This is a genomic window from Emticicia sp. 17c (assembly GCF_037153985.1).
Classification (GTDB): domain Bacteria; phylum Bacteroidota; class Bacteroidia; order Cytophagales; family Spirosomataceae; genus Emticicia.
The window spans coordinates 230,686-288,356 of sequence record NZ_JBBAYI010000006.1 but is presented as its reverse complement, the minus strand read 5'-3'; the positions used below and the strand labels follow the sequence as shown (position 1 = coordinate 288,356).

The window sequence follows — 57,671 nt, the reverse complement described above, 5'->3', positions numbered from 1 at the left end:
TTTTCGATGCCTAAACCGAGCTATACGATTGATACACTGGCGAAGTTATCAGAGCGGTATCCGGCGCATGAGTTCAAGCTTATTATGGGTGAAGATAATCTGGTACAGTTTGAAAACTGGAAGAATTATGATAAAATTCTGGAATATTACGAACTATATGTGTACCCACGGCCCAATACGCCGTCGCATCAATTCAGTAATCACCCCAAAGTGAAGTTTATTGAGGCTCCCCTGCTCGATATATCTGCTACTTTTATCAGAAACGCTATCAAAGCAGGGAAACCTATTCGTTATATGGTGAGCGATGTAGTTGAAGAATACATTCGCTGGAAGAAATTTTACCTTTAGGAAAGGGCTATTTTATTTGCTCTGCCAGTATGGCAATGCCTTCTGTAAAACTTACAGGCTCATAACCGAGTATCTCTTTTGCTTTCGACAAATCGAAGCCCGTTCTGGGTGGTCGCTTGGCTGGCTGTGTAAAGGTTGTTGAGTCTGCCTGAGCAATTAACGATTTATCAAGGTTAAAGAAATCGGCGGTCATGATAGCCATTTCGTAAGGTGTCAGAAAATCTTTTCCTGAAATATTAAAGATTCCTTCTGCTTCTTTCTCGGCAATGAGGTAACAGCCTTTGGCTAAATCTTCGGCTAGTGTAGGGGTTCGCCACTGGTCGGTTACTACTTTTATATTTTTGCCTTCTTCCAACGATTTCTTAACCCACAAAATAATATTTGTTCGGCTCATGTCGTGCGCTATGCCATATACGAGAACCGTACGGGCAATAGCCCAACGAATATTACTATGTATTACCAGTTTTTCGGCGGCGTATTTGCTCCAGCCATAAAAACTGATAGGGTTAGCCTCGGCATCTTCTTTATAAGGCCCGTTTTTGCCATCAAAAATAAAGTCGGTTGATACATGTAACAGGAAACAATTATTAGCTGCCGAAGCCTCTATCAGATACTCTACGGCACTTACATTTTGTTTCCAGCAATCGTCTTTGGCACTTTCACACATATCTACGTTGGTCATGGCAGCAGTATTAATAATTACCTCAGGTTTTACCTGTGCTATTACTGCCAGTACTTCTTCCTTGTTGGTTATGTCCATCCGTACATACTCATAGCCATCTTTAAAAGGCAAACGGTTATCGCCTCTTGCCGTTGCTATTACTTGGTTTTCAGTAGTATTTATTAGTAATTCTACCAATTTTTGCCCAAGTAATCCGTTTGAACCTGTAATAAGAATCTTTTTCATGTGTCTGCGCCTATAATATTACAATTGTTTATTGATACTTATACCCGAACTGCTTCGTGATTTTCTTCTTCTTTACTTTCTTTATGGTCATGGTCATTTTTACGTCCTGCAAGGGGCGATCGGCTTCATCACGAGCTTGTTTGGCTATGGTGTCAATTACATTCAGGTTATCAATTACCTGACCAAAAACAGTATAGCTATTATCCAGTCGAGGCGTGCCACCAATACCAATGTAGTCGGCGCGTTGGTCGTTGGTATATTCCATTTTGTTACGGCTGGCAATGGTTTTCAGTTCATCGTCGGTAACTTTTTTACCTTGCACAATATAAAACTGGCATGCGCTTGATTTTTTCTCAGGGTTATTGTCCCGAGCAGCGGCTAATGCCCCTTTTTTGTGAACGTGCGCAGGGGTAAATTCATACGGAATGCGCTCCATATCGGTACCGCCGCTCCCAAGTTTATCGCCGGTTTTGGCATTTTTGGAAGTTGGGTCTCCACCCTGAATCATGAATCCATCAATAATACGGTGAAACAACAACCCATTATAAAACTTTTTACTAACCAGCTTTATAAAATTGGCTTTGTGCAGGGGGGTGTCATCAAACAAAACCATGTGCATGGTTCCGTAGTTGGTTTTTAAGGTAATAAGGTAGTCTTTTTTTGATTTCTTTTGAGCGACAGCTAAAGAAGTAATAAGCAAAAAACTAAATACGAGTAGGTTTTTTTTCATGCTTTTTATTATATTTTAGCACAAAAATACAATAATTATCGAAAGCATTAAATATTTTTTGGCGGTTCCCAGAGTTCTATTTTATTTCCTTCGGGGTCGAGTATCCACCCGAACTTACCGTATTCAGTATCTTCTGCCCTATCAACAATCTGTACGCCCTCTTCTTGCAAAAGCCTGAGTAGTTCATCGAGGTTTTCAACCTGATAATTCAGCATGAAATCTTTTTTGCTTGGTTCAAAATAAGTAGAATCTTTCTTGAATGGACTCCATGAGGTATACGTTATGTCGTCAGGATTTTCTTTCCTTCTCCATTCAAATATACCACCCCACGGCTCCGACTCAATTCCTAAATGTGTTTTATACCAGTTTCGTAGCGCCTCGTTATCTTCCGATTTAAAGAACACGCCACCAAGACCAATTACTCGCTTTTCCATTGGGTTATTATTCAGTAAATGTTAGCATTATGATAATACTGCCACGAAATCCTGTAAGACATCACTTTCAAGGATTTTTCTGAACCAGAAGGTATAATTTTCCGGCTTTTGCTTTACTTCTTCCATAATTTCAGGGATACTTACCCATTTATACGCAAGAACTTCCGCCGGATTCACCTCAAAAGGTTCGTTGTATAAGCCTGTAAAAACGTGGTCTATTTCGTTTTCGGTCAGTTGATTATCAAAGGTAACTTTATAATGGAACTTATACAAGAAATCTAAATCACAAGTAAAGCCCATTTCTTCTCCCAAGCGGCGTTTGGCCGCTGTTTTTATTTCTTCACCCGCATTAGGATGCCCGCAACAGGTGTTTGTCCAGAGACCTCCTGAATGATACTTGTCAAAAACCCGCTGATGAATCAGCAATTCGTTGTTATCATTAAAAATCAGAACCGAAAAAGCCCTGTGCAATAATGCCTGCTGATGCACCCATAATTTACCCCCGCTTCCTGTTTCTTCGTCGGCTTCATTTACTAGTATAATTTCTGTTGTATCAATACTCATGGTTCAAGTAGTTGCTTATATTTCAAGAACACCATAGCACTCAAAATTGTTTATAATAATTTTGAGTGCTATGGTTCCTCCAAAACCTGTTATGGCTTTTCTGCCAGTAGTTTATCAATCAGACGATTAAAATCGCTCACGAACTCATCGTAATAATGACCTGTGCCGGGGCCTGAAAAGCCCGTATGGATTTCGCGCACTTGCCCCTTTTTATCAATAAAAATAGTAGTCGGGAAACCAATTACACGGTTAAGCATCGGTAGGGTCTTAGAGGCCTCGTCTTTATTGTTGGTTCCGGCCAGTAACACTTCGTAGTCCATACCGAAACGCTCTTTCATACGCTTGATTTTCGGAAATGCAAAGGTGGTATCAGCACTTTTCTCGTACGATAACCCAATGATTTCAACGCCACGGTCTTTATTTTTCTTGTACCACGGAGCCAGAAAACGGCTTTCGTCCATACAATTTGGGCACCATGAACCCAAAATCTGAATTACTACAACCTTGCCTTTATAGGTGGTATCGTTTAACGATATTTTCTTGTTTTCGGTATTCGGGAACGAGAAATCAACGGTTGTATAGCCTTTTTTGAGGTAAGTCAGTTTGGTTACATCGGGCAACTGGGCGTTGTCATCTTTGATGGCTGCCCAAGACTCAAAGCCTGTTGGAGCCGACCAGAAACCGCCACTCATTTTATCGCCCTCAATTCTGGCTTTAAACAGGTATGCGTGCGTGCCATCAAAGCAAGAAAGTTTGAGGCTATCGCCAATGATGTCTCCTGCCAGATAGCGGTAGTCTCCGGTGGTAGTCAGAAAACTACCCCGAACCTGCGAGCCAATGGTTTCAAAAACCCCTACCGACTGGGTTGAATCCTGTTTGTCGGCCGATAGAAACAATACACTATATTTTTTACTTACTGATACCTTCGGAGCATCCTTAACCGACGTAAAGCGGTGGTCTTTTCCAAATTCGGCATTAAAATCTGTTTGAATAAAAGTGAAGTCTGAGCGCATTTTTTTCCAATAGCCTTTCAAAGTACCGTTTCCTACTTTGGCTACAATTTCGGCATCAAAGATTTCCATCGGAATATGTAGCGAATCGTTTTTTACAAAGGCGTGGTCCATTTTTAGTTTTTCTTCTCCATTCAGAACCTGCACCGCATAGCCATTTTCTTCTTTCTGAATGTCCAGATTAAACGGTAATTCTCCGCCAGGGGTAGGAATAGTAGCCCGCCAGATACCAGTTTGCAGTTCGGGGGTTTGCTGGCAAGAAGCCAAAGCCACCAGCAATAACAAGAGTAGTTTTTTCATACGTTTTTCTTCGGATATTACCAGCAAATATAAAGATTAGGTTTCATTAGCCAATCAATTGCCCCCTACGAAATAGCCCGAAGATGCTGTTTTTTAAACTTTAATGTGTTCTTAATGAAGATTATCCGGTGTTTTTGAATTGTTTAAGCTGGTTTTACGTTATAATAGACCGACGGTTATTTACTAAATCTCCATTTGTATTTTTCCTAGTTGAAAAACACAGAAACACATCTTTAAGTTTAGAAACATTCTAAATTAGAAAAACTGACGAAAATCATAACATTTCATTACAATCATATTGTTTTCTGACTGTAAATTTGCAGGGAATTACTGAAAGACATGTACGGATATTTTAAAGCAATTTCAATTTCTCATAAGAAAGCATCTCTGCATATCAGAGAGCAAATTGCACTTAATGAAGAGGAATGCAAAAATTTGATGCTCAAAATACGCGAAACATTTGATGTTTCCGAAACCCTCGTTCTTTCTACCTGTAACCGTACCGAGATTTATTACTACTCGGAAAAAAACATTAGTGAAGATATTGTTCGTTTGCTAGCTAGCCTGAAAGTGCTTAACTCAAACGAAATTCTACCATATTTTGATTTTATCGACGACCACAGCGAAGCCGTTAATTATTTGTTTGAGGTAGCTGTGGGGCTTCAGTCACAGGTAGTAGGTGACCTGCAAATTCCGAATCAGGTAAAACACGCTTATCAATGGGCAGCCGATGTGCAAATGGCGGGGCCATTCCTGCACCGTTTGTTACATACTATTTTCTTTACTAATAAGCGTATTGTTCAGGAAACAGGTTTCAGAGATGGCGCGGCATCAACTTCTTATGCCACCGTTGAAGTGTTAGAGAGTTTCTTACCGATGCTTTCAAACCCTAAAATTCTGGTAGTAGGGCTGGGAGAAATAGGCGAAGATGTGTGCAGAACGCTGGCCGACAAAAATTATCAGAACATTACTATTACTAATCGCACACGCAGCAAAGCAGAAACACTGGCACAGGAGCTTGGCTTTATGGTTTCGGATTTCCAGACCGTAAATGAACAAATTCTTGAGGCCGACATTGTTATTTCTTCTGTGCGTGTAGAAGAACCTTTCATTACTAAAAACAGTCTTAAACATAAATCTCTTTCGGTTAAGTACCTGATTGACCTCTCGGTGCCTCGTAGCATTGCGCCTGATGTTGAAGAACTGGCAGGCGTTGTATCGTACGACCTTGACGAAATTCAGCTTCGTGCCAATGCGGCCCTCCAACGCCGTCTGGATGCTATCCCTGACGTAAAAAGAATAATTGGAGCAGCTATCGGAGAACTTAACAACTGGTCGCAGGAAATGATTGTTTCGCCAACTATTCAGAAACTGAAAAACGCGTTGGAGCAAATCAGAAAAGAAGAGATGGCCCGCTTTGTGAAAGACCTTTCGGCCGAAGAAGCAGAAAAAGTAGAGAAAATAACGGCTAGCATGATGCAGAAAGTTATTAAACTTCCTGTACTACAATTAAAAGCAGCCTGCAAACGTGGCGAAGCCGAAACGCTGATTGATGTATTGAACGATTTATTCAATCTTGAAAAACAAACAGTTTAATCAGACAACTGTTTCATAAAAAACAAAGCGTGTTGCCAAAAACAACACGCTTTGTTTTTTGTATAGGCTAGGTTATTATTGTTTTTTCCACCTGAAAACTTCTTTTCCGGCTTTTCCTATCAAGCCATCCTCAGCCCAGATGAATTCGTAAAAAACAATGTCATTGCCTTCAAATTTATAGCCATAGGTTTTTGAGTTGTCGGTCCCTTGTTTACCTAAATCTATTAAATCGATGTCTGTTTGTGTAGTTACGTAGTCTACCCACACATGGTATGAGTCCGCCGACTCCATACCTGTTAGTTCGTTGTTCGCTTTTAACTCAATGGGTTTCCCGTTGGTTGTATATTTACCTATCCAGAATTTTTGCTCTATAAAATCAATGCCTTCTACTCTTTTGAAAGCCGTATTACCAAGTGTCAGGGTATTATTCATGAGGCTTCCGGCAAATTCGGGCGTTGGTTTTTCTTCATAGGTATTAAATAGCTGAATGGAATCGCCCTGCTTGACAGCATAAGAAGAGCCCTCATGGAAATTCCAGACCATGTTTGCGGTATCGGCCGCTGCATTGAACGAAACCATGACGGTATCGGCATAGATTTTTGCTTTTAATGGCGATTTTGTTTCTTCTATTGTTTGCAGATAACGGGCATTTACCCAAACGCTATTACCTAAGCCTGTTGGGGCTGTTGCTTCGGGTACGCTGGTAGTTTCTGTCTGGGAAGAGGGTTTACTACAAGCAAAAATGACACTGCTTAAAGCTAAAACGACAACGAGTTTTTTCATTGATTTTTATAAATGAGTAATTAATCGGGTATTTATCAGATAATTTCGAGGCTTTCTCCCAACCTCATAACTTTATAAGGCGTTTTGTATTCTTCTGCTTTACGAACGAAGTTTTCGGGGTCTTCGGTATTAAAACCAAATAAATGATAATGGTGCGGAACGGTAAGTTTTGCCTCTATTGCTTTGCCGAGCTTTGCTGCTTCTTCAAAGTTCAGGTTTCCGGCTACTTTTCTTTCGGGCTTATTGCCATTAATTGGCAAAAATGCAACATCGACCTTAAATGGTTGCAGGGTTTCTACAATACCCTCATACCAAAGAGTATCTCCTGAGTGATATACTTTATAAGGCCCAAATTCGGCTATGAAACCCATATATTTTAATTTTCCGGCTTCGTCTCGTTCGAGCGTATTATGGGCTGCTGGCACTCCATACAAGCGAAAAGGCCCTATGGTTACATTTTCGTTATCGTTCAGGCCAATCGGGAAATCAGGCCTGCATTTTAGTCTTTCGGCTACAAAAAGCCTGTTCGCTTCTGGAATGACCAATTTAATAGCTGGGTTATTGGCTAATATAGGCAATAGGGTTTCGGCATCCAGATGGTCGGTATGGTTATGTGACGATGTTACCACCTCAATTACAGGCAGTGCCTGTGGCTGTATAACCAATTCGCTTATTCGGGTATGTGGTTTGTCTGTATGGGCATATTTTTTTGTGAGAGAATCTGACAGGTAAGGGTCAAACAATAAGTGTTTACCCTGATACTGAATCAGAAAGCCACTCTGCCCAAGCCACCAAACCCTGAACCCTTCGGTTACAGCCATAGTACTTTCAATATCGGTCAGCAGTTGCTGGTCTTTCTGATAGGCTTGAATCAACATAGTATCTACAATTTTTCGTATCCTTCTACTGGGTTCCATTTTGATTTAGGCTCATAATAATGCCAGAGTAAAGCCCCTACCTTACGCAACAGCTCGTAGCCTTCGTTGTTTCTGTTCCACGATTCGTCTTTCTGGTTTTTTGTAATTACGCTATATACATACTCACCGTTTGGTGCATGAACCAGCGCGGTTTCTGAGCGTGAGCGATTCACTGCTCCATTTTTGGTAGCTACTTTTATGTTTTCAGGCAACTGCGAAAGCCCTTCTTTGTCCCAATACTGGCGGCACAAATTACGGTACATTCTGTCTGAATAAGCTGCCGAAATAATTTTACCCTGCCTTAGCATGGTTAATAAGGTAGCCATCTCGCGGGGGGAGGTTTGCCCCCAGCCATATTTACTCCGGTTGGCTTCACGGCCCGGCGTTCTTGAATTTACACGTGTTACCTCAAAACCCAGCGAATCAAGTATGGCGTTGATTCTTTTGCCACCCCCTGCCAGTGCCTGTAACCATAAACTTCCGGTATTATCACTTACAGTACACATAAGCATCATGACCTCGCTCAAAGGTATTTTGGTACTATCTTTTAAAGACCCCACAATGCCGTCGTCATAATGCAGCGAATCTCGATAAACCAGTTCCTGCTCATATTGCAACGCACCCGTTCTGATTTTATCGAAAGTACCAACCATGATAGGTATTTTAATCATACTAGCCGTAGGAAAAACCGTGTCAGCATTAATGGCAGCAAACTTATTGGTTTTAAGGTTATGCACAAAAATGCCTACATCTCCATTAAAATCTTTAATGAGGGCTTGTAGTTGCGCTTTTAATTTCAGGTCTTCTTTTAGTGCCTGCGAAAAAGTAAGAAACGGATTAGCTATAATACACAGAAGGCCGATGAAGCAGATTGTTTTTTTCATAGTGGCATAGTAAAGCCACGAATATAGGAAATTTTCCGTGGCTTTAGCTATAAAGTGTGCGGATAATCGTTTTAGTCACAAACAAACCTGTTTAAGGCATTGGGGCTTGCTTAGCTTCATAAACCTGTTTTTCTTTAGGTGTTAAATCGGCTACTACATACCGTTGTTGGTTAGTAATCATCATTTCGTCAAGGGCATCAACAGCATTTTTGTAGTTAGCGTCATCAGTAGGGCGGATAATCACTGTAAAGTTTTCTTCTTCACGGGCTTTTTTTCTTTTTTGAAGAATGAGTTGCCGCAGGCTTGTACCATAGCCAACCTCAAACAGGTAATTGGTACTTAATTTTTCAAAATTAGTCTGATGCCAGAATAACTTGTTGTCTTTGCCCAGAATCAAGGTCAGAGAATTACTCTCAGCAATTTCGGGGGGGATGTCAATAACCGAGTTATCGGGCATGGTCAGCTTCATAACGTTTGGAGTCGAGAAGGTAGTCGTAAACATAAAGAAAGTAATAAGCAAGAAGCCTAAATCGACCATAGGGGTCATGTCTACCCGTGCAGTACGGGCAGAGGTAGTTATTTCTGCCATTTTTTTTAAAAGTTTAAGTTGAACAAATATTAATATTTAGAAATATGTCTAAATATCTAAACAATATTTTAATTCACAAACAAAACGCTAAAAAAAATTTATCTATCACCGAAAAACAGGCACAAGAAGATACTAACAGGTAAGCAAATTAGAAATGGGAGTAATCAGGATACAAAAGCCTGCATTTTTTCCGAGACAAGAATATCTTTGCCTTTTATACCCTGCTGCGCTGTGGCAAGCATGGCATTAGCTACGGTTTCACCTCTGATAGCCTTGTATTTGGCCGGTATCAGAAAATCCAGTTTGGTCATTAGAATAGTAGCCAAGCCTTCGCCAGCGCGTGATTCCGTACGTTCGCCTAATAACAAAGAAGGGCGAAAAATAACGAGCGTAGGGAAACGTAAATCGCTCAGGGCTTTTTCAACTTCGCCTTTTACGCGATTGTAATAAAACATCGATTTTTCGTCGGCCCCCATAGCCGTTACAATAAAATATTGCTGCGCTCCATTTTTAAGTGCGGCTTTTGCTACTTCGAGCGGGTATGTGAAATCAACTTTATAGAATGCAGCTTTCGAGCCGGCCTGTTTCATGGTAGTACCGAGGCAACAGAAAACATCGTCAGCTACTACAACTGAGGGGTCAAGATTATCAAAATCCACAATAATCTGTTGCAGCTTGGGGTGCTGAAAACCAAGCGGTTTTCTGACCATAACCTTTACGGTTGAATATGCCGGATGATTTACCAGTTTCTGGGTCAGGTGGTTGCCGATTAATCCGGTTGCACCTACTACTAAAGCTGTTTTCATACTTGTGTTGTTTTATCGCCTTTTATTAAAATCAACCAGCCGATACCCTATTAATCGTTCTGACCGCGCCGTTACGGGTTTATGGTACACAAAAATCTCATACGTATTTTCTGTTTCACCGAAATTACCTTCAAAAAAGGTCTCGTCAGGTTTTCCGTCTTTTGTTAATACAAAATCATAGTTATAAACCCCTTGTTTAAGCGGAATACGGGCAACATAACCACCAAAGGTATTATCATAAACCATCTCGTTCAGTTTATTAAGGTGCCAGTCATTAAAACTGCCATTCACATAGACTTTTTCGTTGGGTTCCAGTTCCTGACTTTTCAGCCCAAAATTCATTTGTATATAATCGGCATCTGTTTCAGGTTTATTGCCGTCGCGACTTTCAATTACGTACATTCCGTTAAAATCATTCGACTCCAGATATACTGTTTCGCTGCGGTCGCGCTGCGGCGAAACCCACATCGCATCTTCTGTGCCTCGTTGTACTCTATCAATAAACAATCCTCGGCTATACGTACTTCTTGAATCAAAAAAACGATATTCGTTTCCTGCCGGAAAAGTGCTTTCATCATCAAAAAACCTGAAATCTAATTGATTAGTAGCCGTATTTACACTAAAGGGTTTCAGGTTTTTAAGGGTTCTGTCCCAACGATAATTCTGACGGATAACGATTTTAAATTCATCCCGCGGCGACATTACCGAATAATTACCGTAGTTAATCTGTAAATCAATTTGCTGATGGGTTTTATTTTTAGCCGGATTTTGCGCCTGCCTAACGCTAGCCATTGAACCAATGGCATTTTCATAAACCATAAATCTACGCGACAGGATAACATCATTGCGCTGACGGCCACGCCATACAATTACCAGATAATTGCCCGAAAGCAACATTTTAGGTAATTCTATTTTATAGTGGTAATAAGGTACTTTAGTATTTTGCGATACCTGATAATCGTTAATGATGAGGTCGTTGTACTCAGGCATGTATTCAATATCTGAAAGTACCGATGGCTTCCAGTCCATTCCGCAATGTTGGATTCTCACATGATATTGCTGATACTCGGCCCGTAAATCATCAAATTCAAGCCATAGACCGTTGTTATCTCTTAGTTGCACAACCGGAGGGTTAAGGCTTTTGGCAGGGTCGGTGGCACTTCCTATAAGGGGGTATAATTGCACCGACTTAATGTTAGGCTCATAAACGTAGTCTTCGTAAACTAGTTGCAGTTTTTCTTGTGCTACCAACTGGTACGCTACGAAGGTAAAAAGTATAATAATCCGTTTTTTCATAAGGCTTGCAGAAAATACAATAACGCCCAAGAGCGTCAGTTGTTTTAATAAGCGTAGCAATGTTGTTTTAAATTAGCCCACAAAAGCTGTTGCACTCAGTTATGGACTAATTTTCTCATACCAGAATTTGCCCATCCTGCATTACCAGTTTTCTGTCTGACATATCGGCCAGATGCTCGTTATGGGTAATAATAACAAAGGTCTGATTAAATTTTTTACGTAATTCAAAGAAAAGGTGGTGCAGTTCTTCTGCATTTTTCGAGTCGAGGTTGCCACTTGGCTCATCGGCAAAAACAACCGAGGGCGCGTTAATCAAGGCACGAGCCACGGCTACCCGTTGCTGTTCACCGCCTGACAGTTCGGACGGAAAATGTTTTACTCTTTCGCCCAAGCCAAGCATTGTTAATAATTCAATGGCTCTTTTTTCGATTTCGTCAGACGACTTTGATACACCACGGCTACTCTGAATCCATGCCGGAATACACACATTTTCGAGGGCTGTGAACTCGGGCATCAGGTTATGAAACTGAAAAATAAAACTAATCTTTTCGTTACGAAAACGAGCCAATTCCTTATCTTTCAACGATTTATAACTAATACCATCTAGCGTTACCTCGCCTGAGTCGGCTTTGTCGAGCGTGCCTAAAATATGTAAAAGTGTGGTTTTTCCGGCACCTGATGCACCTACGATAGAGACAATTTCGCCCTGATTAATTGTCAGGTCAATTCCTCTGAGTACTTCCAGCTTGCCGTAACTTTTTTTTATGTTTTTTGCTTGCAGCATATACCTTTCTCCTAAAACGATTCAAGGGATTGTACTATCCCTGTTTTTATTAATACCAGATTCTGATTAAAATTTAAAAAAAACGTCAGACATGATTTAGCAAAGTAAATGATATTTGATTGATAATTAATAATTGTTGAGTAATTTAGCGAAAATTTTATAACCTCTAAAATCTACTTTACATGAACGTTCACGAGTATCAAGGTAAAGAAATACTAAGCCGTTATGGTGTACGAATCCAACGTGGGATAGTTGCCGAAACTCCAGAGCAGGCAGTAGCTGCATACAAGCAAATTTCTGAAATGACAAATTCAAGGTTTGCAGTAGTTAAATCACAAATACATGCGGGTGGACGTGGAAAAGGTAAAATTGTAGGTACCGAGCAACGTGGTGTACAATTAGCAAAGTCGGCCGAAGATGTAGAACGTATTTCTTCCAACCTATTAGGTAATGTTTTAGTTACGCTTCAGACAGGTGCTGAAGGTAAAACAGTTAATAAAGTACTTATTGCTGAAGATGCTTATTATCCGGGTGATAGCGAACCGAAAGAATATTATATGGGAATTTTGCTTGACCGCGCCAAGGCTTGCAATGTAATTATGGCTTCGACAGAAGGCGGAATGGACATTGAAGAAGTAGCGGAGCATCATCCTGAGAAAATCATTAAAGAGTGGATTGACCCACGCGTGGGTTTACAGGCGTTTCAGGCTCGTAAAATTGCCGATAAACTTGGTTTAACTGGCGAAGCTAACAAAGAAATGGTAAAATTTGTTGGTGCTTTATACAAAGCCTATGTGGAGTCTGACTCTTCGATGTTTGAGATTAATCCGGTTTTAAAAACATCTGACAATAAAATTCTGGCCGTTGATGCAAAGGTTAATCTTGACGATAACGCCTTGTATCGCCACCCTGAGTTGGCTTCTATGCGTGATAAAGCCGAAGAAGACCCATTAGAGGTAGAAGCGTCAGAAAATGACCTTAACTACGTAAAACTAGATGGTAACGTAGGTTGTATGGTAAACGGTGCTGGTTTGGCAATGGCTACCATGGACATCATCAAGTTATCGGGTGGTGAGCCTGCCAACTTCCTTGATGTAGGTGGTGGAGCTAATGCTAAAACGGTTGAGGCAGGTTTCAGAATTATTCTGAAAGACCCGAACGTAAAAGCCATTCTGATTAATATTTTTGGTGGTATTGTACGTTGTGACCGCGTAGCAAACGGCGTGGTAGAAGCCTACAAAGCTATCGGAGAAATTCCTGTGCCTATCATTGTTCGTTTACAAGGTACAAACGCTGCCGAAGGCGCAAAAATCATTAACGACTCTGGCTTGAAAGTATTTTCTGCCATTGCGTTAAAAGAAGCGGCTGAGTTAGTAGAAAAAGTATTGAAAGAAAACGCCTGATTTGTGTTCGCTTATTAATCAGCTATCAGGCTGTTTTAGTATAACGAGCGGGTATCATCATGATGATACCCGCTTATTTTTGTATCTACTAGCCCAATTACATTAAAACCCCTGTAAAGCAGTTTGTTTACAGGGGTTTTAGGTTATCTGACCAATTATTATTTCAGTTTTTCTAACTCGGTTTCTACAAAGGCCATTAGTTCGGCAATGTATTCTTTCGAGAAGTCGAATTTTACGTTGGCAGCCTCATAGATTTTCCCGATTGGGGCCGTATATCCTAATTTTAGCGCATTCAGGTATCCTTCTAGTCCTTTGCGGGCATCTTGCTTGTAATTGCGCCAAACACTAATAGCTCCTAACTGAGCCATACCGTATTCGATATAATAGAAAGGCAACTCAAACACATGAAGCTGGCGTTGCCACACATATTTTTTGAAACGCTCATAGCCCTTCCAGGTTGTAACCGAATCTGAAAATAACTCATAGATTTTTAACCATGCTTGTTGGCGTTCTTCTATGCTATGAGTTGGGTTTTCGTAAATCCAGTGCTGAAATTTATCAATGGTAGCAATCCAGGGCAAAACCTCCAGAATATCCTCCAGATGCTCTACTTTTGCCCGTTTCAGGTCTTCTTCGTTATCAAAGAAAACCTCCCAGTGTTCCATAGATATTAATTCCATCGACATAGAAGCCAGTTCGGCAACCTCCGATGGCGTGCTACGGAAATAATTAATGGGCAGGTCTCTTACTTCAAAAGAATGTATGGCATGGCCACCTTCATGTACCATTGTTACCACATCTCTCAGGCTTGAGGTTGCATTCATGAAAATAAATGGTACACCTATTTCTTCCAACGGGTAATTATAACCACCGGGTGCTTTTCCTTTTCTTGACTCTACATCAAAATGCCCCATTCTACGCATAATACGGATGTAGTCGGCCAGCTTACCATCAATTTTCTGGAAACACTGAACGGTTTTATCAAGCAGGTTTTCTCCATCCGAAAAAGGTTTCAGCGCAGGTTTTCCGTCAACATCTACTTTTAAATCCCACGGGCGTAGCTCTTCTACCTTTAGTTTTTCTTTTCTTTCTTTTGCCATTTTATCTACCAGAGGCACTACGGTTTCGGCAACGGCTTCATGAAAATTAAAACAGTCTTGTGGGGTATAGTCAAAACGCCCCAATGCGGCAAAGGTGTAGTCGCGGTAGTTGGCAAACCCCGCATTTTTTGCTACCTGATGCCGTAAATCGCGTAATTCGTTAAACAAGGCATCAAACTTTTCATGTTCCTGATAGCGCCGCTCCGATATTTTTGTCCATGCTTCTTCTCTGAGGGTTCTATCCGGCGACTGCAAGAGATCTCCGGCTTTAGGCAGGGTCATTTCTTCGCCATTGATAGTTACCGTCATGGCTCCTGTAATGGCCTGATATTCGGTTTGCTTGGTCTGAATCTGTGTTTCGAGCGGAATATTATCTTCGCAGAAAATCTCTACCGCTTTTTTCATTCCTCTGATAGCAATATCAAAGCCCTGATCTTTTAATTCATCCAGATACGGGCTTTCAAGAGCTTTTTTATTCAGTTGGTCGTTATATACCGATAATTGTGGTTGAATTTGTTCAACAAAAAACTGGTAGTTTTTCTGGTTTTCTTCGCTGGCGGTGTCGCAGGTCATTTTTATGTAACGCCACGCCATATTCTCCGACAAATACGATTCCAGTTCGCTGCGGTCAATAAACCATTGGCGTAGGTCATCAACGTTAGTAATAGCACGGCTCACCAGATTTTCATATAAGGGTTGTACTTCTGCCCACGAGGTCAATAAAAACTCTTCTCCTATAAATTTGCGGGGTTTCCGCTGAGGGATTACTATTTCTTCCATAAATTATGTTTTGTTCTATTCTGATACTACAAATATATAATTCCATTTCTAGGAAACTACTTTCTTGTAACAAAACTCCGGCTAAGAAAAATCCGAACGTCGATGCTATTACAAATTTCGCCTAAATTTTCACGCTTTTGTTCATAGTTTTTTCATTTTAAACTACTTTCGTAAAATAATCTACGAAACTATGAACAAAAAAAATCTTCTGTTTTTTATTGGCCTGATAGGTGTTGTTTTTGCCTGCCATAAAAGTTTAACCCATTCGCCCATTGCCGAAAAATTCGTACTGAATTATGAGGTAAATCGCTTTGAAAAAGATATTCAGGCGCTTGAAAAGGCCGACGCGGCAATTGGGCTCGACAAACTACAAGGACAGATTCTCTTTTACGGCAGCTCAAGTATCAGGTTCTGGAAAACGCTGAAAGAAGACTTTGCGCCGCTTCCGGTAATTAACCACGGTTTTGGTGGCTCTACTTTTCCTGAAATGACCTACTATGCCGAGCGCATGGTGTTTCCTTATAAACCTAAAATTCTGGTTTTATATTGCGAAAACGACCTTTTTTCGGGTAAAGAAAAAAGCCCCGAGCAAGTGTTTGATGCTTTTGCAGAACTGGCCACGCTGATTCAGAACCGCTTGCCAAAAACAAAAGTGTATTATATTTCAATGAAACCGTCTATTTCGCGGAAAGACAAATGGCCTGTTACTACACACGCCGACGCACTCATTCAGGCCTATATCAAGAAACACAAGAATTTCTCTTATGTCGACATCAGACCTTCGATGTACCGCCCGAACGGAACCGTAAACGGCGAATATTTTATTCAGGACAGCCTGCACATGACCCCCAAAGGCTATGCGCAATGGACAAAAGTTCTAAGACCTGTTTTGCTTAAAAATTATAAATAAAACCCTTACTATCAACCTCTATTTAAACATGAAAAAAAGCCTGCTTATTCTGGGGCTAAGCCTTTGTGCAGCCCTGACTTTTGCCCAGCCAACCGAACGCCTTATAAAGGTAATTGTAGCTCCTGAGCATGACGACTGGACTTATAAACTGGGCGAGCCTGTAAAGTTTGCCGTAACTGTATTGAAATACGGTAATCCGCTGAAAAACGTCAAAATAGTGTATCAGATTGGGCCAGAAAAATTTGAAACCAGAAAAGACAGTACCATCCTGAAAGAAGGTATTATAAAGCTGGATGCCGGCACTATGAACACCCCAGGGTTTTTGCGTTGTACAGTAATTGCCAAAGTAGATGGCAAAGAATATCGAAATCTGGCTACGGCTGCTTTTGAACCCGAAAAAATTCAGCCTGCGGTTGAAATGCCAGCAGATTTTGTGCAATTCTGGGACAAAGCCAAAGCTGATTTAGCAAAAGTACCCATGGATGCCCAAATGACCTTATTACCCGAACGCTGCACCGAAACTGTTAATGTGTATCACCTGAGCCTGCAAAACTACCGCGAAGGGGGTACTGTGCGCCTGTATGGCATTTTGTGTGTACCTAAAAAAGAAGGCAAGTATCCGGCCCTTTTGCGGGTGCCGGGTGCTGGTGTAAGACCCTACGGCGGAGACATTAAAACAGCCGAAAAGGGAATTATTACGCTGGAAATAGGCATACATGGCATTCCGGTTACGATGGAGCCTTATGTATATACCAATTTAGGGGCAGGACCTTTAAATGCCTACTGGACTTATAACCTCGACAACCGAGATTTGTACTATTACAAACGGGTGTATCTGGGTTGTGTGCGTGCCAACGATTTTCTGGCGGGCCTCCCTCAGTTTGATGGCAAAAACCTTGCAGTTACAGGGGGCAGTCAGGGAGGTGCTTTGTCTATCGTAACGGCAGGGCTTGACCCTCGTGTGAAATGGACAGCCCCTATTTATCCGGCTCTGGCCGACATGGTGGGTTACCTCAAAGGGCGTGCGGGTGGCTGGCCACATATTTTTGATAAAAACAGCCCTCATAATAACACCGAGGCCAAAATAAAAACAGCCGCTTATTATGATGTAGTGAACTTTGCCAAACAAGTAAAAATACCTTGTTACTACTCAATGGGTTTTAATGACGAAACCTGTCCGCCAACATCTATGTGGGCAGTTTATAATGTGATTAATTCTCCTAAAACCCTGAAACTATATCAGGAAACAGGCCATTGGACATTTCCAGAGGAAAATGAAAATGTAATGAACTGGCTATTCGATAAATTATTAGTAAGCAAATGAAATTCAACGCTTTTCCTGTTGTTAGATACTTACTATACCTAATTGCAGGAATAGTGATTTATTTCTATACCCACTATTTCCATACAACTTTTTATTATGTAGCAATTGCTGTCCTTGTGGCTTTTCTGGGCAGTATATATCTTAAAAAGCCACTTTTACGAGGTGCGCTGGGTTTGTTACTTTTTGTGCTTTCGGGCTGGATAATCGCTTTCCGAAGCACCGCCATTAATCAGGATAGCCATTTTATTAATCACGGAGGGTTTTCGTATTATCAGGCCATTATTAGCTCTAATATTGAAACAAAAGCCAAAACCTATAAGGCAGAAGCAGAAATAAAAGCCATTAAAACACCTGAAGGCTGGCTTCCAAGTACCGGAAAAGTGCTGTTATATTTTAACAAAGATGCGCATCAAAAGCCTGAATACGGCGATATATTTCTGATAAAGAATCAACCACAAGCCGTTGAGCCACCCAAAAATCCGGCAGAGTTTGACTACCGCCGGTATCTTGAAAACAAAGGAATTTATGCCTACCATTTTCTGCCAGAGGCGACATACCTCCGTTTAGGTCATGCGCCGGCATCGGCAATTTTGGCTTTCGCCTATAAAGCCAATCATTATGCCGATAGCGTTTTCAAAACACGTCTGAAAACAGTTCATGAATACGCCATTACAAACGCAATGGTAGTTGGCACAAGAGACGACATCGATAACGAACTGCTCGACGCCTACTCGGCCTCAGGGGCTATTCATGTGTTATCGGTTTCGGGTATGCACGTAGCTATTTTATTTGGGGTAATCAGTTTTTTACTAGCCTTTCTGAAAAAAAGAGGCAAATATGGTTCATGGATTTTTATGGGCTTAGTGCTTGTTATCTTATGGGCTTATGCTGTCTTTACGGGCCTTTCGGCCACAGTTTTACGGGCAACAGTTGTATTTTCGTTCATCGAAATCGGGCGAACCTTCTTTCGTCGTCATAACATTTACAACACACTGGCGTTATCGGCATTTCTGTTATTGTGTTGGAATCCCTACTGGCTACTTGATGTAGGCTTTCAGTTATCTTATCTGGCTATTATCGGTATTGTGTACCTGCATCCGTACCTGAATCAGTTAGTTAACCCCACAAACCCACTTATCAGGATAATCTGGGAGGGCACGGTTGTTTGTTTTACTGCCCAGTTGTTTACTTTTCTGCTGAGCATCTATTATTTCCATCAGTTTCCTACGTATTTTCTCATTGCTAACCCTTTTGTAGCGTTGTTTTCATTCGCTATTCTACCTGTGGGGCTGGCTTTGCTGGTTTTTGCCGCTATTCCTGTGGTGGCCGACGTACTGGCGTGGGTGCTGAAACTCTCCTGTTTATGCCTGAACGAAACAACCCGACTGATTGAAAAACTGCCGCTATCCACCCTGAAAGGATTTTCTATTTCAATACCTGAGCTACTGGTGTGGTACGTTATTCTGTTTTTGATTATTGCGTTTTTTCTACGTATTGAACATAAATATCTGAAACTGGCGGCTTTACTAATTACGGGCTTAGCTCTTCTGAATATTTACGAAGATTACAGACAAAGCCACCAAAAAGAACTGACGTTCCATTACTTGCCACAACAGGGGGGTATCAGTATTATTGATGGAAAATCGGCTACTTTTCTGGCCGACTCTGGTGTAATAAACGACAAAAAAGCATATAGTTTTCGTATCAAGAACTATTACGACCAACAGGGAGTTCTGAATCAATACAAGTTGCCTCTAAGTACTTACAGGAACCAACAGGGCATAACCTTGCTGGATTTTGAGGGAAAACGCATTGTATGGCTTCAAAAGAGTTTCAGAGGAAAACTACAAGGCAAGGCCGATTTTGTTTTGTTATCGAACAACGCACTCAGAAACCTGCAGAATTTGTCTGCTAACTTTCAGGCAGGTTTAATTATTCTGGATGGCTCAAACAAAAGGTATCTGGTTGAAAAACTCCGGCATCAGGCCGACAGCCTGCATCTGAATCTTATAGCTTTGCAAGATACCGGAGCTTATACGGTTGTAGCCCGTTAGAGAAACAATACCTAACCATAACTTTAAAATTACAATGATATGAATTATAAATTTTTTACGCTCATAGCTTTAGTTTTAAGTGTATCTGCCTCATGGGCGCAAGACACCGATACTACTATGGCAACCAAACAACTCAGCGAAGTTGTTGTGAGGGGTTTCGAGACAGGACGAAAACTTACCGAAACAGCTGCCTCTGTAAACGTGCTTACCATAAAAGACATAGAACGTTTTCAGAATACAACACTTGTGCCTGTGTTTAATACCTTACCCGGCATACGGATGGAAGAACGCTCGCCCGGAAGTTATCGCTTGTCTATCCGTGGAAGTTCTATTCGTTCGCCTTTTGGAGTACGAAATGTAAAAATTTACTGGAACGACATTCCGCTGACCGACGGCAACGGTAACACCTTTCTGAATGCCATTGACATGAACACCGTGGGTAACATAGAAGTAATTAAAGGCCCGGCAGGTAGTATTTATGGTGCAGGCACTGGTGGGGTGCTTTTATTAGGTGGCACAAGAGCCGAAGCACAAGCCACAACCAAACAGAAGGCAAGAAGCTATATTAATACTACGGTAGGCTTCGGAAGTTTCGGGTTACAGAATAGGGCTATTTCTTGGAATCTTGCTTCAGAAAAAACCAATTCGGTGGTAAGTTATGCACACGCACAGGCCGACGGGTATCGGGATAACAGTGCGTCGGTCAGAGATGTACTAAGCTGGCGTTCCAGTTTTTTTGTATCTGCTCATAAAACCCTCAACGCATCGGCGTTATACTCTGATATTCATTACCAAACCCCCGGAGGGCTTACTCAAGCACAGATGGACCTCAATCCACGCTTGTCGCGTCCGGCAACGCCTGTTATTCCGGGAGCCATCCAGCAAAAAGCGGGTATTTACCAGAAACTCTTTCATCTGGGCTTATCGCAGGAATACCGCTTTAATGAGCATTGGACAAACGTTACAGCCCTATATGGCATGATTTCAGAATTACGCAACCCTTTCATTACTAATTACGAAATACGAAACGAACAAACATTTGGCGGGCGCACACGTACCACATATACGTTTGAGGTAGCCCATTTACCTACTCGCCTGACCATTGGCGGAGAGTTTCAGAAGTCTGGGTGGGTAATTCGTAATTTTGGCAACAGAGGGGGTAATATTGACACCCTCCAAACCAACGATAACGTGGGGGCATTCAACTATTTTGTATTTACGCAATTGGAAACAGACCTCCCACAAAATTTTATTCTGACCGCCGGAGCCAGTTACAACCGTGTGAAATATGATTTCGTAAGGCTATCGGATGCCCCCAACATCAAAAACATCGATAATTTTCTTCCGTCAGCATTTTTACCAAGAATTGCACTTTTAAAGAAAATAAAAGATAAAGTAGCGGTTTTTGCCAGTATCAGCAGCGGGTTTTCTCCACCATTAGTAAGCGAATTTATAGCTGGCTATCAGAAAAGCAATTTTGTGCCTAATCTTGTGTCGGAGCGAGGCGTTAATTATGAAATAGGGACCAGAGGAAATCTGCTGAACAAACGCTTTTCTTTTGACATAACGGCCTATTCGTTCCGCCTTCAGAATACAATTGTACGAAGAGTAGACGAAGCCGGAACAGAATACTTTACTAATGCCGGAGGAACCTTGCAAAATGGGCTGGAAGTACTACTCAATGGCTGGCTCATCAGAAATACCACGCGTACTCCTATTCAGGAACTCAGGCTTTTTAGCAGCTTTACACTAGCCGACTATGAGTTTAAAAACTATAAGCAATTGCAAACCGACCTATCAGGTAAAAGCCTGACGGGTGTACCAAAACATATCTGGGTTTCAGGGCTTGATATGACCACCCAACCGGGTTTTTATCTGAACACTACTATTAACTTTACCGACCGCCTTCCTCTAACCGATGCCAACACCGTTTATGCCAAAAGTTATTGGTTATGGAATGCCCGCGTAGGGTATCAGAAAACCTTTAAACCTTTAGCTCTGAACATTTTTGTAGCAGGCGATAACCTGTTAAATCAACTATACAGCCTCGGTAACGACCTGAACCCCGTCGGAAATCGTTTCTTTAATCCTGCTCCTACACGAAACTGGCAATTGGGGGCCAATGTAAGGGTTTTCTTATAGCCACAAGTCAGGTAATATCAGTACGTGAGTGGGTTCTCTGGCGTTTCTTTTAATATTACCTGATTTATTTTTTTGCAATTTTCGGTACAATCATAACTATTCACCGAAAAATACTCTCTTTCATTACCCGTTTGTTTGATTTTTGAAATAATATGAATCTGATTATTATGCGTTAACAGCAGTTTAAAACTTTCGGGGTGGAATTTAAATTCAATGCCTTCTTCACCGAATTTTTCAAATGTCTGGTCAACATTTATAAACGTATCTCTGAAAGATGCCGACTTGAACCTGAGGCTTTCTATCTTGTTTCCTGATTGCACATATCTGAAATTAAGGCGTGTAATTACCATTTTTTTCTTTCCCATAAGCTTTTCACTTTCTACATACGTCTCCAGCCATATTGATAACCCTCTTTTACTATCAATTTTGTAGTAGCCTCTCATAACAGAGTTATATTCATAGTCAGAGCCTAGTTTAAAAAACTCTTCGGTTTCACGTACAAAGCCTACTGGTTTCTTGATTTTATAGGTATGGTTCTTTAAGTCAAGCGAATCATTTCCTTTTTTGAGTAGTTTCTTTCTATACGGGCTATGAAACAAAACTCTGTTGTTGTCTAAAAAAACCAGATAGATAATTTTACTAGCACTATCTATTTTAACCGAGTCATTAACTTTAAAAACCGTGGCCAGAATAGTATCTTTTCGCATTTTACTTTCTGACTGAACGGGTATTTCTTCAGCGTTTTTTTGATGTGGAAACTTCGAAACCGTTTTTATTCTTTCAGGGGCAACCGAGGTTTCCGTTTCCAGAATTTTAACCATGTAAGCACCTTCATCAAATTTGTGTAATTTCTCTACCAAAGCCATATTTGTTGAGGTGTCACTATACTCATCCACTGTTTTTTCCGAATCTTTTACTATTTCCTTTAATCCTTCATAATCCATCTTTTCATCATGAAGTGCTTTATAAAACAATCTATTGCTTGAGAATTTTTTAATTGTACAGGCATCGGCAAGCATCCCGACACCCAATAAAACTATGTAATAAAATATCTTTTTCATGGAGCTATTCATTTGAATTTAGGTAAATACGAATAGGACATCTGTAACGAAACACTTGATTTGTTGGCAGTTCGGTGCCACGAGAAACCCTGCCACTTATGTAAGTAATTTTGTAAGTCCAGCTTATCAAAATCATTAAATGATACCTCGGCCGAATAAAGGTTCTCTACAAAAACACCAAGCCTCATGCTACCACGGTTATATAGGTTCGAGGTATAGTTTCTATAAGGCACATAGTCCATTTTCAGGGCTGTTGCCAGTTCGTAGGCATCTTCTTTATAGCTGGTGTATCGGTCGAAACCCCATCGGAAACTTACAGGGCGATTATCAAAAAACTGTGTTTTAGGCCTGAATTTATAGCCCAGTAATATGCTTCCTGTCCAGTATCTGTCTTTACCGTCGCCCAGCCATTTACTGAAAGGAGGGCCATCATTGCTATAAAAGGCTTCAAACCCGAAACCCGTGCCTATATATACGCTACCCACCCGCTGATGCCTGAACTCCGTTCCACGGGTACTCCGGTTTTTATCAATCAGAATCATATTGCTTGCCAGAGCAAAAATATTGGCACAATCGGATGAAAACCCCGGCTGTAAGAAGTGCGGCATGGTTTGTACTTGATGCGTAAGGCCATTAAAACCCCACTGAACACCTGCAACCAGCGATAACATTGCCTGTGGCCTGAACCGTCCCCTTTTGTCGCGCATACTTGAGCCAATTCCTCTGCCTAGCATAAAATTAAAAGACGTAACAGGCACAAAGAATACTCCTTCGGCTTTATTTACATAAATAACCGGAGAAACAGAAGAAGCTAACCTGAAATGAGATAACCCACTACCTACCCTTTTGGGCTGAAAGTTAATATCGCCTATGAGTCTGATTTCTGCTTGTGGTCTTACCCTTTGGGCATGGGTATACAAAAACATCAGGCAGCATAAAGTCACGCAAATGGTTCTTTTCATGAGTGTATAGGCTTTTTTAATAGTCACTAATAAAAGTACTGATAACAGTTGGCATAAAGCTATATTTTCAAAAGCATACCACCTATGTTTTATTATTAATCGGTCCCTTTTATTTATTTAAAGGTTTTTGAAAGCAAATAAAAAAGCGGAAGACTGGCTCGTTATCCATTCTTCCGCTTTCAATTAGTAGCTAATATGCTTACTTTGCCGCTTTTATCATTTTTAAACAAACAGGCATTGAAACTTTTACTTCTTTGCCTGTTGCTGTGAGGGTCCCCTTCTGGGCATCTCTCTTGAATACCACTATATTGTCTGAATCCTGATTGGCTACCAATACCCACTTACCAGTAGGGTCAATCATGAAGTTCCGAGGGGTTTTTCCCAGCACTGACTGATTAGTAATATAGCTCAGTTTTCCGGTTTTAGGGTCTATGCTATAAATTACCAGATGGTCATAGAAACGATTAGAGCCGTACAGGAATTTCCCATCGGCCGAAATATGAATATCAGCGCAAGAATTATTGCCTTTATAGTCGGCAGGTAAGGTAGAAATCGTCTGAATCTCGCTTAATGCGCCATTTGTGTAGTTATAGGCCGTAACCGTTGCATTTAACTCCTGAATTACATAAGCCCATTTACCATTCGGGTGAAATGTAAAGTGTCTTGGGCCAGCACCGGCTACGGTTTTAGTAGCCGCCGGAGTACCTGCGCTGAGGTGTCCGGTCTGGGCATTAAGTTTATAGCTTACTACTTTATCGATCCCTAAATCGGGCACAAAAATATCGGTATTATTGGGGGCAACATTCACAGAGTGTACATGGGGTTTTTCCTGACGGCTGGTATTAATACTTTTTCCTTCGTGTTTGATAGTCTGGATGGGTGCGCCTAAAGAGCCGTTCTTCTCGATAGGTAAAACTGATACACTACCACCGCCATAATTACCCACTAGTGCCCACTTACCTGTTTTATCTAAAGAAATATGGCAAGGGCCTGAACCTCCGGCCGACTGGCTGTTGATAGGTGTAAGTTTACCAGTTTTGTTGTCGAAACTAAACGCATTGACAGAGCCGTCTTCTGTTTCGCCTACGGCATATACAAATTTCTGATTCGGGGCAACATCCAGAAACGTTGGGTTTTTCACACCTTTGGCAGACCCCACGGCAGTCAGGTCGCCGGTTTGGGTATTGAATTTATAAACATACAGGCCGTCGCTGCCTTTTTGGGTGTATGTTCCTACCAGCATATAATAATCGTTACTTTGTGCGTAGCTTCCAAACGACATAAATAGCAGAAATGGCACATAATACAGACACAGATTTTGAAAAGACATAGTTCTGAAAGAGTTGAATAGGTTTGAATAAATGTTCGTCAAATATAGCTACTTTTTAATGCTTTTACTTATTTTGGGTTTTCAATTAACGATATGGAGAATCTGATTATTACTACTGTAAAAACCGACGATGAGGTGAGGGGCATTCTGGCTCTTCAACAAAAAAATCTTAAGAAAAACCTTAGCCCCGCCCAAATCGAAAGTCAGGGCTTTGTTACTGTCGAACATGAATATGACGTGCTGAAAGCAATGAATAAGGCCCAACCAAGTGTAATTGCCAAACACGGCGAACAAGTGGTGGGGTATTGTCTGGCAATGCTTCCGAAATTTCGGAACGATGTGCCTGAAATCAGAAGCCTTTTTGATACCATTGACCTGATTGAGTTTGAAAACAAACCACTTAAAACATTTAACTATGTGGTAATGGGGCAGGTGTGCGTAGGAGAAGGTTACAGGAGTATTGGTCTTTTTGATAAGATGTATGAGTTGCTACGTCAGGAGCTATCAGGCCAATATGATATGTGTATTACTGATATTTCGTCCAGAAACCTGCGTTCACAAAAGGCTCATGCACGTATAGGTTTTCGGTTAATTAAGGATTTCCACGATACTGAACTGAATGAAATCTGGCGGGTGGTACTATGGGACTGGCGCTCATAAGTACTCTTCCAACATAAGCAATAATCAGATTGTAACAGCCCTGAAACAATTGTAATTTTGATAGACAAAAATCACTTATAACAAGATGGAAACTATTGAAATTCAAGAGATTATCGATTATAACAGAATAGAAAAAGCTATTCATTTTATTGAGCAAAATTTTCAGTATCAACCAAGCCTGAAAGAAATTGCCGACCATGTGGCTTTATCGGAGTTTCATTTTAACAGGCTATTCAGCAAATGGGCAGGCACAACACCTCAGCGGTTTATGCGTTTCTTAACCAAAGAATTTGCAAAAGAAAAACTGGCTCAGAGTGACAACCTGTTGGATGCTACTTTTGAAGCAGGGCTTTCGAGTACAAGCCGCCTGCACGATTTATTTGTTAACTATGAAGCCATGACTCCCGCAGAATTCAAGTCGAAAGGAGAGGGGCTTCTCATTCACTATGGTATTCATGAAACGCCTTTCGGCGAATGCCTGATTGCGGTAACAGGTAGGGGTATTACAGACTTACGCTTCCTTGATGCGGATACGAAAGAAACCTGTATTATTGCCCTAAAAGCCGACTTCTCTAAAGCCATCGTCGTTTTTGACAATGATTTCACCAGACCTTTCATAGAGCAGATTTTTTACGCTCATCAGGTGGCTGATTCTCCGGTTACGCTTTTACTCAGGGGTACTAACTTCCAGATAAAGGTATGGGAGGCTTTGCTAAAGATTCCTTTCGGACAAATTGTAAGTTATGATACTATTGCTCAGGCCATTGGTCAGCCTACGGCTCAAAGGGCTGTGGGTACGGCCATCGGGAGTAATCGGCTTGGGTATATCATTCCTTGCCACAGGGTACTGCAAAAGGTGGGGGGTATTGGTGGTTATCGCTGGGGAACTACACGCAAAAAGGCTATTCTAGGCTGGGAGATGGCAAAAGCGTAGCGCGTATCACGGAATGCCATTCCGTGTTACCGAAGTATTCGACACTTCCATAGCCTATACTCTTCACGCATACAAACCGCGCAGGGGCGGAACCCCATTTCGATAGCCTCTGTACGGTTTCTAAAAAACACCCGATTCTCCACTCTCATTCTTTTACCCGATTTACAATCCAGGCATCCGTATATTTTCAATTTACGGTTACCTGCCAGCATAATTTCTTTGCTTTGTATTTTCAAAAACAGATTTTTTGCCCGCGCAAAAGAGCTATCGCCTAAATGCTTGTGTTGTATCATGTAGCATCATGAAAAATAAGCCCCAGATTAACCCTGATACCACTTCTTACTTCGCTCACACCATGCCGCATCACTGCCCGATAATAGCCCTTAGAACCAGCTACGGGCCGGAAGTTCGTTGTAAAAATAACCGCCTCAGCCCTATTGGCCTGTAATACAACAGGTTTCGACTGCATTCGTGGCCGGTTTTCAACCATTACAAACTCTCCGCCAGTATAGTCTTGCCGAATCTGTGTCAGAAAAAACACTACCTGAAAAGGAAAGTATACCTCACCATACAAATCCTGATGAAGCGCATTCCAGTCACCAACGCCATATTTTAAAATCAAAGGAGTAGGGCGGTTTTGTCCTTCTTGACGACACTTTTCTAAAAGCTCGTTTAAAGAAGCTGGAAAACGCTTTTCAATCTTCAACTTGGTCATCCATTCATTTGCGACACTTGCCAGATGTGGGTAAATCGTCTGCCGTAGTTCTTCTATGATTGGTGGCAGCGGATACCGAAAATACTTGTATTCGCCACTTCCGAACTGATACCGTTTCATATTAATAACACTTCTGTAAAGGTTAGGGGCGTTATAATCCCGTGTCAGTTGTTCACATTCGTTGTCTGTAAGAAGTTTAGGCAAATGAACATAGCCTTTTTCATTGAGGTTTTGCGTATGTTCGGCCCAATTCAGGCTTTCGATACGATTTTTAATAGCTTCTATCATTTCTATTGTATTTGTTTCGGCAAAAATCACCACAGAAAAACTGTGAACCGAACCGAATCTTGCTATGTTGTCAGATAAGCACAGAAACTAGTGTAAGAATTATTATTTTTGGAGGTTAATCAACAAACCCATGAATTACGAAGATTTACTAAAAAATCAGGAAACGCTCGACCCCAACGATTGGAACAACATACGTGCATTAGGACATCAGATGGTAGACGACATGATTGACTACCTGCAAGGCTTACGCCAGCAACCCGTCTGGCAAAAGCCTACCGAAACAACCAAAACACATCTGAACCAGCCCTTGCCGCAGGAAGGCCAACGTGCAGAGGATGTCTATCAGGAGTTTCTGACACATATTCTGCCCTTTAACAAAGGCAATATTCACCCCCGCTTCTTCTCGTGGGTTCAAGGCAATGGTACACCCTTCGGAATGCTGGCTGATATGCTGGCGTCAGGCATGAACCCTAACACTACCATTGGCGACCACGCTGCCATGTATGTAGAAAAACAGGTAGTTGATTGGGCGAAAGAAATTTTCGGCTTTCCGAAAGAAGCCAGTGGCCTATTGGTGAGTGGAGCTACAATGGCCAATTTAACAGCCTTGACTGTGGCGCGCAATGCCTTACAAGATTTACAGATTCGTAAAAATGGTACGCAAAACAATCTGGTGCTTTATTGTTCTGCCGAAACCCATATATGTGTTATCAAAGCCACCGAAGTACTGGGTATTGGTAGCAACCGAACCCGAATTGTACCAGTAAACGACCAGTTCCAGATTGAAATTTCTGCATTAACAAACATGATTGAGGCCGATTTGGCAGCAGGTTTCCGTCCGTTTTGTGTGGTTGGCAACGCCGGAACCGTCAATACAGGAGCCATTGACCCACTTGAAGATATATATCAGTTTTGCCAGCAGTATGGCCTGTGGTTTCATATTGATGGAGCCTTTGGGTCTCTTGCCAAACTTGCGCCTGAGTACACAGAAAAACTAAAAACCATTGAAAAGGCCGATAGCCTTGCCTTCGATTTTCATAAATGGCTTCATGTACCGTACGAGTCGGCCTGTGTGTTGGTCAGAGACAAATCGTTGCATCAGGCAGCATTTGCCTCGGTCCCTAATTACCTGACAGCCCACGAAAGGGGTTTGGCCGCAGGCCCCGAGCCACTAACTAACTACGGAATAGAATTATCCAGAAGTTTTAAAGCCCTAAAAGTCTGGATGTCATTAAAAGAACATGGCATTCAGAAATATGCCCGTCTGGTACGGCAAAATCTGGCTCAGGCACAATTTTTAGCTCAAAAGGTATCCGAAAACCCATCTCTAGAGCTACTCGTTCCCGTCAGCATGAATATTGTATGCTTCCGTTTCAACGATGGCATACACTCAGAAGAAGCATTGAACCAGCTTAACAAAGAAATACTCATGCGTTTGCACGAATCAGGCGTGGCAGCTCCTTCTTATACCCTGATTCAGGGGAAATATGCTATCCGCGCTAATATTACCAACCATCGCACACGTACAGAAGACCTCGAGCTTATGCTTCATAAAATAATGGATATTGCTGCTTCGCTGGTGGTACAGGTAGTAGATTTTGACACCAATAATCCGTTACATTATCAGGCTTTTAAAACAATTAATTATGCTTGGATTGAAAAGCACTTTACAATAGAAAAAGGGGATGTAGATTCGTTAGAAAATCCGGTAAAGTATTTTATCAATACTGGCGGAGCCGTTTTATTGGCCTGCCGCGAAAACGAAATTATTGGAACCTCTGCCCTGAAACCCATCGGTGATAACACTTTTGAACTCTGCAAAATGGGTGTGAGCGAGTCGGCAAGAGGCTTGGGCATAGGGGCATTAATTGGCCACGCCGCTATTAAAAGAGCAAAAGCACTAGGGGCTAAAAAATTATATCTCGAAACAAACTCCGGCCTTACACCAGCCTTGAATCTTTACCAGAAATTAGGATTTTTAAAGGTTGAAAACTTTACATCGCCTTATCAGAGAGCCGATGTTGCCATGGAAATGCACTTATAGTTTTTCATGAAAAACTATTATCTTCGCACTTTCAAATAACCAAAGACTCTACGTATATGAGAAAAAAAATCGCCGCTGGCAACTGGAAAATGAATAAAACTTTTGAAGAAGGACAAATCCTTTTATCAGAAGTAGTTAATATGGCTAAAGATGAACTGGTTAACCCAAATGTACAGATTGTACTTTGTATTCCGTTCCCTTACCTGAGCACTTTCGGTAAACTTATCGATACTCCTAAAGTAGCACTTGGTGCGCAGAACTGCTATCCGAAAGCCTCTGGTGCTTATACCGGCGAGGTATCTGTGCCCATGCTTCAGTCAGTAGGGGTGCAGTATGTAATTATCGGGCATAGCGAACGCCGCCAGTACTTCAACGAGTCGGATGCGTTTCTGGCCGAAAAAGTAAATGCTATTCTGGAAGCAGGCTTAACCCCTATTTTCTGTTGTGGCGAAACCTTAGACCAACGCAACGAAGGCATTCATTTCGATTTCGTTTCAGGGCAATTAACAAACAGCCTTTTCCATTTATCGGCCGACGAATTGAAAAAGGTAGTAATTGCTTACGAGCCAATCTGGGCTATCGGAACAGGCGTAACAGCTTCTAACGACCAGGCACAGGAAATGCACAAAGTATTAAGAGACCATCTGGCATCAAAATATGGGTCAGAAGTAGCCGAGGAAATCAGCATTTTATATGGTGGAAGCGTAAACGGAGCCAATGCTCAGGAGCTTTTCGCTTGCCCTGATGTTGATGGCGGTTTGGTTGGAGGTGCGTCTCTTAAATCAAGAGAATTTGTGAATATCGCTAAATCATTCTAAGTTATATAAGCGTGCTGTATTTACCTACGGCACGCTATTTTTATGCCTGCTTTTTTTGTTTTGGCCGCACAAAGTAGAAAATCCCGACTACGGAGGCCAGTAATAAAACTATCAGTAAAATCTTCTGCACATTTCCCTCATTAGGGTTCTCTAATAGTCTTCTGATTTCCTTCGCCTGAAAGCCAGTCCATACAGCCAACAGCGTTCGGGGAATCATTCCCAGAAAACCACCAAGCAAGATGTTTTTCAACTTTGCTCCCGACAACGCAAATACGAAGTTGGTTAAAGCAAAGGGTAATACTGGTGATAACTTAGCAAAGAAAATTATTTTCAGTTCCTGCTCTTTTATGTTTGTCAGAATCTCATTAACCTTCTTGTTCTCGGCCAGATAATTTCTGAAACGGTCTTTATCAAGCCGGCGCGTAACAAAATTGACCAGAAATATAGCCCCCATATTGAGCGCAAGCAATGGCAAAACCGCCTGCCAACCAAGAAAATACCCAAAAATCAATGCCAGAAAAGTAGGTGGCGTAATAGCTAATGCCGAAGTAAGGCAACAAATAACGGTAATAAGTACCCATGTTTGCTGAGTAAAACTTCCTATTTCGGTTTCGTGGGTAATTACCCAGAACGTAATAATAGAAGTAAAAATCAGCGGAATAACCGTTAAGAATATAGACGAAACAAGCGCGAATGAGTATTTCCGAATCTCTTTCAAGTGTGGCTAAAATTTAAACCACAAAACTACAAATTAGAAACACCCAAAACTACACATCAGAGTAGAAATCCGATACGAACCACAAGTGGCGAATTATTACCGCCTAAACCTTGCGGGCTAATAAAGCCCCGATTAGGATACCCCAGATTATACATGAGCGAAATAAAGCTACCTCGTTGGCCACCTCTACCTTGATAAAACCCAAGCCCTACGAGCGGAGACCCCTCCCATTTCCTTTTAATGTCTGTAAAGGGTGTAGTAGATACATGCGAATAAAACTGGTCTGAATAGGCATTCATTAGTTCATACTCGGCATGTGCAAAAATCATTTTAAATACCTGCTGGCGCACAAATAGTTTAGGGCCATATACAAAATTACCGCCTCCGTTAAATACTCCCTGATAAATAAGGTTAGCCCCTACGCCCGCTACGGTTCCTTTGTCGGTTACTTCATACCCTACCATTGGCGACACATCAATGTAGAAAGCACCAAAGAAGCCAAGCCAGAAATTGCCCCCATAACGTAGCTTTTCTTTCCATGCAGGCTTAGGCTGCTCAAAAAAAACAGGTTTTTCTTTGTCGTCTATTACTTCTACTTCTTGTGAAAATGCTGCAAACGTACAGGTTATCAGGGTAAGAGTTAAAAAAAATTTATGCATGTGTCAATGCTGTTTCTTGTAAAAAATCAGGCAGTTTAATGGTTTCCAACAATTGTTCTTCAAGCATATTTGCCCACTCTTGTAAATAAACGATTACATCTTCCCGAACATTGTGGTGCAAATAACGTTTTTCTGTGGGTAAACGCATTAAAATGTCTTTATCTGATAGTTTCTCCAGATTCTTTAAATCTTCAATCGAAAAACCGGCTGTTAGTAAATCAAAAATAATGAGGTCAATAGGCATAGCACTGGTTTCGCAGTAGTCGTTTAGTTGCTCGTTCCAGTCGCCGTGTCCTTGCATGGCATACGCATGTATTTCGGCTTTGGTTCGGTGTGTTACTTCCTGTGCCAGATTACCGCAGTTACAGCTTCCCATGTGGCCCCACATATATTGGCTGCCATTTTGTAATTTATTGGCAGTCCGACGAATTGCATCAATAATTTCTACTTTTGCCTTTGCCATAGTACAATGATTTTATTGTTGACTAAAAATTGACTGTTTCAAATCTTATAACAAATTTCATCAGGCTTTATCACCAAAATAATCAAATATTTTAACAAATCTATACGATAACGTTCATGGTAACCCGCAACCCATAGCCCTTGCTTGTTATATAAGTACAATATCGTTTGCATGAGCTACTTCAAAATTCTGTGTTTGAAGGTTGCTTGTCAGTTCGGCCGACGAAACTTTCGTGCGGGCTACGGCTACCATTATTCCGTGGTTATCAACTATTTCTACTACTTCGCCAGCTTCAAAATCGCCTTTTACTTTTTTTATACCCACCGCCAGCAAACTACTCCGTTTCTGTAAGGCTTTAACGGCACCGGCATCTACCTGCAAAGTACCCACCGTAAGGCTTCCGCTTGCCAGCCATTTATTTCTGGCCGACATATTCGCCCCTTGTGCCGTAAACTCGCTACCTGCGTCGCCTTTAAAGGCCCTTAGAATACCGTCAGGAGTTTTCATTCCAAAAATAATTACCCTGATACCCATACGCGTAGCCAGCTTGGTAAAGGTCAGTTTAGAGGCCATACCGCCCGACCCTAACGCCGACTTGCTGTTATCGACCAGCCCGAGTATCTGGTTATCAATATTCTCTATCTTGCGAATAATATTCTTTTCTTTATCGAGCAAGCCCCCTACCGACGTGCAAATCATCAGGATTTCAGCCCCGAAACCTGTGGCTATAAGCGTGGCTAGTTCATCGTTATCCGAGAATTTTAACTCACGGTTACTCACTACGTCGTTCTCGTTGGCAATAGGAATAATGCCATTGCGCCATAGTTCCTGATAAGTTTGTTTCAGTTGAAGAAATTGTTCGCGGTTTCCGAAATGCTGGCGTTCGCACAAGCTCTGGGCAATCTGGATATTATATTGCAAAAAGTATCTGGAATAGATATTCAGCAGCAGTGGGTTGCCAATGGCCGCCGCGGCTTTTCGTTCGCTTATCTCGCCCGAATAGTTTTTTATAAAGTGCTTGCCTGCCCCTACTGCCCCCGACGATACAATTACAATATGATAACGGGTATGTAATTCGGCCACCTGACGTGCAATTTCTGCAATAATGGTTTCGTCTGGTTCGCCATTTTGCTGGGTAATAGAGGCTGTTCCGAATTTAATAACAAGAATAGGCAACTGGTTCATGGTTAAGGTGCTTAATTACCGATTTTTCTGAATGGGGTAAAAGAGGATGCCTCTCTACCATAAAAGAAAGAGAGGCAGTGTTATGCTGCCTCTCTTTCTTTATCATGATTTTATCTCTAAACTTTCGCAAGCCCTGCGGGCGGCTTCCTGTTCGGCTTTTTTCTTGTTCCATCCTCCGCCTGTACTAATGGCTTCACCATTTACTTTTACCTGAGCTATAAACTCTTTGTGGTGGTGTTTGCCGTTTTCCTGAACAATTTCAAAAACAATTTTTTTACCTTCTTGTTGCGCCCAGCTTAAAAGGATGCTCTTGTAGTTAGTATTTGTCTGAATAACGGTGTCGAGGTCGAAATAATTAGCGATGAGCTTTTTCAGAATGAACGACCTCGTAAAACGAAAACCTTTGTCGAGATAAATGGCTCCTATAAGGGCCTCCATGGCATCGCCATACATTGAGGTACGATTATGCGCAATGCGCTGCCCATCAAACTGTATGAGTTTTTCCAAGCCAATTTTTCGGGCAACCTGATTCAACGATTCTCGGTTGACAATCCTTGAGCGTATTTCTGTTAAAAAGCCTTCATCTTTGAAAGGGTATTTTTTGAACAGGTATTCTGCTACAATCATGCCCAGCACCGAATCGCCCAAGTACTCAAGACGTTCGTTCGATTCGCGAAAACCACCAATATTGGTTTCTTTTGAAGCAGAGGTATGCCTAAAAGCTAACTGATAGAGCAATGGATTACTCGGTTTTTCCCCAATAATTTGCTCTACAGCTTTTCTAAACTCACGTTCTTTTGAACTTGTTTTGAAAAATCCCCAAAAATTACTAGCCTCCGACAACACGATTCAAGTTATATTTTCTTAAATATTAGTGTGGCATTATGCCCTCCAAAGCCAAAACAGTTACTCAAAACTACATCTATTTTTTTAGATTTCGCTACATTAGGGGTTAAATCTATTTTTGGATCGATTGTTTCGTCGATATTAAACAGATTGATGGTTGGTGGAACTACCTGATGTTTGATAGCCAAAACCGCTGCAACCGATTCTACGGCACCTGCCGCCCCTAATAAATGCCCTGTCATGGACTTGGTTGAGCTAATACTCATGTTATACGTATGGTCACCGAATAACTGTTGAATTGCCTTGATTTCCTGAGGGTCGCCCAGTGGAGTTGAAGTACCGTGAGTATTCACGTAATCAACTTCTTCTGGTTTCATGTTGGCATCTTCGAGTGCATCCTGCATTGAAAGAAATGCGCCATAACCTTCAGGGTGTGGAGCTGTGATGTGGTAGGCATCTGACGACATCCCCCCTCCAACAATTTCACAATATATTTTTGCCCCACGTGCTTTGGCATGTTCGTATTCTTCCAGAATCAAGGCAGCACCACCGTCGCCTAGTACGAAACCGTCACGGTCTTTGTCATACGGGCGCGAAGCGGTAGCGGGGTCGTCGTTTCTTTCAGACATTGCACGCAGGCCATTAAAACCGCCAATACCCGCCTGAGTAATGGCAGCTTCAGAACCACCTGAAATACAGATATTAATTCTACCTAAGCGAATATAATTAAAAGCATCGATAATCGCATTATTGGTAGAAGCACAAGCCGACACAGTGATGTAGTTCGGTCCGCGAAGTCCATATTTAATAGATATCTGACCCGAAGCACTATCGGCAATCATTTTCGGAATAAAAAACGGGTTAAATTTTGGCGTACCGTCACCACTGGCAAAATTAATTACTTCTTCTTCAAAAGTTTTTAAGCCGCCAATGCCCGAACCCCAAATAACACCTGCTTTATTTTTATTGATTGTTTCTAAATCTATACCCGAATCCTTAACGGCCTCATCGGCAGCTACTAAAGCATACTGGGTGAATAAGTCCATTTTACGGGCATCCTGCCTTGGAATGAATTGTGTGACATCAAAGTTTTTAACCTCACACGCAAATTTTGTACGAAACTTACTGGCATCGAATTTGGTAATAATGGCTGCTCCGCTTACTCCGTTCGACAAGCCATGCCAAAATTCCTCTACCGTGTTTCCGATAGGAGTTATTGCTCCCAATCCTGTTACAACTACTCGTTTGAAAGCCATAAAATGAGATTTGAGTTTCAGAGTATAAAGTTTCAAGTTTCATGAATGATTGATTGCCTGAAACTTGAAACTTGCAACTCGAAAATTATTTAGAATGTTCTTCCAAGTATGCAACAGCCTGACCTACGGTCTGGATATTTTCTGCTTGGTCGTCTGGGATTGATACGTTGAATTCTTTTTCAAATTCCATTATCAACTCCACAGTATCTAATGAATCTGCGCCCAAATCATTAGTAAATGATGCTTCTGATGTTACTTCTGACGCATCAACGCCGAGTTTTTCTACGATAATTTTCGTTACTTTAGATGCAATTGCTGACATTTTGAACTGTAGTTTGGTGAAAAACGACTGCAAAGAAAATGCTTTTCGGTGAAAACAACAAAATACACGAAAGTTTTTTAGTATCGGAAAACTTCCGACATTTGTATTTGTTTTTAATAAAAACCAATTAAATGCAAAAGAAATTTTGGAAAAATGGTTTAGAAAAAAAATATTCAATTAATTAATTCCTAAAAAACCATTTAAAAAACGGTTGTAAATTTAATTAAAGTGCTGAAAATCAATAAATTAAAAAACCAGAATTCTGGAAACTTTTTTCTCATTGCAGGCCCCTGCGTAGTAGAAGGCCGTGAGATGGCATTGGAGATTGCCGGAAAAGTACAAGAAATAACTGAGCGTTTACAGATTCCGTATATTTTCAAGGCGTCGTACCGAAAAGCCAACAGAACCAAGTTAAACTCGTTTACAGGCATTGGAGATGAGCTTGCCTTAGGTATACTGAAAGAAGTAAGCGAAACCTATGGCTTACCTACTATTACTGATATTCATGAATCACACGAGGCCGCTCTGGCTGCCCAGTATGTTGATGTGTTACAGATTCCGGCATTTTTATGCCGCCAGACCGAGCTACTTGTGGCTGCGGCGCAAACAGGCAAAGCCGTAAACGTAAAGAAAGGCCAGTTTATGCACGGCTCAGGCATGGGCTTTGCCGTTGAAAAAATTCAGGCCGTTAACCCCAACGCACAGGTAATGCTAACCGACAGGGGTAATTCGTTCGGGTACTCTGATATTGTGGTTGACTACCGGAATATTATCGAAATGAAAGCCTTTGAGGTGCCTGTTGTGATGGACTGCACGCATTCGCTTCAACAGCCCAATCAGGCATCGGGCGTAACAGGTGGTAAGCCTGCCCTGATTGAAACCATTGCCAAAGCCGCTATTGCCGTAGGTGCCGACGGTATTTTTATTGAAACTCACATGAATCCGGCTGTGGCAAAATCGGACGGAGCAAATATGCTTGCCCTTGATAAACTGGAAGCCCTTCTGGAAAAACTGGTGCGTATCCGCGAGGCCGTAAACAAGACCCTATGAGGTGTTTTTTTTAAATAAAATCATAGATTTGAGCTTTGGGGGCCAATAACTAGCCATTAAATAACAAATTCAAAAGGTATTTCTTTTTTTCAAAAAAGAATCTTTACTTTTGTTATATTTAAGCCCAATATGACTCCAAACCACTTAACATTACTAGTACACATGGCAAAAAAGAAAGATGCTCAGGAAGAGCCTGAACAACAAATTAATATAGAACTGTCGGAAGAGATGGCGGAAGGAGTATATGCAAATTTGGCAATGATAGCGCATTCAAACACTGAGTTTGTGATAGATTTTATTCGTCTGATGCCCGGAGTACCAAAGGCTAAGGTAAAATCGCGTATTATTCTTACACCAGAGCACGCCCAGAGGCTGCTTGTGGCTTTGCAGGATAATATCTCAAAATATGAAGATAATTTCGGTGCTATACGGCAAACAAATGAGCCGATGCCTTTCCCGATGAATTTCGGCGGGCCTATGGGCGAAGCCTGATACACCCTCGATGATATTTAATTAAAAAGCCTTAGAAGATGCTTCTAAGGCTTTCTTTTTTACAAAACTAAAATTCTATCCCCATCCGAAAAACTAATCTTCTGTACTTTCGTGTTTCGCTTGATTCTGTCCAGTATAGATCTCCCTGCTGCAACTGTCTGTATTCGGCTTGTTGAAATCTATACCCTATGTTTATTAACCATGCCGAGCTGTTTCGCATAGGTAGTTTATAGCCTATTGTTGGGCTTATCATGAGCCCTCCTGTGGTTTTAAAGCCTGTGTCATCTTCGTTGAGCCAAGTGGTGGCATAGCCGGCATCAAGGCCGCCCAGTAAAATACTACCGCCCTCTTTTTTCTGTACAAGGTTACGGCGCACGCCCAGCGCAACAGGCATTAACAAGGTTTTTCCGTAACCATCTACCCCTACCGTAATACCTGCCGAGGTTTTTCTGTTCAGATAGATTCCGTTGAAGGTCTGCAAAGAAAAATTAACTTTATTTGATACCTGATATTGGGGCGGGTTTGTAGACGGGTACCAACCATAATAAATCTGGTATTTGAATCGACCAAATAAGCCGCCAAACTCCGTCATGTTTACATATCGGTGTTTTTTGAAAAAACTTTCTTTTTCTTCCTGTGCCTGGGCTGTTATACTAAACAAACCGAGGGCTAACCCTAACGAACAGATTTTCATTAAGGGTGTTTTAAAGATATTTTCCATCGTGTTTCAGTGGTTAGGGTTGTTTTTTTACAGGTATAACACTGAGTAATTTCATGTTTTTGGGGTCAGTGGTATTGTACTGATACAGGCCACCTTGGCCTATCATCAGCAAATGATTTCCACCCATCGGAATCACATCAAAAGCGTTGATGTTTTCGATATGCTGTTGTAGTTTTATATCACTCACGCTGCTGGCATCGAACGATTTAAGCCCGTAGCCCCCTTCACAGATAAACAAATTCGGGAAATCGATACCTAAACCCGCAGGGTTCTTCATCTCATAGCTTTTGATTAACCGCGGTGCAGCAATATTACCAACATCAACCACATCGAGCCTGTTAGGAGCTACCCCACACCAACCCGAACGCAGGGTTACATAGGCAATATCGTTATGCACCACCACGGGGTCACAGGCGCGGGCGTGTTCAAACATGGTTACTCTTTCTGGCTTTGCCGGATTCTTGTTATCGAAAATATACATACCTGTATTAGAGCCAATAAAGAGCTTATCTTTATACGGGAAAATAGTTTCGATACCCCAGCCGAGGTTTATTTTGCCTTCCTGAACAGGTTCGCTAAGTGTTTTGATATTGAAAAGAAGCAAATCGTTCTGCGAAACCGTGTAGAGATAATTATCATAAATGGTGAACCTTGCCATTGACCCACCCTTGCCAGTGCCTCCTGACGCACCTGAGCTACGGTCGGCACCCGCGTAGTTCAGGTCTTGATAGTAATAAATAGGGTTCGGATTTACTACTTCAAAACCACAATTGCTACGAACCTTATCTGTCACGATTTTAAATTCATAGTCGGTTACTGTCTGGCTTTGTGCATTATAAAACCAGTTTATGCCTTCTACCAAGCCATTGGTAAAAACATTTTTCACCCTTCCGGTTTCCTTAATAGATTTTGGGTCTGTAATATCAAAGGTTACCATATCCATGTAGCTATCGGCATAGAGTGTGTTTTCCTTAACGGCTACATCTATTACACCGGGTATCTTCAGAAACGCCATGTTTAGGGGTTTTTCTGGATTGGTATTGTCAATGATATGAATGCCTTTTTTTATCTCATTAATGAACAGGTAGTTGTCTTTAACATAGATTTTGCCGGGCTTTACTAACTCCTGTGGCCCTTCTGCGGCAATTCCTTTGCGGATGTCTTCAACCATAAGCACAACAGGCTGGGTTGTGCGGTAGGTGCGAGTGGTTACGCACTCGTCGGTACAGGAAATGTTACTCACAGCTATACACAAGCCCAGAGCAACTGATAATAATCTGAAATAGTTGTTTTTCATAGTTCTGATTGCTAAACAAAAAAGCCATGTGTATGCTAGAAGCGTATACGACACGGCCTTTCTGGTAAATTATCTTACTCTGATTTTGGTTAGTTTTAATGGTATTCCTGAATACAGGGCAAGGTTGGCCGACGAGTTTTGTTTTATTTCACCACTAAAGATAATTTTCAGGTCTGTTTTATCTTTTAATTCGGCCGGAAGATTACCCACTACATATCGTTCTGACGGATTGGCTACACACGACAACGGGTCAAAATCATCTGAATCTCCTTGTGCTACAATTACTGTTAGTTCGGGGCTTGCTTTCATCAGGAAGCCTTCTTTGTTCTTGATGGTTCCAACGGTTTGGAGGTTATCAAAATCGCTTACCGGAGAAACATCCAAGCCTTGCTTTTCACAAGCTGAAAATAGTAATAGACTGATACAGAAAACCCAGAGATTTTTCATAGTTGTTTAGTTTAACGTAATACAGATAGGTAATTAAAGGTTGGCTATTTTGCCTGTAAACATGATTGTGTTCGATTGTTTTTCGCTGATTGCAAACAGGAACGGATGATCACAGATAAACTGAGGATACCCAGGAAGCGACGTAACCACTATTCCAATAGTTGTTACAGCAGCGGCTTCCGTACCTTTTTCGTCAATACCCAGATACGTATTCTGTTTTATCATACCTACCATAAGTTTACCTGCCGGAGACGCTATTTTAGATAAGTCGGCACTTGAGGTAAACATGGTTTGCATACCCATTTCGGTTAAGTCTTTTTGCAGGTCGGCTTCGTATTCCATCGTAAATTTGGGCAAGCCAATTATAGTTTTCTGTTCTTTCATGGCCGCTGATAAAGCCTGCCACTCGCTGTTCGACAAACTACTCAGGGTTGCCTCAATTGATTTATCAGGCAGAATAATTGTCATTACATAATTGCCATCACCATAAGGTAATTCTATGGCCTGATAGTTATTACGCTTGGCGTATTTCACGTTCTCGGTCATGTTCATCATCTTTACGTTTTTGGCACCTTTTGTACCTGTAAAGCTGGCATCGTGTGTATTTTCTACATTAAATTGCGTTTTCCAGTCGCCTTTAAAATAGAGTGCATTCATAAGAAACAAAACTTGGTCGGGGTCAATTGTTTCTAATACCTTTTTAATTTTTCCGTTGGTGTTATCGCTTGCCCAATTATTGATTTTACCTACGGTAGCCGTATTGTTGAAGTCTTCGCCCGAAGCCGTAGCGTTAAAATAGTTTTTAAGGTTGGTCAGGTATGCGTCTTCCACTTTAAAATCTTTTCTATACCAAACAGAGTTGGCAATAGTATTTTTCACTTTGGGGTCGCTTATCGGAAGGTTTTCGATTAAATCTTTATAGATACCATTGGTAGTTGCTAAGTCAGACGACACCCTGAGCCCTTTTTGTATTTCTTCTTTTGTTTTGCCGTCGGCTCCGTTAAGCAACATTCCCAGAGCAATGTGGAGGCTTAGCGGGGAAACAAAATAGTTTTCGTCTGCTGCCACGATGGCGTTATGTTTTTTCCAGAAATCAAAGGCGAAGGCGGAGGTCTGGTCTGCGAAAGCAGCCGGAATAGCTTTTAGTTTATTATTATCTGGCACGACCGAGTTATTATCATCGCCACAACTTGCTGCCGTGAAAGCACAAACTCCTGCCAATAATACAATTTTAAGCGTTTTCATAAGTTGGTTTATTTATTTTATAAAAGTAGATTTTACGTGTATGCTTATTTTTTTTCAAAATACATGGTTTCTTTAGATGCCCCCGCCAGATAAAACACTAACGTGTTTTTATCTTTAAAATCGTATCGCTCAATATTTTTCAGATTCTCGTAATAGGCCATTTCAAACTCGTTCGCTTCGGGTGTGCCTGCTATTTTGGTAGTACCCAGCACCAGCACTTTTAAGGTTTTGTTGGTTTCGTCAATTTCGGCATCAGCCGAATAGAAATTAACAGAGCTTTGCCCGTTCATTTTGATTTTTCCTTCCTCCATCTTAAACTCAAGCGATACATCATATTTAGACACCTGCCCGTTTGAGTAGCTTTTTAAACGCCATTGCCCCAACAGGTTTGATGCCCGCAAAGCATCCATCGGCGTATTAGCTGACTCAACTATTTCGCTCTTGCATGAGGCCATCATTAAAGTACTGGCCATCATTAAAATAACTAGTTTTTTCATTGCAATATTTCTTTTTTCTCTGGTTACCCGAAACACATATTTGTTGCTTGTCAGGATACTCAGTCGGTCAAGGGAATAAACAAACGAGAATGTTTTTCCCCTGACTTAAACAATTGTTTTGACTGAGGCTCAGTACCCTTTTCACCGATATAGATTCCAGATTTAAAAAAAAGGTTGGAACAGAAATATATTTTCTGAAATTTTATAAACAGGGCTCTAGCACAAATTGCTTGCAACTGTTGCCTGCTTTAGCAAGAAAGAAGTATTCCGGCTTATAAAAACCGGAATTATAGAAAGATGTTTGTTTTGTCAGAATCTTTTCAGAACCAGTTCGCTTACCGTCTGGCCGATAGACAAAGAAGAGGTTGCCGCCGGAGACGGAGCATTACAGATATTAACAGCGCGCTCGTTTTCAAAAATAGCGAAATCGTCAAGCAAACCTCCGTCATAATCACAGGCTTGCGCTCTTACTCCTGCCCCACCCGGCACGAGGTCGTTTTCCTGAATTTCAGGTATTAGCTCTTGTAGTGCTTTGGTAAAGGCACTTTTTGAGAAAGACCTATACATTTCGCCCATGCCCGTGCGCCAGTATTTAGCTGCTACTTTCTGGAAGCCCCTCCAAGTAAGTGTTTCAAACAATTCGCCCAGATTTATGTCGGTCTTTTTGTATCCTTCTCTGCTGAAAGCCAACACCGCATTAGGCCCTGCTTCTACACCGCCATGAATCATTCGGGTAAAGTGTACTCCCAAAAACGGAAAATTTGGGTCTGGTACAGGATAAATAAGGTTTTTAACAAGATATTGTTTCTCTGGCTTTATTTCGTAGTACTCACCTCTGAATGGCGTAATTCTCAGTTTTTTAGCGCGGTCGTCGGTCATCTGCCCTACTTTGTCCGAATAAAGCCCTGCACAGTTAACCACAAGTTTGGTTTCATAAGACCCTTTTGTGGTATTAACCACCGAAAAATCACCTTTGGCAATAATACCTTTCACCTTTTCGCCAAACACTATTTCGCCGCCTAGTTGCTGTGTTTTTTGCAGATATTTTTCACAGACCTCGGTATAATCAATAATACCTGTTTGCGGAACAAAGAAGCCTTTCAGCCCGTTTACATGAGGCTCGTATTCTTTTAGTTGTTCGGCGTTAAGCATCTTGAACCCATCAAGCCCGTTTTGTTTGCCACGTTCAAAAAGCCCATCCAGAATAGAGATTTGCTCAGGGCGGGTTGCCACCACAATCTTACCGCATAAATCGAATTTTATGTCTTCACTCTGGCAGAAATCCAACAGCATTTCATACCCTCTGATACAATTCGTTGCTTTTAAACTACCCGGTTTATAATATAAACCCGAATGAATAACCCCGCTGTTGTGGCCTGTCTGGTGTTGTGCTACTTTTGCTTCTTTTTCAATAATCAACAATTTGAGGGCGGGCTTACCTTGTTTGATTTTCAAAGCTGTGGCAAGGCCAACAATTCCTCCACCAATTACAATTACATCGTAGGTCATGTTCTAATTCTATAAGGAAGTTTTTGTGCAAATATACAACAAAAGAACTGCTTCTGTTCATGGCTACCCCTTAAAACCAGCAAAGCCCGAAGAAAGGCTTTTCTTCGGGCTTTGCTGGTTGCGTATATGTTAGTTTTTAACGGCCATTCCTTTTTGCTGAATCATGTCGTCCATTACGTGTATGGTTTCATTCAGATACACATCTTGTTTAAGATACTTAATCCAGAAGTCGTTACGGTCTTTTTTCAATGAATCAGAATTGATTACGGTCAAATCTGAGGCCAGATTATTAACCGTCAGGTTATCTTTCAGTTTGGTAAGGTCACGTACTTTACCCGAAACATCTTTTATTTCTTTCAACTGTACTTTGTACTTCTGCCACTCTAACGAGCGTGAAGTTTTACGGTTATCTGCCAGAATATTAGTATTGTCTTCTATTTGTTTGAATACATTATTAGCTGCCAGCCGCTCTTTGCTTTTTTGTTGCAAGAGGCTCACATCTGGTGCGGCCTGCCATGTCTGGTATGAAGCCTGCGGCATTTCGTCCCAAGCCAGTGCATTAGGCGAATCTTTTTCGCGCATTTTGTAGGCCTCATAAACACCTGTCAACACAATATCAGATTCTACTCCTTTTAACTGGGTTGCACCGCCATTAATGCGGTAGTATTTCTGTAAAGTCAGGTGTACGGCTCCTAAATCGCCCGCGCCACTACCTGTGCCGCCACCACCAACAGGGAACGCTCTTTGTACGGTTCCTTTTCCGTAAGTTGACGAAGAACCAACCACTACCCCACGTTTGTAATCCTGAATAGCCGAAGCAAAAATTTCAGAAGCAGAAGCACTGCGCTCGTTTACTAAAACTACCAGTGGGCCATCGTACAGCACCGAAGGGTCGTTGTCGCTCATTTGTGAAGGACGGCCAGCACGGTCACGGATTAGTACCACGGGCCCTGTTTTAATAAACAAACCTACCATGTTTACTACTTCCTGAAGGCTTCCGCCACCGTTATCACGAATATCCAGAATTATACCGTCTACACCTTCGGCTTTTAGTTTTTCTACCTCCTTAGCCACGTCTTTAGCACAACGGGCTGCCTGCGGGCGTTGGAAGTCGGCATAAAAAGCTGGTAAATCTATCAGCCCAATTTTATGTTTACCCGAGTTAACAATGGCACTTCTGGCAAAGGTTTCGTCGAGTTTGAGTTCTGCACGAATAATAGGCACTACTTTCTGAGAGCCATCAGGCTTCTGGATAGTGAGCCTTACTTCTGTACCTTCTGCTCCGCGAATAATTTTCACGGCATCGTCGGTGGTATATCCGGTAATATCTTCGGGTTCTGCGGCTCCCTGAGCAACTTTCAGGATAACATCATTTGCTTGAATTTCGCCCGATTTCCATGCCGGACTTCCGGCGGTTACGCTTCTGATTTTTATTTTGTCGTCTTCCTGCATCAATAAAGCACCTATACCGAAATAGCGGCCGCTGAGGCGTTCGTCAAAAGCGCGTTTATCTACTGGCGGAAAAAAGTCTGTATGAGGGTCCATTTCGTTGGTAATGGTATTTACAAGCATGGCAAATCTCTGATTCTCATCAAATTTGTTTTTCAGGCGGTCAAAGTATTTATCCATTACTTTTTTAACCTTCTGGCGAGCTTCCTGCTCAAGAGCGGCATCGGTTTTAGCTACAAAGTCCGCTTTAGCTTTATTTTTCTCCTGTAAATCCTGCAATTCCGAATATCTTTCGAGGGTTTGCCATTTCAGGTATTTTCTCCAGCGGTCTTTTCTTTCGGCCTCATTTGCAGCAAAGGCCAGTTTATCCGAATCAAGCTCGATTGATTCATCTTTCGAGAAATCGAATGGTTTATCAATAATCTGTTTATAGATTTCCTCTGCTTCGGCAATGCGGTTCACATAAATTTCGTCTGAAACCTTGAAGAAGTTCAACGATGCGCCATGAATTTCATCGTCAATCTGAGTTTCATATTTACGTAGTTTATTAATGTCTTTCTCTAACAGAATACGTTTGCTAGGGTCGATACGGTTCAGGTATTCGGCAAAAATTTCTTTTGAGAAAGTATCATCTATTTTCTTGGGGCTATAATGCCCTTGTTCGAGCATGGCTCCCACTGTACGCAGAATTGTTTCGTTTTTGCTTGGTGGGTCATCGTTCAGAGGTACTGCCGAAATAAAAACAATACCAATAACTCCACTCAAAAAGGCTAGGGATAAAATATGGCGCTTTCTCATAGGTCTAATCTCCTTCTGTTTGGTAAATATTTGGTTCTGTATGTGTTGATTCAAAAATCAATCCATTTATAATGAATCTATAACGAAAATTTAACAAATAAATTTTTCTTGTTTGTTGAAAATTGATAAAAGGATTTTTTTGAGTATAAACACCTATTTAAAACAGGGCAGGGTGCTTTCGAGGCCCATGCCGCGTGAGCCTTTAATGAGTACAAATGCGTTTTGTATGTTTTTGTCGAGCAACCAGTTATGTAACGAAAACTTGTCGGGAAAATAAAACGCTTTAGGCAATGGCGGGAGCGCCGAGGCCATTAATTTACCTGCCAGAATAACCAAATCAAAGTTTCCTTTAGCTACCAGTTCACCAATAGCCAGATGCTCGGCCGGAGCGTCGTCGCCTAGTTCAAACATATCTCCCAGAATCACCACTTTTTGTTTATTGGTTTGCAGATTAATAAAATTCTGAATAGCCGCCGCCATCGATGACGGATTCGCGTTATAGGCATCCAGCAGAATGCTATTCGTTCCTTTTTCGATAATCTGAGAGCGATTGTTATCAGGGTTATAAGCACTTACAGCTTCCGAAGCCTGCTCAACCGGCACCCCGAAGAAATTACCAATAGCAATAGCTGCGGCAATGTTTTCAAAATTATACCACCCTGGCAAATACGTGGTGTAGGTTTGGGGCGCGTGGGTAGGCGTTTGTGTTGAGAACACAACCAACGGTGAGTCTTCGAGCAATAGCACTGAATCGTCGGCCAGATAATTGATTGTTTCTCTGAACTTGCGTGTACTTGCCATTGCCGTCAGGTTGTCGTTTTTGGCATTGACAAATACTGTTCCGCCCGACTTCGCAAGGAAATCGTACAGTTCTCCTTTCCCTTTTTTAACGCCTTCAACTCCACCAAAACCTTCCAGATGGGCTTTGCCGACGTTAGTAATAAAGCCGTGCGTAGGCTCACAGATATTGCACAGGTCTCTTATTTCTCCCTGATGGTTTGCGCCCATTTCTATTACGGCTATTTCGTAGGTGTTGTCAATACCCAACAGCGTAAGTGGCACCCCTATGTGGTTATTCAGGTTACCTTTGGTATAATATGTTTTATATTTTTTTGATAAAACCGTGGCAACCAGTTCTTTTGAAGTAGTTTTTCCGTTTGAGCCTGTCAAGCCTACAAACGGAATGCCGAGGTGCTGGCGATGAAAATTAGCCAGTTTCTGAAGTGTATACAGCACATCTTTTACCAGAATGCAGGCATCATTTACAGCATATTTTTCTTCATCAACAACTACATATTTGGCTCCTTTGGCAAGGGCTTCCTGCGCAAATTCGTTGGCATTGAATTTATCACCTTTAAGGGCAAAAAACATTACCCCCTCACCTATCTGGCGGGTGTCTGTCGAAACACCCGTACAGGTTTTAAACTTCTCGTATATTTCAGCTATGGACATTTTCTTCGGGTTAATTATGATTCCTACTTTTGGTGGTAAATTTAATGCTAAACTTCTTTTGTTGCATCATTTAGGTATCAAACCTTTGTAGCATTGGCTTATGTTATGATTTATTCCTGTTTTTATCTGCTTATTTGTCGCTTACGATACCATCAGGAGTAATTACTTTATCATAAACTTTTGAGCCGTTCGACAACAGAATATGATACGGCTGGGTAGTGTAAACATCGCCAAGTTTTTCTTTGAGGTTAAGTTCCAGCACATGGTCAAGTTCGGCGGCACATTCAACGCCGGTGCTTTTTTCATAGCTTATCACAAAAAACAGCGTTAACGGATATGACTTCCGCATGATACCATCCCAGATGATTTTATAATTATTTTTATCGCACCCCCCTCGTACAAAAACTTTCAGGATGTCACCCTCGCGTTTTATCTCTTTAATATCAAAACCATATTGCCTACTTGTGCGGGCTGCAATGGCCTGCTCATAGGCTGTGGCACTTACCTCAAAGGCAAGCTCGCTAACTACTGGCGCGGGTTCATTTTGCCTTGACTTACACGCCAGAACTAATACCATACCCAAAAGCAACGTTATGGTTGAAATGTTTTTTAGCTGATTTTTCATAATCCTTGATTAGTTAAAATATAAAACTACTTATACTGTATGAAGATTCTCTTTTTTATAAAGAAGTTGGAAAATCGGCTAATTATTAGTGTATTTGCTATAAAACAGGGCGTATTTTTAGGTTTTACTTAAACAGGCTGGCAGAATATTAATAAAATAAACCCTACATTTGTTTGTACACTTAATCAATAAAATTCCAATTTTATGGTTCTTCTTCTCAAACGGCTTAACTTTGCCCTTACCGCTTATTTTATTTTATTAAGTATGTCATTGATTGCGCAAAAACCTTCAAAGGATTTCTCGAAACAATTGTTTGAACAACACGAGACATTTAAGGAAAAAACCATTACTCACCGCAGATTCAAGCACAAGGATATGGTTCCGCTCATTAAAAAACTGCCTTTTGAGAAAACCGTAGTGGGTAAATCGTTTGAAGAAAGAGACATTTATCAGATAAAACTGGGCAATGGCCCTACGAAAATATTGTTGTGGTCGCAGATGCACGGCGACGAACCAACAGCCACCATGGCGTTGTTGGATATTTTTCTGTTTTTTCAAGGCAAAAACGATGGTTTTGATGCACTCAGAGAAAGTATTCTAAGCAGAAGTACCATTTATTTTGTACCGATGCTCAACCCTGATGGCGCCGAACGATACCAGCGACGCACAGCCACCGAGATAGACATGAATCGAGATGCGCTGCGTTTCCAGACTCCTGAAGGCAAACTGCTGAAACAATTGCAGGATGACCTGAAGCCTGAGTTTTCGTTTAACCTGCACGATAAAAACACCCGTTATAGTGCTGGGCGCAGTAATAAACAGGCAACGGTTTCATTTCTGGCTACGGCGTACGATTTTGAACGAAGCTGGAACCCCACACGCACCAAAGCCATGCAGGTGATTTGTCAGATGAGCGAAGCCCTGCAAGGTTTTATTCCGGGGCATCTGGGACGATGGAACGACGAACATGAACCACGCGCCTTTGGCGACAACGTGTCGAAATGGGGAAGCAGCCTTATTCTGATTGAATCGGGTGGATATAAAGATGATGTTGAAAAACAGTTTATCAGAAAACTGAACTTTGTGGCTATTCTGACAGGTTTACAAAGCATTGCCGAGGAGTCATATACGCACCACACACTTGCTACTTATGAAAAACTGCCTAATAACGAGCGTTATTTGTACGACTTACTGATTCGGAACGCCGAATTTGATTATAAAGGCAAAATTGTTGTAAAAGACATTGCCATTGACCTCATTGAAAAAAATACCCGAAAAGCTACCAGTTTTACAATTAAAAGCGTTATTGAGGATATGGGCGACCTTTCGACCTTCTGGGGCATTAAAGAGATTGATGCTACTGGCTTAAGGGTAAGACCTCTAGCCGATTTCCCCGATTTAATAAAAACCTACGCTTTGTCAAAAGAAGACATTCAGGATAAAGAATTGAACCTCGACGAGAAAGCCAACTTTGTTTTAACGAAAGGCAAAGAAGTTAAATACGTAATTTTGAATGGACACATCAAATAGCACTATTGGCAAAAATAGTCAGGCGGGGTATCTGTATATCTTGTTCTGGCAGCAACGCGGATATTTTAATAACAGCCGTTCGGTTTTCGGGGTAGGCTTGTTTCGTCTTTTTTCTGTCAGAAAATCCGGTTTGGCTCCCTCTATACTTGCGCCCACTTTCTTTTTTGTGTTTTTAGCTTTTAATTCTGCTTCGGCACAACAAACGTTTGTACTGGGCCGCGCCATTGACCCCATTACACAAAAGGGTATTGCTGATGCCACAGTAGTGAATAAAAATACCAAACAAATCACTAAAACAAGTGCCAATGGCAATTTTCTGGTAAGAGCCACACGCGGAGACTCCATCAAAATATCGTCGGTGGGCTACCGAACTGTTGGCATTGCTTGGGACGGCGTTAATACTGAGCCTCTGCTCGAAATGAAACAGGAAGCCATTATGCTGCCCGAAGTTGTGATAAAAGACCGCCGTCTGGAAATTATTCGGAAGCAGATTGATGAGCTACTGGCTGCCCCCGAAGCCTCAACCAAACTGAAATGGAAAGATATTTCTAACCTCATTAACACCAATACGTCTACCCCTGGTGGTATTGGTATTTCAATAGACGGTTTATACCAGCTTTTTAGCAAAGAAGGTAAAACACGCCGCAAGCTGGAAGCCATGAAACAGGAAGATTTACGTAAACTGCTGGTTGAGTACCGCTACAATCCTGAATATGTTTCGTATGTAACCAAACTTAAAGGGCAGGATTTAAAAGACTTTATGAAATTTTGTAATTTACCCGAAAACTTCATTCTTACTGCCAATGATTATGACCTGACTTTTGAGGTTTTCAGGTGTCTGGATGAGTTCAAAAGCAGAATGCGATTTTAAAAATACGTTACACCCCTTTTTGCAATGCCCATGAAAAAACTCGTTTTTTCCTTTATTACTTTCTTTGCCCTTACGCTGACCTACGCACAGAATGTAGAAAAACTTCGCTGCGAATATTCCGATAATCCACTAGGGTTAGATACTCCTAAACCGCGTTTATCGTGGCAAATTACCTCTCCTACGCGTGGAACCAAACAAACTGCGTATCAGATACTGGTAGCCGATACAGAAGAAAACCTGAAAAAAGATAACGGCAATGTCTGGAATTCAGGCATGGTAAAATTAGACCAGTCTCTTTGGGTAGTTTATGGCGGCAAACCGCTCGAATCACGCAAAAGGTATTTCTGGAAAGTTAAAGTCTGGAATGAGAAAAACAAACCCTCTGCTTATAGTACAAACGCATGGTGGGAAATGGGGCTACTACAAAAAACCGACTGGTCGGCGCACTGGATTGGCAAAAAAGGAACCGAAGGCCGCCCGCCCAAAGCGGTTGAACTACAAAAAGAATTTCAGCTAGCCAAAAGGGCTGTCAGAGCCAGAATTTATGTAACAGGGTTGGGCGCGTATCACCTGATTTTTAATGGAAAAAAAGTAGGGCAGGATGTGCTCACACCCGGCTGGACACACTACCTAAAAACCATACATTACCAAACCTACGAAATTGCCGGAGACGACCTCACCATCGGAACCAATTTTATTACAGCTACCCTCGGCAGCGGCTGGTGGAGCAGCGGGCTAGGCTGGGGTGGTGGCAAGTTTGCTTACAGCGACGGCCCTTGCCGATTACTGTTTCAACTGGAACTGGAGTTTTACGATGGCTCAAGGCAAACCGTAGTATCAGATGCTTCTTGGAAAACACGCCTCTCGCCTATTGTATCGAACAGCTTATATAATGGCGAAGTATACGACGGCAGACTGGAATACGGCAAAGACTGGGAAAACGCCACTCTTCTGGATGATGCCAGCAATAAAACTACTTTATTCGGCCCCAAAGAACAAGACAACACCAATGATGAAGCCGGAACTTTCAGCACCAAAGATGCTCAGTTAATTGCCTCTGTTGCACCACAGATTCAGGTAATGCAAGAAATAAAAGCCATTAAGATAACAGAGCCACGTAAAGGACATTTTGTTTTTGACTTTGGTCAGAATCTGGTAGGCTTTACGCATCTGAAAGTTGAAGGCAAGGCGGGTAAAGAAATAGAAATGAAGTTTGCGGAGCTTCTGACAGATAAAGGACTGGCCGACCAAGCTAATTTGAGGAGTATCCGCCCCACAGACAAGTATATTCTGAAAGGTTATGGCGTTGAAGAATGGGAGCCAAAATTCACGTATCATGGCTTTCGGTATGTTGAGGTTGAAGGCTTGCCCAAAAAGCCCGACGAAAATACCCTTGTGGCCAAAGTGATTCATAATAATGTGCCATTTACCGGAAGTTTTGCCTGCTCGAACGAGTTACTGAACAGTATCTATAAAAATATTACTTGGGGCCAACGCAGCAATATGCACAGTGTACCAACCGACTGCCCACAAAGAGACGAACGTTTGGGTTGGATGGGCGATGCCCAGATTTTTGCTCCAACAGCTAGTTATATTATGCAAATGAATGGCTTTTTTGCCAAATGGGTGCGCGACATTGCCGACTCACAGCATTCAACGGGGTATGTGTATGACGTAAACCCTAAAATTGTAGTGGGGGGGCCATCGAAACCTGCATGGGGCGATGCCATCGTGATTGTACCTTACCGAATGTATCAGTTTTATGGCGACAAACGCATTATTGAAGAAAATTATGAGCCGATGAAACGTTGGGTCGAATACATGAATAATCATCCTAATACCAAAAAAGACGGTATCTATTATTTTCAGGCGGGTGATTTTTATGGCTATGGAGACTGGGTTCCGGTCGAGAAATCGCCAACGAAACCCATTGGTGGCAGTTATCAGTTTTATTCAAACAAACTACTGGCCGAAATGGCAAAAGTTTTAGGCAAAACAGCCGATGCCCAGAAATACGCCGACATTGCCACCAAAGTAGCCAGCAAATACAACGAAATATATTTTGATGCCAAAAGCAAAAATTATGAAGGGCAAACACAGGGCGCAAACCTGATTCCGCTAAGCCTCGGAATTACTACTCCTGCCGACCGCGAAGCCGTTGCCAAAAACGTTGCAGCTAATGTACGTGCCAAAAACGACCACCTCACCACGGGCTTTTTATCGACCGAAATGCTTTTACCTACTTTAAGCGATGCCGGCGAACACGAACTGGCCTTTAAAGTAGCTACGCAAAAGACGTATCCGAGTTGGGGGTACATGGTCGAGAAGGGCGCAACAACCATGTGGGAATTATGGAACTCTGACACCGAAAAACCCGAGGGCATGAACTCCCGGAACCATTTTGCGTATGGCTCTATCGGTGAATGGATGTACGCGTATCTGGCAGGTATAAAAGTTGACCCTCAAAGTTCAGGATTCAAACATTTTATTATTGCGCCTATGCCCGCCGGAGACTTAACGTGGGCCGAGGGTAAATATGAATCAGGTTACGGCCCGATTAGCTCAAACTGGACTTTACAAGGCACTAAATTTACCTTGAAGGTAAACGTTCCGGCTAATACCTCGGCACAGATTCAGCTACCGTTGGCAGGTAAAACAAATGCCGTTATCAAAGAGAGCGATAAACTGGTTTTAACGGGCAACAAAGCTCCAAAAGTAAAACTACCGGGCATTAACTTCGTGAAAGTTGAAAACGGTAAAGCAATTTTTGAGGTTTTAAGCGGAAGCTATACATTTACAGTAGAATAGAGGTTACACAAGGGCAGAAAAATAAGTTTTATATGTAATATATTTGCGAATCCATCAACCGGATAAGGGTTCAAAATTTTGAAACCCATCGAAAATAAAACCATATAATTTATCAAAAACATTTCTTATGATACTAAGCGACATTCTATATAAAGTATCTTTACAGGCTGTTTCGGGTAAAACCGATATAAATATCAACAGCCTTATTTTTGATTCCAGAAAAGTACAACAGGGTAGCTTGTTTATAGCCATTGGTGGCACACAGGTAGACGGCCACCAGTTCATCGAAAAAGCCATTGAGTTGGGTGCATCGGCTATTTTATGTGAGCATTTTCCTGAAAACCGGCACGAAAACGTAACCTACCTTAAAGTAGAAAACTCGGCCCGTGCGATGGGCTTTCTGGCAGCCAATTTTTATGGAAATCCATCGAAAAAATTAAAACTGGTTGGTGTTACGGGTACTAATGGCAAAACCTCAACAGTTACTTTGCTTTTCAGGCTATTCAGAAAACTGGGTCATCGGTGTGGATTATTATCGACCGTGCAAAACCAGATTGACGACGAAATTATCCCTTCTACACATACCACACCAGACTCGGTAAAAATCAACGAATTACTCGACGAGATGGTGCAAAAAGGAGTCCGCTACTGTTTTATGGAAGTTAGTTCTCATTCGGTAGTACAGGAGCGTATTGCAGGGCTACACTTTACGGGTGGAATTTTCACGAACATCACCCACGACCATCTGGATTTCCACGAAACATTCGATAATTATATTAAGGCTAAAAAGGGTTTCTTCGACCAGCTTCCGGCATCGGCATTTGCCCTTGTCAATACCGACGATAAAAACGGGAAGGTCATGATTCAGAATACAGCCGCCCGAAAGGAGTCTTATTCGCTGCGTAATATTGGCAGTTTTAAGGGTAAAATTCTGGCGTGTGGTCTTTTTGGTCTACAAATGGATATCGATAGTCGGGAAGTGTGGTTCAAGCTAATCGGTGCTTTTAATGCTTATAACCTACTGGGTGTATATGGGGCTGCGGTTTTATTAGGCGAAAACCCCGACGAAGTACTTATGCAGTTATCTGACATTCAGCCACCCGCTGGCAGGTTTGAACAAGTGGTTTCACAAAACCATATAGTAGGTATTGTAGACTACGCCCATACCCCCGACGCGCTGAAAAATGTACTGGAAACTATTGTGGATTTACAAGAAGGCAACCAGCAGATTATTACAGTTGTGGGCTGCGGCGGTAATCGCGATGCTACCAAACGCCCTATTATGGCAGAAATTGCTTGCAGGTTTAGTAACAGGGTTATCCTGACCTCTGACAACCCTCGTAATGAAGACCCTTTTGCCATTCTTGGCCAGATGGAAAGCGGAGTTCCTCCTATTTATGTAAATAAGGTTCAGACAATTGAAGACAGGCACGCTGCTATATTTGAAGCGGTAAAAATAGCACGCCCGCAAGATATTATTCTGGTAGCAGGAAAAGGCCACGAAACTTATCAGGAAATTAAAGGTGTAAAACACCATTTTGATGATAAAGAAGTACTACAAGAGGCTTTTGACGAAATCTGGAAGAAGTAAACCAGTATCTAACCAAAACGGGGTTTGATAACTTTATATCAAACCCCGTTTTGGTTATCTGAATTTTATTAATTGCTGTAATCTTTCATAAAAACATGATGAAACAGCATTTTCTGAAACTATATCCAAAAAATATCAGTGCTGATGCTCAAATAAAAATACTTGAATTTCAGACCAGATAAGTTACGCTAGGCATTATTGTTTTTTCGGTGTGGGTTTCTTTGCCGTACTTGGTGCTGTTTTAGCCGGAGTTGTTGTTTCTTGTGGTTTGGCTGGCGGCGTACTGCCAAGTTTTATTAATACCGCGTCTGAAAGGTTGTCTCTTCCGTTGTCGTTTGCATAAAGTAGCACTGGCGTTGATTCCCTGTTTGAAGCATCTACATTGCGTCTGAATACAATTTTATATCCTTTTTCGGCGGCTACTTTCTTGGTGGCAGCATCTACATTTTCGCGAATAACCTGATACTTTGTTGTGATAAGGGTCTGTAATTCTGCTTCGGCACTCGCCTGAAAATCATCCATTACTTTTTTCAGGTCTTTCACTTCCTGCAAAGATGCATTCAGCGATTCAGTCGTCAGGTTTTCTATACTTTTTAAAGAAGCCTGATATTGAGCGTATCGCTCCTGATAGGCGTTATTTTTTTCTTCCAATTGCTTGGTTAGTTCATCTCTTTTATTGCTTACTTCGGTTTGTAGTGCCTTCACCTGATGGTAATTAACCATGATGTAGTCATCATAGACATAACCTATTTTCTGGGTCTGTGAAAAAGACAAATAACTGACAAATGTTAGTGTAATAGCTAAAACTATTTTTTTCATCGGGTTTTATCGGGTAATGTTTCGTCAAAATTAGCTAATAATTCTGACGAAAAAAATACTCCCTTACTCAAACGTTTAGCACAGCCGAGCCACATTTTGCTTTTATACTTTCGGTTAAACCTCTGTAACAACCGGTTTTAGGCCGACCGTTATTTTTTCTGTCTATTTTTTGCAGTTACACGAAAGGCTCAATTTTTTACCTTCAGCCACATTTACTTCTTTAAACCACTCTTTTGGTTTCGGAATAAATACCACTTTTCCGGCTATTGGCACAACAGCCGTTTTGGTAGGTTGCCCAAATCTTTTGTAAAACTCCTGTATTTCATTGGCCGGAAGTAAATCGACATACAGGTTAATACCTGCAAAATCGTTTTTCTTAAAGAACTCGGTAAAGAAAGTCCACTGCTCTGGGGTGAAACTATTTATCAGGCGTGTCGAATGCCCAAATTCTTTGCTATCGCCAACAAACATTTTATTCCAGCCTTTTTCCAGAAAAGGCTGTATTAAAGAAGGGTGCAAGCGCCCATAGTAATGGCCTATTGTTTTCTTGTCATGAAAACGTTTCAGGGTATGCACGCCGCTACTTTTCTCATAGGTAGGGCATAGATTCTCGAGCGTACCAACCCCGTTACCACCTGCTACGCAAAAAGGCCAGTCCAGAACTGCCTCGCCTTTTTGTTTTTTTACATATTCAATATAAGGCTTAAAGGAAGCATCGAAAGTATAAGCGGGCCTATTATACCTCATACCAAAAACAGTATAGGTTTCGGCAACTCCGATTACGCTTATCAGGCTTATGATTATTGCTTTTCTGGAAACCCTTATTGCGCTGTAATCGGCCATTAAAAACAGAAAACTACAAAAAATTGGGATGATAATTGTTATTCTGGAGGTAACCCTATACATTTTACACCACGGCAACGCCTGAATAATAGGCCACCTGACAGGATGGCTCCCTATGGCTAGCAGAAAAAAAATCAGGAAAGGAATCATGACCCATCTTGCTTTTCGGGGCGTGTAAATAAATCCGAAAATTGCAATAGCCATACAAAATAGCCCCGGACTCAAAGAACCCAAGCCTTCGGGCCTATCATGAAAAATCTCCTTAAAAGGATTATATGCGGCATTAAAAGATTTGAAATAAGGCAGAAAAAGACGCAGGGGCATATCCCACGTAAAACCCGCAGCAAAATCGAAATGAAATTGCCGAACCGCACTAAAAACCTGCCAGATAACGGGCACATATAACCACCACGCAATGCCTGTAATGAGTAACATGGCTACCAGCAGCGTTTTTTGGGGTTGCACCTCATGATACCAATGCCGCACAATACCCTGCAAATATATACGGTATTGTTTCTTGATGCATAGCAACAACAGAAACAAGCCCGAAAAGAAAAAGGAGTTTAAGGCAAAACCCAGAATATAGGCGAGGTCTAGCCCTAAAGCCAGACTCATAATCATGATTTTAAAGAGTATTAGCCTTAGGCTTATAAATTCTTTATAGACGAATTTTCTGACAATGATAAAATCCAGAAATATACTGATTGTTGCCCAATGAATAATAGAATAAGCAAAATGTGCCGGATAACGGTTAAGGGCATGGAAGTTCAGGAAACTGACCAGCAATGCCACCAATATAGCCCGTTGGTAATTAAAAAAGTATCCTATCAGAAAAAAAACTCCGAGGGCATTTATTAATACACTAAGTGCATAATAGATATTTAACCACGGGCCACTGCCCCACCAATTATAACAAAGTGTATAAAAGTAGTTGCCTTCCAGAAACCAGCCCTGAAAAGCATGATTTGACCCATAAGGATAGAAGTGGTCGTTGTTGGTAAGTTCCAGTTTAGGATAACCCGGAAAAGAGAGGTGCTTTGCCAGATAGTAACTCATATTTTCCCATTGCTCGGTATCAGTACTCCAGTAGTCTGACAAAGGCTCACGGAAATTTTTTATGTCAAAGCAACAAAACCAAACTTGAAAAATCAGAATTAGGGCTAATCCAAGAAATTTGGCGCGATTAAAGTTAATGTAAGACGTTTTAGAAAACATTTTTTGAGTTGGACTATTCACAGCGTTTATAGCATAGCCTTCTCAAGTAGTTGCATTTAACGATGTCACAAAACAAATGTTATTTTTAGTCTTTTTCAACAACAATCCAGAAAACAGGAGGGTGTACTTCCAGAAGCCTTATTAGGGATTTTGTATGCACAGGTTATTTGTAATTACTTGTCGGCCTGATATGAAGCCTTAGATACGCTAAAACCAGCGTTTAAGTTATTAAAGCTGCAAGCTAAGTATTTTGCACCTAGCTTGCAAATATGCAGTGTTATATTCTTTTTAATATTTCTTCGCCGATGGCATCGGTGCCTAAAATCATTTCGGCTGGTGTTGAGGCATCTGCAATGTCTCTGGTACGGAAACCCGCTTTCAGGGTTTGCTCAACGGCCGAAATAATGGCTTCGCTTTCTGCTTTGAGGCCAAAAGAAATATCAAGCATCAACGCGGCCGACAAAATAGATGCCATAGGGTTGGCTAGCCC

54 protein-coding genes (2 of these 54 only partly in view) are annotated in these 57,671 nt (G+C 41.6%); 17 read left to right on the top strand and 37 right to left on the bottom strand.

What is annotated here, in order from left to right:
* On the top strand, positions 1-348 hold the 3' portion of the coding sequence (gene nadD / locus WAA15_RS14040) for a nicotinate (nicotinamide) nucleotide adenylyltransferase (protein ID WP_337043411.1). Its footprint begins 225 nt before the window's first position; 348 of the gene's 573 nt are visible here — the last part of the coding sequence; its start codon lies beyond the left edge, outside the window; the stop codon is at positions 346-348.
* Positions 349-355: 7 nt separating this feature from the next.
* Here the strand turns inward: nadD and WAA15_RS14035 are convergent, their stop codons facing one another.
* From WAA15_RS14035 to WAA15_RS14015, 5 genes are all read right to left on the bottom strand, one after another.
* Complete coding sequence (locus WAA15_RS14035) at positions 356-1,255, bottom strand: SDR family oxidoreductase (protein ID WP_337043410.1); 900 nt, start codon at positions 1,253-1,255, stop codon at positions 356-358.
* 28 nt (positions 1,256-1,283) lie between these two features.
* Positions 1,284-1,985: a peptidylprolyl isomerase gene (locus tag WAA15_RS14030; protein WP_337043409.1), complete on the bottom strand. Its 702-nt coding sequence runs from the start codon at positions 1,983-1,985 to the stop codon at positions 1,284-1,286.
* Between the two features lie 47 nt (positions 1,986-2,032).
* Complete coding sequence (locus tag WAA15_RS14025; protein ID WP_337043408.1) at positions 2,033-2,419, bottom strand: VOC family protein; 387 nt, start codon at positions 2,417-2,419, stop codon at positions 2,033-2,035.
* 27 nt (positions 2,420-2,446) lie between these two features.
* Positions 2,447-2,983 carry an isopentenyl-diphosphate Delta-isomerase gene (idi, locus tag WAA15_RS14020; protein ID WP_337043407.1) on the bottom strand — a complete coding sequence of 179 codons (537 nt, stop codon included), beginning with the start codon at positions 2,981-2,983 and terminating at the stop codon, positions 2,447-2,449.
* Between the two features lie 89 nt (positions 2,984-3,072).
* Positions 3,073-4,293: a peroxiredoxin family protein gene (locus tag WAA15_RS14015; protein ID WP_337043406.1), complete on the bottom strand. Its 1,221-nt coding sequence runs from the start codon at positions 4,291-4,293 to the stop codon at positions 3,073-3,075.
* 339 nt (positions 4,294-4,632) lie between these two features.
* On the opposite strand from WAA15_RS14015, the gene hemA reads away from it, so the two are divergent.
* A complete protein-coding gene (gene hemA, locus WAA15_RS14010) occupies positions 4,633-5,889 on the top strand; it encodes a glutamyl-tRNA reductase (protein WP_337043405.1) in 1,257 nt (418 codons plus the stop codon).
* Between the two features lie 75 nt (positions 5,890-5,964).
* Here hemA and WAA15_RS14005 read toward each other — a convergent pair whose 3' ends face one another.
* The 7 genes from WAA15_RS14005 to WAA15_RS13975 all read right to left on the bottom strand — a co-directional run bounded on the left by WAA15_RS14005 (position 5,965) and on the right by WAA15_RS13975 (position 11,948).
* Entirely contained in the window at positions 5,965-6,672 is a 708-nt protein-coding gene (locus WAA15_RS14005; RefSeq protein ID WP_337043404.1) for a hypothetical protein, read from the bottom strand.
* 35 nt (positions 6,673-6,707) lie between these two features.
* Entirely contained in the window at positions 6,708-7,550 is an 843-nt protein-coding gene (locus WAA15_RS14000; protein ID WP_337043403.1) for an MBL fold metallo-hydrolase, read from the bottom strand.
* 5 nt (positions 7,551-7,555) lie between these two features.
* Positions 7,556-8,473 carry a serine hydrolase gene (locus WAA15_RS13995; protein ID WP_337043402.1) on the bottom strand — a complete coding sequence of 306 codons (918 nt, stop codon included), beginning with the start codon at positions 8,471-8,473 and terminating at the stop codon, positions 7,556-7,558.
* 91 nt (positions 8,474-8,564) lie between these two features.
* Entirely contained in the window at positions 8,565-9,062 is a 498-nt protein-coding gene (locus WAA15_RS13990) for a biopolymer transporter ExbD (protein ID WP_337043401.1), read from the bottom strand.
* Between the two features lie 164 nt (positions 9,063-9,226).
* Positions 9,227-9,868 carry an oxidoreductase gene (locus WAA15_RS13985; protein ID WP_337043400.1) on the bottom strand — a complete coding sequence of 214 codons (642 nt, stop codon included), beginning with the start codon at positions 9,866-9,868 and terminating at the stop codon, positions 9,227-9,229.
* 12 nt (positions 9,869-9,880) lie between these two features.
* Positions 9,881-11,164 (bottom strand): type IX secretion system plug protein, encoded by a 1,284-nt coding sequence (locus WAA15_RS13980; RefSeq protein WP_337043399.1) that lies wholly within the window; start codon positions 11,162-11,164, stop codon positions 9,881-9,883.
* 115 nt (positions 11,165-11,279) lie between these two features.
* The gene (locus WAA15_RS13975) at positions 11,280-11,948 is read right to left on the bottom strand and encodes an ABC transporter ATP-binding protein (RefSeq protein ID WP_337043398.1); all 669 of its coding nucleotides are present in this window, start codon (positions 11,946-11,948) and stop codon (positions 11,280-11,282) included.
* A gap of 182 nt (positions 11,949-12,130) precedes the next feature.
* Here WAA15_RS13975 and sucC point away from each other — a divergent pair, with 182 nt between their 5' ends.
* Positions 12,131-13,351: an ADP-forming succinate--CoA ligase subunit beta gene (sucC, locus tag WAA15_RS13970; RefSeq protein ID WP_337043397.1), complete on the top strand. Its 1,221-nt coding sequence runs from the start codon at positions 12,131-12,133 to the stop codon at positions 13,349-13,351.
* A gap of 158 nt (positions 13,352-13,509) precedes the next feature.
* Here sucC and WAA15_RS13965 read toward each other — a convergent pair whose 3' ends face one another.
* On the bottom strand, positions 13,510-15,231 hold the full coding sequence (locus WAA15_RS13965; protein WP_337043396.1) for a M3 family oligoendopeptidase: 1,722 nt from the start codon (positions 15,229-15,231) through the stop codon (positions 13,510-13,512).
* 190 nt (positions 15,232-15,421) lie between these two features.
* Between WAA15_RS13965 and WAA15_RS13960 the strand changes: the two genes are divergently transcribed.
* The 4 genes from WAA15_RS13960 to WAA15_RS13945 are packed head-to-tail and all read left to right on the top strand — an operon-like array spanning position 15,422 to position 21,661.
* Positions 15,422-16,141, top strand: coding sequence for a GDSL-type esterase/lipase family protein (locus tag WAA15_RS13960; protein WP_337043395.1), 720 nt, complete (start codon positions 15,422-15,424; stop codon positions 16,139-16,141).
* A 28-nt stretch (positions 16,142-16,169) separates the two neighbouring features.
* Entirely contained in the window at positions 16,170-17,465 is a 1,296-nt protein-coding gene (locus WAA15_RS13955) for an acetylxylan esterase (protein ID WP_337043394.1), read from the top strand.
* Positions 17,462-19,519, top strand: coding sequence for a ComEC/Rec2 family competence protein (locus WAA15_RS13950; protein ID WP_337043393.1), 2,058 nt, complete (start codon positions 17,462-17,464; stop codon positions 19,517-19,519). Before WAA15_RS13955 ends, WAA15_RS13950 begins: the two co-directional genes overlap by 4 nt.
* 39 nt (positions 19,520-19,558) lie before the next feature.
* Positions 19,559-21,661 carry a TonB-dependent receptor gene (locus WAA15_RS13945; protein WP_337043392.1) on the top strand — a complete coding sequence of 701 codons (2,103 nt, stop codon included), beginning with the start codon at positions 19,559-19,561 and terminating at the stop codon, positions 21,659-21,661.
* A 17-nt stretch (positions 21,662-21,678) separates the two neighbouring features.
* On the opposite strand, the gene WAA15_RS13940 is transcribed toward WAA15_RS13945, so the two are convergent.
* From WAA15_RS13940 to WAA15_RS13930, 3 genes are all read right to left on the bottom strand, one after another.
* On the bottom strand, positions 21,679-22,722 hold the full coding sequence (locus WAA15_RS13940; RefSeq protein WP_337043391.1) for a hypothetical protein: 1,044 nt from the start codon (positions 22,720-22,722) through the stop codon (positions 21,679-21,681).
* An 8-nt stretch (positions 22,723-22,730) separates the two neighbouring features.
* Positions 22,731-23,684 carry a hypothetical protein gene (locus WAA15_RS13935; protein WP_337043390.1) on the bottom strand — a complete coding sequence of 318 codons (954 nt, stop codon included), beginning with the start codon at positions 23,682-23,684 and terminating at the stop codon, positions 22,731-22,733.
* A 199-nt stretch (positions 23,685-23,883) separates the two neighbouring features.
* A complete protein-coding gene (locus tag WAA15_RS13930) occupies positions 23,884-25,014 on the bottom strand; it encodes a lactonase family protein (RefSeq protein WP_337043389.1) in 1,131 nt (376 codons plus the stop codon).
* Between the two features lie 93 nt (positions 25,015-25,107).
* Between WAA15_RS13930 and WAA15_RS13925 the strand changes: the two genes are divergently transcribed.
* A complete protein-coding gene (locus WAA15_RS13925; protein ID WP_337043388.1) occupies positions 25,108-25,674 on the top strand; it encodes a GNAT family N-acetyltransferase in 567 nt (188 codons plus the stop codon).
* 85 nt (positions 25,675-25,759) lie between these two features.
* The gene (locus WAA15_RS13920) at positions 25,760-26,608 is read left to right on the top strand and encodes a methylated-DNA--[protein]-cysteine S-methyltransferase (protein WP_337043387.1); all 849 of its coding nucleotides are present in this window, start codon (positions 25,760-25,762) and stop codon (positions 26,606-26,608) included.
* Positions 26,609-26,634: 26 nt separating this feature from the next.
* Here WAA15_RS13920 and WAA15_RS13915 read toward each other — a convergent pair whose 3' ends face one another.
* Complete coding sequence (locus tag WAA15_RS13915; protein WP_337043386.1) at positions 26,635-26,901, bottom strand: Ada metal-binding domain-containing protein; 267 nt, start codon at positions 26,899-26,901, stop codon at positions 26,635-26,637.
* Entirely contained in the window at positions 26,898-27,611 is a 714-nt protein-coding gene (locus WAA15_RS13910) for a 2OG-Fe(II) oxygenase (protein WP_337043385.1), read from the bottom strand. The genes WAA15_RS13915 and WAA15_RS13910 overlap by 4 nt, the downstream gene beginning before the upstream one ends.
* 130 nt (positions 27,612-27,741) lie before the next feature.
* Between WAA15_RS13910 and WAA15_RS13905 the strand changes: the two genes are divergently transcribed.
* Together WAA15_RS13905 and tpiA are read left to right on the top strand one after the other, a co-directional pair.
* Positions 27,742-29,655, top strand: a complete 1,914-nt coding sequence (locus tag WAA15_RS13905; RefSeq protein WP_337043384.1) for a bifunctional aminotransferase class I/II-fold pyridoxal phosphate-dependent enzyme/GNAT family N-acetyltransferase — start codon at positions 27,742-27,744, stop codon at positions 29,653-29,655.
* Positions 29,656-29,711: 56 nt separating this feature from the next.
* On the top strand, positions 29,712-30,473 hold the full coding sequence (gene tpiA / locus WAA15_RS13900; protein WP_337043383.1) for a triose-phosphate isomerase: 762 nt from the start codon (positions 29,712-29,714) through the stop codon (positions 30,471-30,473).
* 40 nt (positions 30,474-30,513) lie between these two features.
* Here the strand turns inward: tpiA and WAA15_RS13895 are convergent, their stop codons facing one another.
* The 7 genes from WAA15_RS13895 to WAA15_RS13865 all read right to left on the bottom strand — a co-directional run bounded on the left by WAA15_RS13895 (position 30,514) and on the right by WAA15_RS13865 (position 35,922).
* Positions 30,514-31,191: a TVP38/TMEM64 family protein gene (locus tag WAA15_RS13895; protein ID WP_337043382.1), complete on the bottom strand. Its 678-nt coding sequence runs from the start codon at positions 31,189-31,191 to the stop codon at positions 30,514-30,516.
* 56 nt (positions 31,192-31,247) lie between these two features.
* Positions 31,248-31,850: a hypothetical protein gene (locus WAA15_RS13890; RefSeq protein WP_337043381.1), complete on the bottom strand. Its 603-nt coding sequence runs from the start codon at positions 31,848-31,850 to the stop codon at positions 31,248-31,250.
* Positions 31,843-32,313: a hypothetical protein gene (locus WAA15_RS13885; RefSeq protein ID WP_337043380.1), complete on the bottom strand. Its 471-nt coding sequence runs from the start codon at positions 32,311-32,313 to the stop codon at positions 31,843-31,845. The genes WAA15_RS13890 and WAA15_RS13885 overlap by 8 nt, the downstream gene beginning before the upstream one ends.
* A gap of 147 nt (positions 32,314-32,460) precedes the next feature.
* On the bottom strand, positions 32,461-33,498 hold the full coding sequence (proB, locus tag WAA15_RS13880) for a glutamate 5-kinase (protein WP_337043379.1): 1,038 nt from the start codon (positions 33,496-33,498) through the stop codon (positions 32,461-32,463).
* A gap of 102 nt (positions 33,499-33,600) precedes the next feature.
* On the bottom strand, positions 33,601-34,344 hold the full coding sequence (gene rnc, locus WAA15_RS13875; protein ID WP_337043378.1) for a ribonuclease III: 744 nt from the start codon (positions 34,342-34,344) through the stop codon (positions 33,601-33,603).
* Between the two features lie 8 nt (positions 34,345-34,352).
* Positions 34,353-35,600 carry a beta-ketoacyl-ACP synthase II gene (gene fabF / locus WAA15_RS13870; protein WP_337043377.1) on the bottom strand — a complete coding sequence of 416 codons (1,248 nt, stop codon included), beginning with the start codon at positions 35,598-35,600 and terminating at the stop codon, positions 34,353-34,355.
* An 85-nt stretch (positions 35,601-35,685) separates the two neighbouring features.
* Positions 35,686-35,922, bottom strand: coding sequence for an acyl carrier protein (locus WAA15_RS13865; RefSeq protein WP_337043376.1), 237 nt, complete (start codon positions 35,920-35,922; stop codon positions 35,686-35,688).
* A gap of 228 nt (positions 35,923-36,150) precedes the next feature.
* Here WAA15_RS13865 and kdsA point away from each other — a divergent pair, with 228 nt between their 5' ends.
* Positions 36,151-36,972 (top strand): 3-deoxy-8-phosphooctulonate synthase, encoded by an 822-nt coding sequence (gene kdsA, locus WAA15_RS13860; RefSeq protein WP_337043375.1) that lies wholly within the window; start codon positions 36,151-36,153, stop codon positions 36,970-36,972.
* A 162-nt stretch (positions 36,973-37,134) separates the two neighbouring features.
* Complete coding sequence (locus WAA15_RS13855) at positions 37,135-37,464, top strand: DUF3467 domain-containing protein (protein ID WP_337043374.1); 330 nt, start codon at positions 37,135-37,137, stop codon at positions 37,462-37,464.
* Positions 37,465-37,531: 67 nt separating this feature from the next.
* Here WAA15_RS13855 and WAA15_RS13850 read toward each other — a convergent pair whose 3' ends face one another.
* The 9 genes from WAA15_RS13850 to WAA15_RS13810 form a co-directional block, all read right to left on the bottom strand.
* Positions 37,532-38,185, bottom strand: coding sequence for a hypothetical protein (locus tag WAA15_RS13850; RefSeq protein ID WP_337043373.1), 654 nt, complete (start codon positions 38,183-38,185; stop codon positions 37,532-37,534).
* A 13-nt stretch (positions 38,186-38,198) separates the two neighbouring features.
* A complete protein-coding gene (locus WAA15_RS13845) occupies positions 38,199-39,482 on the bottom strand; it encodes an LVIVD repeat-containing protein (RefSeq protein WP_337043372.1) in 1,284 nt (427 codons plus the stop codon).
* 69 nt (positions 39,483-39,551) lie between these two features.
* Positions 39,552-39,929, bottom strand: coding sequence for a hypothetical protein (locus WAA15_RS13840; protein WP_337043371.1), 378 nt, complete (start codon positions 39,927-39,929; stop codon positions 39,552-39,554).
* Positions 39,930-39,962: 33 nt separating this feature from the next.
* A complete protein-coding gene (locus WAA15_RS13835) occupies positions 39,963-41,174 on the bottom strand; it encodes a serpin family protein (RefSeq protein WP_337043370.1) in 1,212 nt (403 codons plus the stop codon).
* 44 nt (positions 41,175-41,218) lie between these two features.
* On the bottom strand, positions 41,219-41,671 hold the full coding sequence (locus tag WAA15_RS13830; RefSeq protein WP_337043369.1) for an META domain-containing protein: 453 nt from the start codon (positions 41,669-41,671) through the stop codon (positions 41,219-41,221).
* Positions 41,672-41,980: 309 nt separating this feature from the next.
* Positions 41,981-43,180 (bottom strand): L-2-hydroxyglutarate oxidase, encoded by a 1,200-nt coding sequence (gene lhgO / locus WAA15_RS13825; RefSeq protein ID WP_337043368.1) that lies wholly within the window; start codon positions 43,178-43,180, stop codon positions 41,981-41,983.
* Positions 43,181-43,309: 129 nt separating this feature from the next.
* Positions 43,310-45,427 carry a carboxy terminal-processing peptidase gene (locus WAA15_RS13820; protein ID WP_337043367.1) on the bottom strand — a complete coding sequence of 706 codons (2,118 nt, stop codon included), beginning with the start codon at positions 45,425-45,427 and terminating at the stop codon, positions 43,310-43,312.
* 153 nt (positions 45,428-45,580) lie between these two features.
* The gene (locus WAA15_RS13815; protein WP_337043366.1) at positions 45,581-46,879 is read right to left on the bottom strand and encodes a UDP-N-acetylmuramoyl-tripeptide--D-alanyl-D-alanine ligase; all 1,299 of its coding nucleotides are present in this window, start codon (positions 46,877-46,879) and stop codon (positions 45,581-45,583) included.
* Positions 46,880-47,009: 130 nt separating this feature from the next.
* Positions 47,010-47,504 (bottom strand): hypothetical protein, encoded by a 495-nt coding sequence (locus WAA15_RS13810; RefSeq protein WP_337043365.1) that lies wholly within the window; start codon positions 47,502-47,504, stop codon positions 47,010-47,012.
* A gap of 204 nt (positions 47,505-47,708) precedes the next feature.
* On the opposite strand from WAA15_RS13810, the gene WAA15_RS13805 reads away from it, so the two are divergent.
* The 4 genes from WAA15_RS13805 to WAA15_RS13790 all read left to right on the top strand — a co-directional run bounded on the left by WAA15_RS13805 (position 47,709) and on the right by WAA15_RS13790 (position 54,304).
* A complete protein-coding gene (locus tag WAA15_RS13805; RefSeq protein ID WP_337043364.1) occupies positions 47,709-49,034 on the top strand; it encodes a M14 family zinc carboxypeptidase in 1,326 nt (441 codons plus the stop codon).
* Entirely contained in the window at positions 49,018-49,905 is an 888-nt protein-coding gene (locus WAA15_RS13800; RefSeq protein ID WP_337043363.1) for a carboxypeptidase-like regulatory domain-containing protein, read from the top strand. The genes WAA15_RS13805 and WAA15_RS13800 overlap by 17 nt, the downstream gene beginning before the upstream one ends.
* A gap of 30 nt (positions 49,906-49,935) precedes the next feature.
* Entirely contained in the window at positions 49,936-52,713 is a 2,778-nt protein-coding gene (locus WAA15_RS13795) for a family 78 glycoside hydrolase catalytic domain (protein ID WP_337043362.1), read from the top strand.
* 127 nt (positions 52,714-52,840) lie between these two features.
* Positions 52,841-54,304, top strand: coding sequence for a UDP-N-acetylmuramoyl-L-alanyl-D-glutamate--2,6-diaminopimelate ligase (locus tag WAA15_RS13790; protein WP_337043361.1), 1,464 nt, complete (start codon positions 52,841-52,843; stop codon positions 54,302-54,304).
* A 195-nt stretch (positions 54,305-54,499) separates the two neighbouring features.
* Here WAA15_RS13790 and WAA15_RS13785 read toward each other — a convergent pair whose 3' ends face one another.
* The 3 genes from WAA15_RS13785 to leuB all read right to left on the bottom strand — a co-directional run.
* Positions 54,500-55,123 (bottom strand): OmpH family outer membrane protein, encoded by a 624-nt coding sequence (locus tag WAA15_RS13785; RefSeq protein ID WP_337043360.1) that lies wholly within the window; start codon positions 55,121-55,123, stop codon positions 54,500-54,502.
* Positions 55,124-55,285: 162 nt separating this feature from the next.
* Complete coding sequence (locus WAA15_RS13780; protein ID WP_337043359.1) at positions 55,286-57,181, bottom strand: hypothetical protein; 1,896 nt, start codon at positions 57,179-57,181, stop codon at positions 55,286-55,288.
* A 277-nt stretch (positions 57,182-57,458) separates the two neighbouring features.
* Positions 57,459-57,671: the 3' end of a 3-isopropylmalate dehydrogenase gene (leuB, locus tag WAA15_RS13775; protein ID WP_337043358.1), read on the bottom strand. 858 nt of this gene lie beyond the right edge of the window; the window shows 213 of its 1,071 coding nt (coding positions 859-1,071); its start codon lies off the right edge, out of view; it ends in the stop codon at positions 57,459-57,461.

Coding starts and splice junctions, on each gene's coding strand:
- WAA15_RS14035 (WP_337043410.1), bottom strand. CDS start 1,255: ATGAAAAAGATTCTTATTACAGGTTCAAACGGATTACTTGGGCAAAAA.
- WAA15_RS14030 (WP_337043409.1), bottom strand. CDS start 1,985: ATGAAAAAAAACCTACTCGTATTTAGTTTTTTGCTTATTACTTCTTTA.
- WAA15_RS14025 (WP_337043408.1), bottom strand. CDS start 2,419: ATGGAAAAGCGAGTAATTGGTCTTGGTGGCGTGTTCTTTAAATCGGAA.
- idi (WP_337043407.1), bottom strand. CDS start 2,983: ATGAGTATTGATACAACAGAAATTATACTAGTAAATGAAGCCGACGAA.
- WAA15_RS14015 (WP_337043406.1), bottom strand. CDS start 4,293: ATGAAAAAACTACTCTTGTTATTGCTGGTGGCTTTGGCTTCTTGCCAG.
- hemA (WP_337043405.1), top strand. CDS start 4,633: ATGTACGGATATTTTAAAGCAATTTCAATTTCTCATAAGAAAGCATCT.
- WAA15_RS14005 (WP_337043404.1), bottom strand. CDS start 6,672: ATGAAAAAACTCGTTGTCGTTTTAGCTTTAAGCAGTGTCATTTTTGCT.
- WAA15_RS14000 (WP_337043403.1), bottom strand. CDS start 7,550: ATGTTGATTCAAGCCTATCAGAAAGACCAGCAACTGCTGACCGATATT.
- WAA15_RS13995 (WP_337043402.1), bottom strand. CDS start 8,473: ATGAAAAAAACAATCTGCTTCATCGGCCTTCTGTGTATTATAGCTAAT.
- WAA15_RS13990 (WP_337043401.1), bottom strand. CDS start 9,062: ATGGCAGAAATAACTACCTCTGCCCGTACTGCACGGGTAGACATGACC.
- WAA15_RS13985 (WP_337043400.1), bottom strand. CDS start 9,868: ATGAAAACAGCTTTAGTAGTAGGTGCAACCGGATTAATCGGCAACCAC.
- WAA15_RS13980 (WP_337043399.1), bottom strand. CDS start 11,164: ATGAAAAAACGGATTATTATACTTTTTACCTTCGTAGCGTACCAGTTG.
- WAA15_RS13975 (WP_337043398.1), bottom strand. CDS start 11,948: ATGCTGCAAGCAAAAAACATAAAAAAAAGTTACGGCAAGCTGGAAGTA.
- sucC (WP_337043397.1), top strand. CDS start 12,131: ATGAACGTTCACGAGTATCAAGGTAAAGAAATACTAAGCCGTTATGGT.
- WAA15_RS13965 (WP_337043396.1), bottom strand. CDS start 15,231: ATGGAAGAAATAGTAATCCCTCAGCGGAAACCCCGCAAATTTATAGGA.
- WAA15_RS13960 (WP_337043395.1), top strand. CDS start 15,422: ATGAACAAAAAAAATCTTCTGTTTTTTATTGGCCTGATAGGTGTTGTT.
- WAA15_RS13955 (WP_337043394.1), top strand. CDS start 16,170: ATGAAAAAAAGCCTGCTTATTCTGGGGCTAAGCCTTTGTGCAGCCCTG.
- WAA15_RS13950 (WP_337043393.1), top strand. CDS start 17,462: ATGAAATTCAACGCTTTTCCTGTTGTTAGATACTTACTATACCTAATT.
- WAA15_RS13945 (WP_337043392.1), top strand. CDS start 19,559: ATGAATTATAAATTTTTTACGCTCATAGCTTTAGTTTTAAGTGTATCT.
- WAA15_RS13940 (WP_337043391.1), bottom strand. CDS start 22,722: ATGAAAAAGATATTTTATTACATAGTTTTATTGGGTGTCGGGATGCTT.
- WAA15_RS13935 (WP_337043390.1), bottom strand. CDS start 23,684: ATGAAAAGAACCATTTGCGTGACTTTATGCTGCCTGATGTTTTTGTAT.
- WAA15_RS13930 (WP_337043389.1), bottom strand. CDS start 25,014: ATGTCTTTTCAAAATCTGTGTCTGTATTATGTGCCATTTCTGCTATTT.
- WAA15_RS13925 (WP_337043388.1), top strand. CDS start 25,108: ATGGAGAATCTGATTATTACTACTGTAAAAACCGACGATGAGGTGAGG.
- WAA15_RS13920 (WP_337043387.1), top strand. CDS start 25,760: ATGGAAACTATTGAAATTCAAGAGATTATCGATTATAACAGAATAGAA.
- WAA15_RS13915 (WP_337043386.1), bottom strand. CDS start 26,901: ATGATACAACACAAGCATTTAGGCGATAGCTCTTTTGCGCGGGCAAAA.
- WAA15_RS13910 (WP_337043385.1), bottom strand. CDS start 27,611: ATGATAGAAGCTATTAAAAATCGTATCGAAAGCCTGAATTGGGCCGAA.
- WAA15_RS13905 (WP_337043384.1), top strand. CDS start 27,742: ATGAATTACGAAGATTTACTAAAAAATCAGGAAACGCTCGACCCCAAC.
- tpiA (WP_337043383.1), top strand. CDS start 29,712: ATGAGAAAAAAAATCGCCGCTGGCAACTGGAAAATGAATAAAACTTTT.
- WAA15_RS13890 (WP_337043381.1), bottom strand. CDS start 31,850: ATGCATAAATTTTTTTTAACTCTTACCCTGATAACCTGTACGTTTGCA.
- WAA15_RS13885 (WP_337043380.1), bottom strand. CDS start 32,313: ATGGCAAAGGCAAAAGTAGAAATTATTGATGCAATTCGTCGGACTGCC.
- proB (WP_337043379.1), bottom strand. CDS start 33,498: ATGAACCAGTTGCCTATTCTTGTTATTAAATTCGGAACAGCCTCTATT.
- fabF (WP_337043377.1), bottom strand. CDS start 35,600: ATGGCTTTCAAACGAGTAGTTGTAACAGGATTGGGAGCAATAACTCCT.
- WAA15_RS13865 (WP_337043376.1), bottom strand. CDS start 35,922: ATGTCAGCAATTGCATCTAAAGTAACGAAAATTATCGTAGAAAAACTC.
- WAA15_RS13855 (WP_337043374.1), top strand. CDS start 37,135: ATGGCAAAAAAGAAAGATGCTCAGGAAGAGCCTGAACAACAAATTAAT.
- WAA15_RS13850 (WP_337043373.1), bottom strand. CDS start 38,185: ATGGAAAATATCTTTAAAACACCCTTAATGAAAATCTGTTCGTTAGGG.
- WAA15_RS13845 (WP_337043372.1), bottom strand. CDS start 39,482: ATGAAAAACAACTATTTCAGATTATTATCAGTTGCTCTGGGCTTGTGT.
- WAA15_RS13840 (WP_337043371.1), bottom strand. CDS start 39,929: ATGAAAAATCTCTGGGTTTTCTGTATCAGTCTATTACTATTTTCAGCT.
- WAA15_RS13835 (WP_337043370.1), bottom strand. CDS start 41,174: ATGAAAACGCTTAAAATTGTATTATTGGCAGGAGTTTGTGCTTTCACG.
- WAA15_RS13830 (WP_337043369.1), bottom strand. CDS start 41,671: ATGAAAAAACTAGTTATTTTAATGATGGCCAGTACTTTAATGATGGCC.
- lhgO (WP_337043368.1), bottom strand. CDS start 43,180: ATGACCTACGATGTAATTGTAATTGGTGGAGGAATTGTTGGCCTTGCC.
- WAA15_RS13820 (WP_337043367.1), bottom strand. CDS start 45,427: ATGAGAAAGCGCCATATTTTATCCCTAGCCTTTTTGAGTGGAGTTATT.
- WAA15_RS13815 (WP_337043366.1), bottom strand. CDS start 46,879: ATGTCCATAGCTGAAATATACGAGAAGTTTAAAACCTGTACGGGTGTT.
- WAA15_RS13810 (WP_337043365.1), bottom strand. CDS start 47,504: ATGAAAAATCAGCTAAAAAACATTTCAACCATAACGTTGCTTTTGGGT.
- WAA15_RS13805 (WP_337043364.1), top strand. CDS start 47,709: ATGGTTCTTCTTCTCAAACGGCTTAACTTTGCCCTTACCGCTTATTTT.
- WAA15_RS13800 (WP_337043363.1), top strand. CDS start 49,018: ATGGACACATCAAATAGCACTATTGGCAAAAATAGTCAGGCGGGGTAT.
- WAA15_RS13795 (WP_337043362.1), top strand. CDS start 49,936: ATGAAAAAACTCGTTTTTTCCTTTATTACTTTCTTTGCCCTTACGCTG.
- WAA15_RS13790 (WP_337043361.1), top strand. CDS start 52,841: ATGATACTAAGCGACATTCTATATAAAGTATCTTTACAGGCTGTTTCG.
- WAA15_RS13785 (WP_337043360.1), bottom strand. CDS start 55,123: ATGAAAAAAATAGTTTTAGCTATTACACTAACATTTGTCAGTTATTTG.
- WAA15_RS13780 (WP_337043359.1), bottom strand. CDS start 57,181: ATGTTTTCTAAAACGTCTTACATTAACTTTAATCGCGCCAAATTTCTT.